Consider the following 53855-nt stretch of genomic DNA (forward strand, 5'->3'; position numbering starts at 1 on the left):
GCCCTGGAGACATCCCGGGCCGAAGGACACGCCGTGCGGCACGCCGACGACTGGATCGCCGCCGTGGCCGCCGGGGGCGAACTGCTCGGTGCGCTCGTGCTGCGCGGCCATCCCGGGCTCGACCCCGTCGACCAGCGCACCCTGGAGCGCGCCGCGACGGTGACCTCCCTGCTGCTGCTCGCCCGGCGCTCCGCCGCCGAGGCCGAGCAGCGCGTCCGCGGCGAACTCCTCGACGACCTCCTGGACGCCCGCGACCGCGACCCCCGCCTGCTGCGCGAGCGCGCGGCGAGACTCCATGCCGACCTCGACGCCACCCATGTGATCCTCGCCGCTCGCCTCGACGGCGTCGCCGCCGACGCCGACCAGGAAGCAGCGGCCCGCCGGCGCCTGTGGGCCGCCGCCTCCCACCTGGCCGCCACCCGGCACGGACTGGCCGCCGCCCGCGACGGCGGCACGGTCCTGCTGCTGCCCCTCGACCAGGGGGACACCGCCACCGAACTCGCCCGCCGCACCGCCGTACACCTCGGCACGGCCGTCCACGAGGCGGTCACCGTCGGCGCCTCCGCCCCCGCGGCGAATCTCGCCGCCCACCCGGACGCGGTGGCCGCCGCGTACGAGGAAGGCCGCCGCTGCCTCGACACGCTGCGGCTGCTCGGCCGCCATGGCGACGGCTCCGCCGCGGAGGACTTCGGATTCCTCGGACTCCTCCTCGCCGGGGACCGGGACGTCGCCGGCTTCGTCGACCGCACCATCGGCCAGGTCGTCGCCTACGACGAACGCCGCGGCACCGACCTGCTGCGCACCCTCGACGCCTACTTCGCCTGCGGCATGAGCCCGGCGCGCACCAAGGACCATCTCCACGTCCATGTGAACACGGTGGCCCAGCGCCTGGAGCGCGTCGGCCGCCTTCTCGGCGACGACTGGCAGAGCCCGGCTCGTGCTCTGGAGATCCAACTCGCCCTGCGGCTGCACCGGTTGTCGGCAGCGGCACCGAAGTGACGGCCCCGCACGCACGGGCGCACGGGGCCGTTGGTCTCACCGCACCGGCAGCCGATCAGGCGGTACGCGCGTCCGCCGGATGCGCCGCCGGGGGCTCCACGTCATCGGACGGCTCGACATCCGACAGGTCCCGATGGCGGGTCTCCTTGGCCACGCCGACGGCGACGATCGTCACGACGGCCGCGCCGATGACGTACAGGGAGATCGGTGTGGAGCTGCCGTAGTCGGACAGCAGCGCGGTGGCGATCAGCGGCGCCGGCGCGCCCGCCGCGACCGAGGCGAACTGGGCGCCGATGGAGGCGCCCGAGTAGCGCATCCGGGTCGCGAACATCTCGGAGAAGAAGGCGGCCTGGGGCGCGTACATCGCCCCGTGCAGCACCAGGCCGACCGTCACGGCGAGGATCAGGTTGCCGAAGCCGCCGGTGTCGATGAGCGAGAAGAACGGGAACATCCACAGCCCGACTCCGGCCGCGCCCAGCAGATACACGGGCCGGCGGCCGATCCGGTCCGAGAGCGCGCCCCACAGCGGAATCACGGCGAAGTGCACGGCGGAGGCGATGAGCACAGCGTTCAGCGCGGTCTGCTTGGAGACGCCGGCCGAGGTGGTGGCGTAGACGAGGATGAACGCGGTGATGACGTAGTAGCTGATGTTCTCCGCCATGCGCGCGCCCATCGCCACCAGCACATCGCGCCAGTGGTGCCGCAGCACGGAGACGAGCGGCAGCTTCTCGGCCGCCGCGTCCGGGGTCGCCTTGCGGGCCTCCGCCTGCGCCAGCGCCTGCTTGAAGACCGGCGATTCATCGACAGACAGACGAATCCACAAACCGACGATCACCAGCACACCGGAGAGCAGGAACGGGATCCGCCACCCCCAGCTGCCGAACGCGCTGTCCGACAGCACCGCCGTCAGGAAGGACAGCACACCGGTGGCCAGCAGCTGCCCCGCGGGCGCCCCCGTCTGCGGCCACGAGGCCCAGAAACCGCGACGCCGTGCGTCACCGTGCTCGGACACCAGCAGCACGGCCCCGCCCCACTCGCCACCGAGTGCGAAGCCCTGGACCAGGCGCAGCACGGTCAACAGCACCGGAGCGGCGGTGCCGATGGTCGCGTGCGTGGGCAGAAGCCCGATCGCGAAGGTCGCCCCACCCATCAACAACAAGCTCAGCACCAGCAGCTTCTTGCGCCCCAGCCGGTCGCCGTAGTGCCCGAAGACGAGCGCGCCCAGCGGACGCGCGGCGAATCCGACCGCGTACGTCAGGAACGACAGCAGTGTGCCGACGAGCGGGTCGGAGTCCGGGAAGAACAGCTTGTTGAAGACCAGAGCGGCGGCGGAGCCGTAGAGGAAGAAGTCGTACCACTCGATGGTGGTGCCGATGAGGCTGGCGGCGACGATGCGACGGAGGTTGGCGGGTGGTGGTGGAGCGGATGCTGCGGAGGCCATGTGCGCCACTTCCTCGTGTGCGGTGGGGACGGGTACGTGTCGGACACCGTAGGAACATGCAGGTCAGGGGCACATGTGGCGGGACAACATAGTTCAGGGCCGGGCTATGCGTCCAACCCCCATGCCTGCTCGAAGAGGAGGTGGTTCAGAGGCTCATCCATCCGACGCCTCTGTCAGCGCGCGCTCCGTGTGGCGGCGTTCGCCTGCCATTCGCGGCCGATGGAGCGGATCAGCGCTGGGTACACGCCGATGTACCGGAAGGGCTTGATGGCGGCCATGTAGAGGGTGCCGAGCGGCCCGTTCGGCTTCGCCAGGACGGCCATCTGGCCGCGGTAGCCGCCGGCCCCGTCCGGAACCCAGCCGATGTGCAGCACCCCGTGAACGGTCTTGTTGCCCATCTCGGCGGCCCACTCGTCGTCCCTCTGATAGAGGGAGGTGAACGGGGACGAGCCGAGGTCGGGACCCTGAGGACCTTCGCGAAGGTCCGCGGGCAACCGGTCGCGCAGGGAAGGCAGACGGGTGCCGATGCCGGTCGCGGGCTTGTCCCAGCCGAACAGTGCACCGAGCTTCCAGCGGACGGCGAAGAGCACGCGGGAGACGAGTCCCTCTCCCTTCACCCCGCCCCTGATTCCTTCGGAGAACTGGCGCACCAGCCACTCCAGGTCGTCGGGACCGCCGGGGGTGGGCAGTGCCCACACGTCCTCGACGGTGAAGTCGCCGGCGATCTCGTGGATCCGCCAGGGACGGTCGGTGTGGGCGGTTCGGGGAAGTCGCATGCGCAGGCCCCTGTCTACGGTCTATACGGTGGCGTATATATCGAGTGTAGGGCGATCTATACGCCACCGTATACTTGGCCGGGACGTGAGGAGACACGCACGATGGGCGCCACCCGCACGCCACGCGGCAAGTGGATCGAGGAAGGCTTGCGGGCCCTCGACGCGGGCGGCCCGGAAGCTGTCCGGATCGAGGCACTGGCGCAGGAACTCGGCGTCAGCAAGGGCGGCTTCTACGGATACTTCCGCAACCGGGCCGCGCTGCTCAGCGAAATGCTCGACACCTGGGAGTACGAGGTCACCGAGAGCGTGATCGAACAGGTTGACAGCGGTGGAGGAGATGCCAGGGCCAGACTGGAGCGGCTGTTCGCCATCGTTGCCGCTGCCGACGGGCCGGTGCGCGGCATCACAGCCGACATCGCGATCCGCGAGTGGGCCCGCCGCGACGCGGCCGTCGCCGAGCGGCTGCGCCGCGTCGACAACCGCCGTATGGACTACCTGCGTTCCCTGTTCTCCTCCTTCTGCCCCGACGAGCGCGAGGTCGAGGCCCGCTGCCTGATCGCCGTCTCGCTGCGCATCGGCAACCACCTCCACGCCGCCGACAACGGCAAGTACAGCCGAGCGGAAGTGATGGAACTGATCAGGCAACGGCTGCTGGAGTAGTCGATGAGGTCGCGCTCAAGAGACCGCACGTCCGGCATCACCGGACTGCTCATGGTCGGTAGTTGGCGACAGGGGTGTCCGACGGCTGTCTCCTGCGCTGTCCCGCCTGGCCGCGATCAGTGCCAGCACCCCGAGCACGATCAGGCCGGGTGCGCCGGAGACGGGATAGAGAATCTGCAGCGGTATGCCGATGGCCAGTAGATACCAGCCCAGTTGGGCCGGGAGCCTGCCGGTGTCACGGGCGATGCGTTGGCTGAGTGTGCCCAGGGCGAGGAGGCCGAACCCGGCGAGGAAGAACCACATCTCGTACTCGCGCTGCGGGTTTCCGGGGACGGCGTTCCAGAATCCGTCGCGGGCCACGTCGTCGAAGGTGCTGGAGGCGATCAGGGCGACCGCGAAGTGCACCGCGGTCAGTCCGATCACCAGTCGGGGAATCAACCGGGTCATCGTCAACTTCCTTGATTGATGCGGTCCTTGAGTCTCTTGATGGCATGGCGCCGGTCTCGACGGTGAGGGGCGCGGGTGGAGGCAGCGACGTATGCCGTCAGCCCTCCGAGCGCCAGAGACAGCGGGGAGTACAGCGCCAGATCCCAGCGGGTGAAATCGGTCGGTCGGCTGGTCGGAGCGGAGGACACCAGGCCGACCGAACCTCGCAGCAGCAGCACGCCTGCGACACCCCACACGCCCTGGCGTACCAAGCGACGTGGCGGCAGCTGCGGGACCAAGTCGGCCCGGGCCGCGACCACATAGGCCGCCGCCCCGAGCGCTGCCGCGACTGCGGCCGTCAACTCCGGGGTGGGCAGATCCGCTTCGGCGACACCGACGACCGTACGGGCGAACTCGGCGCGGTCGGCCAGGGGCCAGGGAGAGAAGGTCCAGATCCCGTGCAGTGCCCCAACCGCTCCCAGGCCGGCTGCGGCCGTCCCACCAGCGAGTTTCGTCAGCGTCATACTGCTCCCCCCATCGCACCGTACACCCCTGTATGGAGTGACCATACAGTACTGTACGGACATGGCTAGGAGGAACCTCACCCCCCAGGACTGGTCGACCGCGGCGCTGCGCGCGATGGCGCGTGGCGGAGTCGGGGCAGTGTCGGTCAACGCCCTCGCGGGCGAGCTGGAGGCGACACGGGGCAGCTTTTACTGGCACTTCAAGGATCGCGACGCGCTGCTGACGGCCGCGCTGGAGGCGTGGGAGCGGGACGACACCGCAGCGCTGATCGCGGCGTTGGGCGACATCACCGACCCACGGCAGCGGCTGACGGCCCTGTTCACCCTCGCGCTGGGGCAGGAAGACATCAACGGCCTGGAGTCCGCGATCGTCGCCCACGCCGATCACCCCGCCGTCGCCCCGGTCCTGCGCCGGGTCACCGAGCAGCGGATCGCCTACCTCACCGATCTCTACACCGACCTGGGCCTGGACACCGCCACGGCCCGGCGCCAGGCGGTCGCCGCGTACGCGGCTTTCCTCGGATGGCTCGAACTACGCCGCTCCGCCTGCGACGTCGTGCCCGAAGTCGCCGCCACCGGCACCATCGCCACCGTCGCGCTCGAGCACCTCATCACCGAGCTGGCCCGACCCGCCGTGCACCGGGCGGACCCGGAGTAGAGCTCGCCACCGTCCCGATCACACCGCACGCTCACAAGCCCGGAAACCGGTCAGCCCTCGCAGGGGCCCAACCGGGATAGTCGCCCGCACGTGGGTGGGACCGCTCGCACGAGGGGAAGGAAAGCGCACGGGACGCTTGGGCAATGGGGGAGGTGTCGGTGAGCAGGAGACCGCGGCTTTGGGTCGTCGGTGCGCTGGTGGGGTTCATCGTTTCCGTGCTGATGTGCGGGTTGGCCGTGGTCACGGTGGTGCTCGTGCCCACCTGGTGGCCTCACCCGACGGTGGTCGCCGTTGCGGGGATGTTGCTCGTCGCCGCGGGGTTCGCACTGATGCCCTTGTCTTTCATCCACCTTGAACCCAAGCACTTCGAGGCGGCCGCGATCGCGGAGTGTCTGTTGGCCGTGGGGTTGCTGACGTTTCTCGACCAGGCCGTGCTCGACGTGTGGGGCAAGCCGGTGGACACGGTCGTCACGGAGGTCGTTCAGCATGAGAGGAACGCGCCGACGGGGAAGGTCACCCGAGTCTGGTGGGAGTGCTCGCTGAAGCGGCTTGACGGTACGGAACTCGAACGGAGCCTCAGGGAGTCGGACTTCGTCCCGCTGGGGAAGGCGTGCCCTGCCGGCGCGGAGCCAGGAGACCGGCTCGTGGTGTACGCGGTGCCCGCCGGATTCGCCCCGCCGCAGACGAACGCCCCGGTCGGGGGTGTCTGGCTGGTTGTCGCGCTCACTGCTGCCACCACGGCGGCGGCAGTGACGTTCACGTCTGTCGGAATGGCTCGCGCGGATGTGCCGAAAACGGGCCGGATCTCGCGTCTCATCCGGGGCCGGCCAACGGATTCGCCGTCGGCCCGCACCTGAGGCAGGCGGCGGAACGCCATGTCGGCCCGATCTTCTCCCGGCGCGGTGTGCGGTGCACGCGGCTTGATGCCTTGCGGTCCCTGAGCTGCAGGCCGGGCGTGCGCCGGATTAACGTTGAGGCCCTTGCCTTCGGCAGGATGGGCGCCATGACCGAGATCCGTACACCCCGCCTCCTCCTGCGTCGCTGGCATGACGACGACCTCGCGCCGATGGCGGACATCCACGCGGACCCCCGGGTCATGCACTGGATCGACGACGGCTCGGTGCGCGACCTGGACTACACAGCAGAGGCCATCGAGCGGTGGGAGGAGGAATGGGACGAGGAGGGCTTCGGACTCTTCGCCGTCGAGCTGCTGGCCTCGGGGGAACTGGCAGGCTTCACCGGTCTGACCGTGCCCGAGTTCCTGCCGGAGGTACAGCCCGATGTGGCCATCTGCTGGCGGCTCGGCTCTCCGTTCTGGGGCCAGGGATACGCGTCCGAAGCCGCCCACGCCACACTGGAGTTCGCACTCCAGGACCGCGGCCTCGACCGCATCATCAGCATCACCCGGCCGGGGGACGACGCCTCCGAGAACCTGATCCGCAAGCTCGGCATGACGCCCGAGCGCGAGACGGCACACCCCGTATATGGCTATCCGCTAAGCGTCCACGCCATCGACCTCACCGAGTACCAGGCGTGAACTCCGAAGCGCGCGTCGTGGGCCGAACGTGAGCTCCGGGTGACCCCGGGGCAGTCCTAGAACTCCGGTGGTGCCTGCAGGTCGTGGGCGCGGAACAGGACGGCGTGCTCGACGCCCATGGCCTTGCCGCTCATCGCGGTGAACTTCGGGATGAAGTCCTCGGGGGCGGGATGGTCCGGCAGCGCGGCCAGATACGCGGCATGCGCCTTGAGCGACGCGATGCCGCGCCGCAGCGGCTCACCTGTGACCTCGACGCCGTGGGTCGCGCCGGAGCCGGGGAGTCCGGGGACGATGAGCCAGCGCACGGAGTGCGGTTCGAGGCCCTCGTCGTCGACCTGCTCCGGGAAGACCCACCGGTTGCCCGCGTCGCGCACCGCGTCGAGCGTCGCGAGCCCGGCCGCGCGGTGGTCGGCCTGGTCGAAGCCATAGGGCGTCTCAATGTCGTAACCGGTGCCGAGTACGACGTCGGGCTTGAAGCGGCGGATCTCCCGGCAGATGTCCCGGCGCAGGTCGAGGCCGTAGACGAGCACGCCATCCGGATGTTCGAGGACGGTCAGGCGCTTGACGCCGACGACGGCGCAGGCGGCCTGCTGCTCGGCGACGCGCAGGCGTGCCGTCTCCTCGGGAGGGTTCGGCATGCCGGCCTCGCCGCGGGTGAGCAGGAGGTAACCGACCTCGATGCCGCGCGCGGTCCAGCGAGCGACGGCCGCGGATGTGCCGTACTCCATGTCGTCCGGGTGCGCGACGACGCAGAGCACGCGCTGAAAGGACTCCTCGGGGAGGGCGGGCAATGTCATGTCGACCATCCTTCCGCGTTCAGGGCCTGCCGTCTGTAGGCCCGCCAAGCCTATGAGTGAGTGTCTGATGCGGCACGTGGAGAGTAAGTCTCAGCGCCACGCAAGACCCTGCCGGCGGCCCGATGAGCCGCCGGCAGGGTCGAGGTGTGCTCTGTTTCTCGGTCAGGTCAGCGGCTCCACCCACACGTTGCGGAACCGGACCTTGTTGCCGTGGTCCTGGAGGCGGATCGCACCGAGCGCGGCCGACTCGGGTTCACCTCCACCCGTCGGCCCGTCGATGGCCACGTCGTCGTGGACCTTCTTGCCGTTCCAGATCACCGTGACCCGCGCGTCCGATGTCTTCTTGCCGTCCCCGTCGAAGCGCGCGGCACGGAAGGTGATGTCGTACGTCTGCCATGTCTCCGGAGCCTTCGCGGCGTTGAGGTCGGCGGCCTTCTTCAGATAGATGGACGCCGCCTCGTTGTTGGCGAGATCCGTGTCCCCGTACGAGTCGAGGATCTGTACCTCGTACCGATCCTGGAGATAGACACCGCTGTTGCCGCGGTCCTGGCCGGTGACGTCGTCCGGGAGCTTGGGGACGCGGAACTCGACATGCAGCTTGAAGTCGCCGAAGTGCTGCTTCGTGCGCAGGTCGCCGCAGCACACCTCCATGGACTTCTCGGCGGTGTGCGGCCATTCGGCACTGCGGCCGTCGGTGTGCTGCCAGGCCGTGGAGACGCTGCCGCCGGAGAACAGGTCGATCCGTGCGCCCGGGCGGCGGATGTCGACCGCGTCGAGATTGACGTGGCCGGTGTCGCCTTCGCCCACGGAGTACGTGATCGTGTTGCGGCCCTTGCGGAGCTCGAGGCGTTCGGTCTTTGTCGACCAGCGGTTCCACTCGCCGGTCGACGGCAGGCTCGTCTGCTTCGCCGCGCCGCCGTTGACGGAGACGCTGACCGTCTTCGTGCCCGGGGCAGGGTGCGGACCGTTGGCGTAGCGCAGCCCCACGTCGTACACGCCCTGCTTGCCGACCTCGACGTCCACGCTCACCTTGGCGCCCTGTTCACCGAAGCCGTCGACGAAGCCGCCGCCGGTGTACCCGGCGTGCTCGGTGTCGGTGCCCGCGCTGCCGGACAGGCGGCCGGACTCGGCGTCGTACGTGGTGACGGGCTCCGCGGGTCCGGGCTTGGCGTTGAGCGTGTACCAGGCCTCGGTGGACCACAGTTGCTCGCCCTCGGTGGACGAGAACGGGCGCGGCGAGCGGACATGCACGACACGGTCGGTCTTGAGGCCGGGGATGGTGAGCTGGACCTTCTTGCGGTCCTTGGAGAGCTTCGCCGTCGTGACCGGCAGCGACTCCTCGTCGATCTTCGGGCCGCCGTACGCAGGGGTCGGTGCGTAACGCCACTGCTCGACGGAGTACGCGCCCTCGGTGAGCTTGGCCGCGGTTTCCTCCGACAGGGGCTTGGTGTAGGTGAGGTCGAAGCCGGTCGGGGTCGCGCGCATCGTCTTGATGTCGAAGGCGGTCTTGCCGTTCGGGGTCAGCTTCTGCAGGCCGAAGCGGAGCTTGCCCGCCTGCCCCCAGTTGCCGTCGGCGCCCAGACCGCCGGTGTAGATCGCACCGTCGGGCCCTTCGCTGATCCGGGTGATGCCGGACTCGAGGCCCTGCGTGTGGCGGAACACCGCGCCCTGGTACTCGCCGTCGACTTTCTCGAGGTCGGCCCGCTGCAGTCCGCCGTACGTGACGTCACCGAACACCATCTGCCCGGCGAAGGGGCCCTTCTTCAACCGCATCGGTGTGCTGGGCGAGTTGGCGATCTCATTCTGCGGCAGCCAGAGCACCGGCTTGGTGACGGGCTTGTCGTCGTACGGGCCGTCCGGGTTCATGTAGTGGTTGAAGAACCGGCCCTGCTTGACGTGCACCAGCTTGGAGGCGGGCAGCCAGCCGCCCTGGTTGTCGGTGACGAACAGTTCGTTGTCGAGGCCGCGGCCGATGCCGTTCGGGGTGCGCAGGCCGCCGGCCAGGTAACTGACTTTGCCCGTAGCCTTGTTGACCTTGATGGTGGTGCCGCGGTTGGGGGCGGGCTGCGGGTCGGTGGTGGCGCCGCCGTAGTTGATGGAGACGGACAGGTTCAGATAGAAGTCGCCCTTGTCGTAGAGCAGTCCGAAGGCGAACTCATGGAAGTTCCCGCCGTACGGCCACTCGGCGATCTTCTTCTTCTCATCCGTCACCTCGTCACCGTTGGTGTCGTTCAGCTCGGTCAGCTGATGCTTCTCCGACACATACAGCTTCCCGCCCACGTACTTGATGCCCATGGGCTCCTTGAGCCCGTCGGCGATCTTCTTGTACGTGACCTTGTCGGGTCCGGTGTCGCCGGTGACGTGGTCCAGGAGGTACACCTCGCCCTTGGTCTCCTCACTGCCGCCCCAGGTGGAGATCGCGAGCCGGCCGTCGGGCAGCCAGTCCATCGCGGACACCTGGGGCTCGAAGCCCTCGGGCCGCAGATTCGTCAGCTTGTAGCCGGGGTTGACCTCGGTCAGGGGCAGCCCGTCGCCCGGGGTGTCGTACGTCCCCTCGCACTCCTTGCGGCCGGGAGCCGTGACCCTGACGACCCCGGCGTCCGTGCTCAGCACGGAGTTCGGCACGACCGTGAACTCGGTTGCCCCCGGCGGCTTCCACTGCAGTGTGACCTGCTGTTCGCCGCCCGCGTCGAAGTGGTCGATGCGCAGCGAGGTGTAGCCCGCGTTCAGCGTGATCTCGCCGTCCTTGGGCTCGGCGCCGTGCAGCCCGTCGTGGTCGATGACCTGCTGGTCGCCGAGGAAGAGCCGGGATCCGTCGTCACTGATCAGCCGGAAGGCGTACGCGCCCGCCTCGGGCACGTTCAGATTGCCGATGATCTGCGACACGAAGTTGTCGCTGAACCCGAAGCCGTCGGTGGAGGTCCAGTCGGCCGTCGGAATCAGCTTGTCGACATTGGGTGTCTGCGCGGGCTTGAGATCGCACAGTTTGCTGAGCGGGGACTGGATGTCGAACACCCGCAGGGTGACGCCTGGTTCCTGCGGCGGGAGGTCGGCGAAGGGCCGGGGATCGTCATCGGCCGCGGCGGGGCTGACGAGGGCACCGCCGAGGAGGGCGGTGAGCAGCAGCCCGGTGGCTCTTCGAACTCTGTGACGGCGGGGGCGCGTTGTGTGCCCGGGGGATTCGTGGCGCTCGGGGGGTGGCTTCACTCTTCCTCCTGCGTTGTTCGGGGGCGACGCACGCAGACTTCTGTGGCAAAGCGACGCTCAGCGTAGGGACTTGGCTTCTGTGCGTCCACACTTTGTCCACAGAAAGGAAAAACTGCTGCCGACCCGCAGGCGTGCGGATGCGCGCTGCCAGGAGGTTGGCCAGTTGGAGGTGCTCGGCCTTGGCCGGCGGCGGGCCGTCCTGGGCGGGGCCGCGCCCCCCGCCCACCTGGCCGGGGCGCCTGGCGGGTCGGGGTGCGGTAGCCGAAGGGGCGGCCCGAGTGCTTGTCGGGCCCACGCCTACCAGGGCAATGTCCCGGTTTCGTCTTGAAGCGTTCCTGTCGGACCGTCCGCGCCGAGAGTCGCCAGACGTACGACGGTTCTGGCGCTCTCTTCCGGTGCCCTTCCGACTCCGAAGGCCGCGGTCATATCGGTGGCGGTGGTGCCGGGCTCAACCGCATTGAACTTGATGCCCGGCTGGGACTTGGCGTACTGGATCGTCAGCATGGTCGCTGCCGACTTGGACGCGGAGTAGAGCGCGAGCGGCAGGTGGAACTCCGGCCGGTCGGGGTTGTTCACTGCCCAAAATGACCCGGCGCTGCTCGAAACGGTGACGACGGTTGGATTCGAGGACTTGCGCAGCAGGGGAAGTGCCGCCTCCGTGACGCGCACGATTCCCACCGCGTTGGTGTCGAAAACTCGCAGGACCGTGGGACCGTCGGTGACTCCGTGCCCCAAGATGCCCGCGTTGTGAACCAGAACGTCGAGCCGGCCCTCGGCCGAACCGATCGTCGCCAGCGCGCTGTTCACCGAGGCGTCGTCGGTCACATCGAGCTGAACGAATCGCGTGCCAAGCGCTGCCGCAGCCTTTTCGCCTCGCTCGACATCACGCGCGCCGATGTAGACATCGTGGCCCAACTCCAGAAGTTGTTTGGCTGTCTCGAAACCGATGCCCTTGTTGGCCCCGGTGATCAGTGTGACGGTCATGCGTCTCCCCTTGAAATAGGTGGCCCGACTGGACGCGTTCAGCTGCGTCTGGTGCCGAGCGCCGTCTTTTTGTATTGCAAAATCCAAAATGTGGGCAAGCGGATGCCGGGCCACTGGGGTGCACGTTCTCAGCTCAGGAGTGAGCGCAGGCCATTGAGTGCGATCTGCCGCAGCAGCGCGGACTCGATCCCCGTCTGTGCGGTCACGCGCAGCCCGGCGATGACCGTCGTCACCAGCAAGGCCCCCTCGCGCGGGTCGGCATCCGCTCGGATGCTGCCGTCGACGTGTCCGGCCCGGATCGCTCCCTCAAGGAGGCTCAGGAATTCGCGCAGGTCCCGATCGAGGATGCGGGCCACGCGCTCGTCCCGCGTGCGCAGGTCGGGGGTCATCAGGCTGTGCGCGACCAAGCATCCGGCCGCATGTCCCTGCTCGCGTGCTGCGCGTTCTTCCTCGGCGACGTCCTCCATCAGCATGCGAAGCCGCTCGGCCCCGCTGCGCTGGTCATCGGCGAGCACCCGCGCCCGGCGCTCATGGAACACCGTCACGTACCGCTCCAGTGCCCGCACGAACAGTTCGTCCTTCGATGTGAAGGCGTTGTACAGGCTGCTGCGCCGCACCCCCGCCGCCTCGCAGAGCTGCTCGGTCGAGGTGTCGGCGAAGCCATGCACCCGGAACTCCGCCGCCGCGGCGTCGAGCACCGCGGTCTCGTCAAAGGATCGTGGCCTACCCATGAGAGCGACGCTACCAGATTCTGTATTTGATAATCCAGAATGAGAGGGAGTGGTCGCGACGACGATCCTGTCATCTCGCCCTGACGATCCCGGCCCGCAGACATACCGTGGTGAGGCGGAGCCGATCGAGGCCGTCAGACAGCACACCTGGGCGGAGGCAGCGATGCGTCAGACCAATCTCACCGGTGAGTCGGCCGAATACGTCAGCGCCCGGGAGGAGCTGCAGCAGGCCGAGATCGAGCTGATGCGGCACCGTGAACGCGTCGCCGACCTGCGGCGCCGCCTGCCGCTGGGGCCCGTCGTCGACGACTACGTGTTCGAGGAGGGCCCGGCTGATCTGGAGGCCGGTGACACACCGGTGCAGACCGTGCGCCTGGGGGAACTGTTCACCCGGCCCGGACGTGACCTGATCGTCTACCACCTCATGTACGGCAAGAAGCAGACCGAACCGTGCCCCATGTGCACGATGTGGTGCGACGGGTTCAACGGCGTGGCCCGCCACATCGCGCAGAACGTCGACCTCGCGATCGTCGTCGCCGCCGACCTGCCCGCGCTCCGCGCGCACGCCCGGAACCGGAAGTGGACGAATCTGCGCCTGCTCAGCGCTGGGGCCAGCACGTTCAAGTACGACCTAGGCAGCGAGGACACCGAGGGCTACCAGGACTCGACGGTGTCGGTGTTCACCCGCGACGACGACGGGTCGGTGCGCCACTTCTACTCCGTGCACCCCCGGATGTCCGAGGACATCGACGAGCGAGGCATCGACCTGTACAGCCCGGTGTGGCACCTTCTCGACCTGACCCGCCGGGGCCGCGGGGACTGGAACGCCGCACTCGGCTACTAGCGGCGCCCCGGCTACCGGCGGCCACTCTGCCCAACATCACTGACGAAAGGTCCACTCCTTGCTGCCCGCTGGTCTCAAGGTCCCGGAAGCGCTCACCTTCGGCCCCGGCCACGCCACGCTCGACCCCTTGACGGGCGCCCCCGTGCAGTTCACGGATGAACGGGATCCGGCCCGCCGATTCCTGCTCGACACCGATGTGACCCCTTGGCACTCGGTGGAGCACCAGTGGGGTTCGGGCCATCTCGTCACCGACCGGGGCGGAGCCCGCTGGCACACGCCCGCCCAACTGCGCGCTGCGGGCGGGGAGATCGAAGCGGTGCACCCGCTGCTGGACGGCGTCCGCGTGGAGATACGGCGCTCGGTGCGCGGGGAGGTGCTGTGCGAGCGGTACATGGTCGTCAACAGCGCGGCCGAACCGCTCACCATCACCGGGCTCGGCATCCAGACCCCTTTCGCCGACCTGTACAGCAACGCCGAGTCCTCCCTCAACGAGGCAGTCCACGCCCACCTGTTCACCGGCGGGACCTGGGCGTGGGCGCTGGCGCAGCCGATGTCGGGGGAGGGCCGCAGTCTGGGGCTGATCGTCCGCGAAGGGGCGGTGCGGGCGTACTCGGTGGAGTCGCGCAACCTGAAGTCGAGTTCCCATGTCCGCGGTCACCTGGTCCTGTTGGTCACCGACCGGGCCCGCAATCCGCAGGCGTTCGGCGGCCAGCCCGCACTGCGCCTGGCAGCGGGGGAGTCGCTCACGGTGGAGTGGGAACTGGGCTGGTACGCCTCGGTCGAGGAGTTCACCGCCGCGACCCGCCCGCCGGCCGTGTTCTCCGCCTACGCCGCCGAGCTCGGGGAACCGATCGTCGTCGAGGCCTCCACGGTGACCGCCACGGACTCGGCCGTGAGGGTGGAACCGGACGCCGAGGGCCGCTTCCGGGTCCGGGCCGCCCGGCACGGCAGCTACACGCTGGACATCGGTGACGGCGCCCGTACCGAGGTGCTGTTCCATCTGCCGCTGGACGAGATGGTACGGCGCCGGGTCGCGTACATCACGCGGTACCAGCAGGCCAGGGAACGCCCCGGACTGCTCGCCCACGCCTTCGTCCCCGTCGACACCCGCACCGGCCTGACCCAGTCGACCAACGGCTGGTCGGACTGGACGGACGGCTCCGAGCGGATCGCCATGCCGCTGCTGCTCCAGGCCGCCGCTGCCCGGGGCTGGGCCGACCCGGAGGAGATCGACCCCCTGCTGGACGGCTGGTCCCGGTTCGCCTGCCGCTATCTGCTCGACGACAGCGACGCCCCCCGACGCGGTTCCCAGGACCACCACACCGGTGTCCGGTTGTACGACATGCCGTGGCTGGCCCGCTTCTTCCACGACCGGCACCGCGCCCACGGCCGGGCGGGCGATCTCGACCGCGCCGCCCGCATCCTCGAACGCGGCTACGCCCTCGGCGGCGCCCTGCACCTGTCCATCGGCCTGTCCCCGGCGGTCCTTGACGTGTGCGACAGCCTGGACGCCACCGGACAGACCGACCGCGCGGACAGCCTGCGGGACCAACTGGTCGACAGTGCCCGGCAGTTCGTACGCCTGGGCAGACAACTGCCCGCCCACGAGGTCGACTACGAGCAGTCCATCGTGGCGCCCCTCGTCGACCTTCTCACCGACGCCCACACCGTCACCGGTGACCCCGTCTTCCACGACGCCGTCGCCGAACGGCTGCCCTGGCTGCTGGCCTTCGGCGGCCCGCAGCCCCACGCCCGGCTGCACGGGGTGGCGATCCGGCACTGGGACGGCTTCTGGTTCGGCGCCGACCGCCTCTGGGGGGACGTCTTCCCCCACTACTGGAGCACCCTGACCGCGACCACCCTCCTGCGCCTGCCGACCGATCTGCGCACCGGCCACGCCGACCGGCTCGCCGAGGCGATCCTCCGCGCCAACATGGCCAACTACCGCGAGGACGGCTCCGCCACCTGCGCCTTCGTCATGCCCTCCACCGTCGACGGCAGGGCCGCGCACACCGCCGACCCTCTCGCCAACGACCAGGACTGGCACCTGTACCTCTGGACGCAGGCGCGGCCCTGACGTACTCGGCACGAGGCACGCCCCAGGCCCAAGTGCCCCCGCACCACCCCGGATTCCCCCCGTGCACCGAGTTGGCGGTATCCGGTCGGTACCCCGGAAGCACTTGCCGTGTTCAATCGCTCATATCGCGTCACGAACGGACAGGGCCCCACACCTCAGGAGGCACCGTGATCGCCGCTCCCGAACCCGGACTGACCGAACGCGACATCATCGAACGGGCCGCAGCGCTCCGGCCCGCGCTGCTCGAACGCCAGCCGGAGACCGAACGGTTGACGCACTACCCCAAGGACACCCACGACGACTTCCTGCGGGCCGGCTTCTACCGGATCCTCCAGCCGCGGCGGTACGGCGGCTACGAGTTCCCCCTGCCCGTGTTCTACCGCGTGGTCACCGAGATCGCCCGCGGCTGCCCCTCCACCGGCTGGGCCCTGTCCCTCACCGCCGCACACGTCCTCCAGGTCGCCTCGGTCTTCGAGGAGCGGGCGCAGGACGAGATCTTCGGCGCCGACGGCGACTTCCGGGCGGCGTCCACGGTCATGCCCATCGGCGTCGCACAGCCCGACGGCGACGGCCGGATCGTCCTCGACGGCACCTGGCCGTACTCCTCCGGCGCGCCCTACTCCACGCACTACGTCGGCCAGACCCTGCGCGCCCCCGAGAAGCCCGGCGACCCGCCGGGACCGCCGGTGCTGTTCGTCGCCCCGCGCTCAGTGTGGACGGTCCTGGACGACTGGTACGGCGTGCTCGGCCTGCGCGGCAGCGGATCCAACAGCATCCACATGGAACAGGCCCGCATCCCCGCGTACTGCACGATCGAGGCGAGCCTCCTCGACCTGCCGGTGGAGGGCGGCAGCACAGGATCACGTCTGCATGGCAACCCCATGTACGCCGGGCGCGCGCCGAGCTTCTTCCACGGTGAGCTGGCCGCCATCATGGTCGGCACCGCGTACGCCGCCGCCGACGAGTACGCCCGGATCCTCGCCGCCCGCCCCCTCGTCCTGGAACCCGACCGCACCCGGTCCGAACTCCACGACTACCAGCGGCACTTGGGCGAGGCGCTCGGCGTCGTCCACACGGCCGAGGCCGCGCTGCGGCGCACCGCCGAGGACTGGATGGAGACCTGCCATCGCAACGCCACCGGCGAGGCCCCTTTCACGCCCGCCGAGGACAACCGGCTCGCGCTGATGTTCCTGAACGCCGGGCGCATGGTCTGGGACGTGCTCCAGGGCACCCTCTTCCGCACGGCCGGCTCCCGGTACGCCCGCGACGGCGAGCGGATGCAGCGCTACTTCCGGGACGCGGCCACGTACTGGACACATGTGGGCCCGAGCATGGCCGAGCCGCTGTACCGGCGCGTCGGCTGCGACCGCCTCGGCCTGCCCTCTGACCACATCCCGCTCATCCCGTGACTCTGGATGAATGCGCTGCTCCGGATGGGGTACGCGAGCAGGGCCCGCATCTGTTTCGAACAGGCCGTACGACCGCCGCTACCAGGGAATCTGCCATGGAGACACCCCGCACCACCGCCACCGCGGCCCAGCACGCGCTGGACGTGCTGGCCCAGAACACCGAGGACACGGCGGCGCTGGACGCGCTCGCGAGCAGCGAGGTGCTCGTGCCCGTGCCTGACGACGTCAGCGACGAGGACGCCACCGATCCCGGCGCCGTGGCGCTGCCGGTCATCGAGCATCCGGGAGGCGAACCGACCGTGCCCGTGTTCACCTCGGAACCGGAGCTGGCCGGGCTGCTGCCGTTCGTCTCCCGCTACCGGCTGGTACCGCTGGGTGCCCTCGCCGCACAGTGGCCCACCGACGACCTGGCCCTCACCATCGACGGGGCCTCCCGGCATCCGCTGACGCTCACCTCGGAGGGAGTCCGCACCCTGCTGGCCCGCCCGCGCGGCTGAGCGGGGCGGGCACGCAGCTGACCATGGCCGCGCTGCAGTCGCACCTCGCGGACGCACGCCATCGGCGACATCCCCACGTACGTGCGGAACGCCTCACGCACCGGCCCGTGCCTCAGCCGTCCAGCATCCGGCCCAGCACCGCCCGCTGCAGCGGCAGCACCTGCGCGTGCAGGTCGCGGCCCTTGCCGGTCAGGGCGACCCAGACGCCGCGCCGGTCCTCCTTGCAGACCGAGCGCTCCACCAGGCCGTCCTTCTCCAGTCGGCCGATGAGCCGGGACAGTGCGCTCTGGCTGAGATGGACCCGGCCGACGAGGTTCTGCACCCGGCACTGGTCGCCCTCCTCGGGCGAGGCGGAGGCGAGGATATCGAGGACCTCGAAATCGCTCGCCCCCAGCCCGTGCGGGTGCAGCACTCGGTCGATCTCGCACATCGTGCGCGCGTGCACCGACAGGATGTCCCGCCAGCGTTCCTCGAGCCGGGCCTCGGCCGTGTCGACTGCCATACACCCAATGTTAATGCACATGCATCAACACTTGAACGGCACTCGAACACGGCTCAGGCAGGATCCTGAAGGAGCCCGACCAGGTTCCCGTCGGCGTCCTTCACGAAGGCGATGAGCCGCCCGCCGCCGACGTCCTTGACGTCCTGGAGCAGCTCCGCACCGGCGTCCAGCAGGGCCGCGAGGCGGGAGCGGATGTCGGTCACGGTCCAGTAGGGCACCGGTCCGGTCATGCCCTTGGCGTGCCCGTTCGGGTCGAGACCGACGTCCTGGCCGGCGGTCTTGAAACCTACGTAGTAGGGCTCGTCGGCGTACGGCTCCACCTCCAGCAGGGCGCTGAACAGGGCTTTCGCCCGGGTGATGTCCTTGACGGGGTAGATGATCGTGTTGACACCGGCGGTCATGGCGGACTCCTTCGTGAAGCGTGACCCGACGACTCGCGCCGGGATCGCGCCGAGGGTTGCGGCGCTGATTTCACGCTAGGACGGGGGAGCGGGGGTGGCTTCTCGGATCCTGACCGGTTGCTCTGTTCCGCCGTTACGTCGACTCCCGCTTCACCAGCTCCGTCGGCAGGATCACCGCCGCCGGGTCCTCGCCCCCGATCTGGGCGAGCAGCACCCGCACCATCTCGTTGCTGATGCGGTCGTAGGGCTGGCGGATCGTGGTGAGGGCGGGGGTGGACTCCGTCGCGGCGGTGGAGTCGTCGAATCCGCCCACGGACACGTCCTCGGGGACCCGGCGGCCCGCCCGGCGCAGTGCCGTCAGAGCGCCCTGCGCCATCAGGTCGGAGGCCACGAACACGGCGTCCATGTCCGGGGCCTGCGCCAGCAGCCGTTCGGCACCGGCCTCGCCGCTGGCCCGGCTGTAGTCGCCGGAGACGATGAGGCGCTCGTCGATCTCGACGCCCGCCTCGGCGAGCACCTCCTTGTACCCGGCGAGACGATCGACACCGCCCGGGCTGTCCAGCGGACCGGTCACGACACCGATACGGCGGCGGCCCAGTGACAGCAGATGGCGCACCATGTCCCGGGCGCCGTCCCGGTCGTCGGCGGCCACATAGCTCACCTTGGAGCCGCGCCCCATGGGCTTTCCGCACTGCACGAGGGGGACCCCCGCCTGGCGCAGCTCCTCGGCGACCGGGTCGGCGGAGTGACTGGACACCACCAGCACGCCGTCGACGTGACCGGCCGTGATGTACCGCGTGATCCGGCGCCGCTCGTCCTCCGTGCCGGCCAGCATCAGCAGCAGCGGGATGTCGTGGGAGGCCAGCGCCTGCGTGCAACACCGCAGCAGGACATTGAAGTTGGGGTCCTCGAAGAGCTTCTCCTGCGGCTCCGTCAGCAGAAAGCCGATCGAGTCCGAACGCCCCGTGATCAGCGAACGGGCGTGCCGGTTGACGACGTAACCCGTCTTGCGGATCGCGGCGTTGACCGCCTCCTGGGCGGTGGGGCTGACGTAGTGCCCGCCGTTGAGCACACGCGAGACGGTGCCCCGGGAGACCCCTGCCTCGCGCGCCACGTCATGGATCGTCGGCGGTTTGCGCCGGCCCCCGTTGCTCATGGTCATGACTTTACGGCTCCGGAGAGGAGATCGAGGCTCCAGAACCGCTGGATGACCAGGAAGAGAGCGACCAGCGGGATCACCGCGAGGAGTGCGCCGGTGATCACCAGGGTGTACAGCGCCGGAGTGTTCGCGCCCTGCTCCAGGAGCGTGTACAGACCGAGCGTGATCGGGAACTTCTCGTCGTCGCTGAGCATGATGAACGGCAGCAGGAAGTTGTTCCACACGGCCACGAACTGGAACAGGAACACCGTCACCAGCCCCGGCACCATCATCGGCAGCGCGACCCGGGTGAAGATCCGCCACTCGCCCGCCCCGTCCATCCGCCCGGCCTCGACCACATCGGCCGGCACGGCGGCGGTGGCGTAGATCCGGGCCAGATAGACGCCGTACGGCGACAGGATCAGCGGCAGCAGCACGGACAGGTACGAGTCCGTGAGGTCGGCCTTCGCCAGCAGCAGGTACTGCGGGATGGCGAGGATCACCGGCGGCATCAGCACGCCCGCGAGCAGCACGTTGAAGACCGTCTCCCGGCCGCGGAAGCGGTAGATCGCCAGCGCGTAGCCGCTGAACGCCGACACCACCGTCGACAGCAGGGCGCCGACACCGGCGTACAGGGCGGAGTTGCCCATCCACTTCCAGTAGACGCCGTCCCGGTAGGCGTTGAGGTCCTTGAGGTTCTCGGCGAAGCCGCTGCCCGGCAGGAACGTGAACGTGGAGAACAGCTCGCTGCCGGACTTGGTGGCCGCGATCACCACCCACGCGACGGGCAGCAGACAGTAGATCGCGCCGATCAGCAGCGTGATCGTCGGCACGAGCGCGATACGGCGGCGCAGCGGCGGTCCCTGGGCGGTGCCGGGTGTGGTGCCCGCGGCCGGCGAGGCCTTGCGGACGGCAAGAGAACTCATCGTGCTGCCTCCTGCTTGGTACGACGGTTCGCGGCCCGCAGGAAGCCGAAGGACAGGACGAGCGTGGCGAGCGCGATCAAGGTCGCCTGGGCGGCGGCCGCGTAGATGTCGCCCTTGCCGAAGGCGTCCTGGTACACCTTCATCAGCGGACTCCAGGTCGTGGACACGGAGTTGGTGAGGGGCTTGAGGGTGGTCGGCTCGTTGAACACCTGGAGCGTCGCGATGATCGAGAAGAAGAAGGTGAGCACCAGCGAGGGCGCCACCATCGGGATCTTGATCCTCAGCGCGGTCTGCAGCGGCGTGGCGCCGTCCAGCTTCGCCGCCTCGTACACCTCGACCGGGATGGCCTGCAACGACGTGTAGATGACGATCATGTTGAAGCCGGTGCCGCCCCACACCGCGATGTTCGACAGGGCGAGATACAGCGGACCGCCGTCCAGCAGATCCGGCTGCGGCAGCCCCAGCCTGTCGAGCACGAAGTAGAAGGGGCTGACGTCCGGCAGATAGAGGAAGCCCCACAGCAGCGCCGCCACCACGCCGGGAATGGCGTACGGCAGGAAGATCGCGAGCCGGGTGAACGGGGCGAGCCGCACCTTGTCGGAGTCCAGCATCAGCGCGAACAGCAGGGCGAGGCCCAGCATCACCGGGACGACGATGCAGCCGTAGCCCAGCACGCGCAGCGCGCCGTCCACGAGTTCGCTGTCGGTGAGGGCGTCGGTGTAGTTCTCCAGGCCGGCCCAGACCTCCGTACGGGCGCCGGAGCCCAGGCCGAGGCCCGAGACCTTCACCTTGCGGAAGCTGAGCCAGAGCGCGTAGCCGATGGGCAGCGCGAAGAACAGGAGGAACAGGACGACTGCGGGAAGGAGGAAGGCGTACGGGGCCCCCTTGACCCCGTACGACGTCCGGCGTGCGCTGGTCACTCGGAGACTCCGAAGCCCTGCTTCTTCATGTCGGCGACCGTGTCGTCCTGCATCGTCTTCAGGGCGGCGGCGAAGTCCGACTTGTTCTTGGCGGCGGCGCCGAACGCGTCCTTGAAGGTCGTGTAGGCGACGTTGACGTTCGGGCCCCACGCGGACGGCGCGGTGGTCTCGGCGATCTTGGCGGCCTGGGTGTAGAAGTCCGCCTGGTTGGAGAAGTAGTCCGGCGGGGTCTGGAAGGCGCCGCTGAGCTGGGCGGATGTGGAGGCGGGGTAGATGCCGCCCTCCTTCGCCAGGGCGTTGAGGGCTTCGCCGTCGGTGTTCAGCCAGGCGGCGAACTTCGCGGCGGCCTCCTTGTGCTGGGAGTCCGTGGTGACGCCGGTGGAGGAGCCGCCCCAACTGCCGGTGACGTTCTCGCTCGCGGACCACTGGGGGAGCGGGGCCATGGCCCACTTGCCCTTGGTGTCGGGAGCGGCCGTGGTCAGCGTGCCGGGCGCCCACACCGCGGAGACCCAGGCGATCTGCTTGCCGGTGTTCAGCGCCTTGTTCCAGGCCGGTGTGTACATCGGCTGGTTGTCGATGGCGCCCTCCTTGACGAGGTCACCCCAGAACTTGGCGACCTTCTGGGTCGCCGCGTCATCGATGCCGACTTTCCACTTCTCGCCCTCGGTGGTCCACCACTTGGCGCCCGCCTGCTGGGCGAGGCCCGCGAAGAGGCCGGAGTCGTTGGCGGAGAAGGTGGTGAGGTCGGTGTCCGGGGACTTATTCTTCAGCGCGCGGGCCGTCTCGGCGAACTCGTCCCAGGTGGTGGGGACCTTCAGGCCGTACTCCTTGAACAGGTCCTCGCGGTAGTAGAACATCATCGGCCCGATGTCCTGCGGGACCGCGTAGACCGCGTCCGTGCCCAGCGTGGTCTGCTGCCAGACACCCTCGGCGAACTTGCCCTTCGCATCGCCGACTTCACCGGATATGTCCGCGAGCGCGTCATTGCTGACCAGCGTCGGCAGCGCCTGGTACTCGGCCTGCACCAGGTCGGGCGCCTTGCCCGCCTTGTGCGCGGTGAGGATCTTGGTGACCAGGGTGTCGCCGGACGCCTGCTTCTTCACCGTGACGGTGATCTGGTCCTTCTTGCCCTGGCCCTTGTTCCACAGGTCGACGACCTTGTCCATGCCGGGCGTCCAGGTCCAGTACGTCAGCGAGACCGGCCCCGATTCGGTCTGGCTGTCGTCGTCGGACGAGCCGCAGGCGGCGAGGGCGGTCGCGCCGAGGGCGACGGCCACGGTGGTGGCTGCACTTCTGACAAAGAGCCGCCGGCGCTTCGTGTTGGGCATGGATCTCTCCCCTGACCAGGGTCCTCGCCCGTCGCGAGGACCTGCCATGCTTCTGTGAGCGTTCACAGTAGAGAAACATCCCGGACACTTGTCAATGGTTGTTGCTGTGCGGTTATGTTGGGCTCGCACCGCCGACGCTGTGTGTGAACGTTCCCAGATGTTCGACCAAACGGGAGAGATCCATGCCGGAGACCACCCCCAGGGGCCTCACCAGGCTCGCCTTCGGTGGGGACTACAACCCCGAGCAGTGGCCGGAAAGCGTCTGGCACGAGGACGTCCGGCTGATGCGGGAGGCCGGCGTCACCATGGTGAGCGTCGGGATCTTCTCCTGGGCGCTGCTGGAGCCCTCACCCGGGGAGTACGACTTCGGCTGGCTCGACCGCCTGCTCGACCTGCTGCACGAGAACGGCATCCGCGCCGACCTGGGCACACCCACCGTGGCCCCGCCCGCCTGGTTCTACCGGGCCCACCCCGAGGCCCTGCCGGTGACCGCGGAAGGCGTGCGCTACGAGTTCGGCTCCCGCGCGGCCATCTGTCACAGCAACGCCGACTACCGCGCCGCCGCCGCCAGCATCACCACACAGCTCGCCGAGCGCTACGGCGACCACCCCGCTCTGGCGATGTGGCACGTGCACAACGAGTACGGCGTCCCGGTCTCGGCCTGCTACTGCGACTCCTGCGCCGCCCACTTCCGCCGCTGGCTGGCGGCGACGTACGAAACGGTCGACGGGGTCAACGAGGCCTGGGGGACGGCCTTCTGGGGCCAGCGCTACGCGGACTTCGAGCAGATCAACCCGCCGCGGCTCGCGCCCACGGTCGGCAACCCGGCCCAGGCGCTGGACTACAAGCGGTTCGCCGACGCCACCATGCGCGAGAACTTCGTGACGGAGCGGGACATCCTGCACCGGCTGTCACCCGGCGTCCCGGTCACGACGAACTTCATGACCGCGCTCAGCCAGTGCGACTCCGTCGACTACTGGGCCTGGGGCCGCGAGGTCGACATCGTCACCAACGACCACTATCTGATCACCGACGGCCGCCGCACCCACGTCAATCTGGCGATGGCCGCCGACCTCACCCGCTCCGTCGCCGACGGCGCCCCCTGGCTGCTGCTCGAGCACTCCACGTCGGGCGTCAACTGGCAGGCCCGCAACCCCGCGAAGGCCCCCGGCCAGATGGCCCGCAACTCCCTCGCGCACGTCGCGCGCGGCTCCGACGGCGCCCTGTTCTTCCAGTGGCGGCAGTCCCGGCGCGGCGCCGAGAAGTTCCACTCGGCGATGCTCCCGCACGGCGGCACGGAGACGCGCGTCTGGCGCGAGGTCGTCGAACTCGGCGCCTCCATCGACTCATTGAGCCCGCTGCGCGGCACCCGCACCCAGGCCGACGTCGCCGTCCTGTGGGACTGGCACTCCTGGTGGGCGCAGAACCTCCAGTGGCGCCCCACCGAGGACCACGACGCGCGCGAACGCGCCGACTCCTTCTACGAGGCCCTGTACGACCGCCACCTCACGGTCGACTTCGCCCACCCGGAAGCCGACTTGTCGAGGTATCGCCTTGTCGTAGTTCCCGCCCTGTACCTGATGACGGAGGCCGCCGGGAACAATGTGCGTGCGTACGTCGAGAATGGCGGCACCCTCGTCGTGTCGTACTTCTCCGGCATCGTGGACGAGCACGACGCCGTGCACGAGGGCGCCTATCCGGGCCCGCTCAGGGACGTCCTCGGCCTGACCGTGGAGGAGTTCTCACCGCTTCTGCAGGGCGACACCGTCCGCATCACCGGCCCGGACGGCTCCGAACTCACCGGCGACGTATGGACCGAGTTCGTGGTGCCGGGCGCCGCCGAGACCGTGTGGACGTACGCCGACGGCCTCACCGCAGGCCACCCGGCCGTCACCCGGCACCGCCTCGGCGAGGGCACCGCCTGGTACGTGTCGACCCGCCTCGACGCGCACGGTCTGGATGCCCTGCTCGGCTGGGCCACGGAGGACGCCCGGATCGCGCCGCGCGCCGGCCTGCCGCACGACGTCGAAGTGGTGCGCCGCACCGGCGAGTCGGGCACCTTCCTGTTCGCCGTCAACCACAGCCCGTCCGACGCCAAGGTGCCGCTGGACGCACACGGCACCGAACTGCTGACGGGCGAACGCGCCGCGGGCCGCCTCGCGGTCCCCGCGGGAGCCGTGCGGGTCGTACGACTCGACGGCTGAGCCGACTCCCCTCCGCCCGCGTGTGCCACGAGCCGCGGGCGGAGGGGGACCCCCCTCACCTCCCCGGCGAGGGGCACCCCCATCCCCATTCACGTCGAAGGGACGACGGACGACGATGTTCCATCCCAGACGCACCCTGAGAGTCCTGCTGCTGCCGCTCGCGGCGGGCCTCGCCCTCACCGCCCTGCCCGCGCAGACCGCCCAGGCGGCGAGCACCCTCACCAACACCGGGTTCGAATCGGACGGCGGGGGAGCCGCCACGCCCGCCGGCTGGTCGGAGTACGGCTCGACCGGCGCCTCGTACGTCGAGTCCGGGGGCCGCAGCGGGAGTTACCGGCTGAGCCACTACTCGTCCGCCGCCTACAAGGTGGAGACGTACCAGTACCTGTCGGGGCTGACCAACGGCAACTACAAGCTGACCGCCTGGGTCCGTTCGGGCGGCGGGCAGAACTCCGCGTACATAGCCCTGAAGAACTGCGGGAGTTCGGAGCAGCGCACCGATCTTCCGGTGTCCGCCAGCGGGTGGATCCGGATCGTCGTGCCGATCAATGTGACGAACAACCAGTGCACGATCAGCATCAACAGTGACGCGAACGCGGGCAACTGGATCAACGTTGACGACCTGAGCTTCACATCGGGTACGTCCAGTACGTCGATCCATGGTGCCGACATCTCCTCGCTCGCCAAGAGCGAGGCCAAGGGCGGTGTCTACAAGAACAGCTCCGGCACGACCGGCGACGCCCTCGCCATCCTCAAGTCGAGCGGCATGAACTACGCGCGCCTGAAGGTCTGGGTCAACCCGGCCGACGGCTACAACAACAAGGCGCGCGTGCTGGCGACGGCCAAGCGCATCAAGGCCCAGGGTATGAAGCTGCTGGTCGACTTCCACTACTCGGACACCTGGGCCGACCCGGGCACCCAGTCCAAGCCGAGCGCGTGGGCGGGCCACTCGTACAGCCAGCTCAGGACCGACGTGTACAACCACACGTACGACGTGTTGAACGCGTTGAAGGCGCAGGGCACCACTGCCGACATGGTCCAGGTGGGCAATGAGATCAACGGCGGCATGCTGTGGTCCGAGGGTTCCACGGACAACTGGACGCAGCTCGCCGGGCTGCTCAACAGTGGATACGACGCCGTCAAGGACGTCAACTCGTCCACCACCGTCGCCCTGCACCTCGCCAAGGGCGGCGACCTGTCCGGCACCCGCTGGTGGTTCGACAGCGCGGTCTCGAACGGCGTGAAGTTCGACGCCATCGGCCTGTCGTACTACGGCTACTGGCACGGCTCGCTCTACGACTTCCAGACGACCCTGGACGACGCGGCCTCCCGCTACGGCAAGCCGGTCTTCGTCGCCGAGACGGCCTACCCGTTCCGTCTCGACAGCGAGGACTCGCACGAGAACATCATCGACCTCGCCGGCGAGCTGGTCTCCGGATACCCGGCCTCGACCGCCGGGCAGACCCGGTGGATGAAGGACATCGCCAGCATCGTGGAAGCCGTCCCGAACGGCCGTGGCCTCGGCGTCTTCTACTGGGAGGCGACCTGGACCGCGAGGAACGGCAACGGCTGGGACCCCACCGACGCCGCCTCCGGCAACGGTTGGGAGAACCAGGCCCTGTTCGGCTACGACGACAGGGCACTCCCGGCGATGGCGTGGTTCAGCCACCGTTGAGCGCGTGACGAAGGGCCCGGCCGCCGTGTGCGGCCGGGCCCTTGTCCGTATCCGCGCGACGACCTGGGAGGCGCACGGGCGTGCGATATCGGACAAACGTGGCGAAGTTCCGGACGGGGCGGTCTGGTCTGCGGAAGAGTGGGCACACGCGGTCCGAGGAGGCCAGGACGGAGGGGACGCGATGTTGAGGACTCCCGTCAGTGAACGGCGGCTGGACATCCTGGAGTGGCTCAAGGACCCGGCCGCGCACTTCCCGCCGCAGCGGCACGGCGACCCTGTCGAGGACGGCGTCACCGCGGCTGCCGTCGCCGCGAAGCTCGGCGTGCCCCGCTCGGTCGCGGAAACCCACCTCGGCCTGCTCACCGCCATCGGCCTGCTCCGCACGAAAAGGATCCGGCTGCGCACCTACTACCGGCGCGACGAGGTGCGGATCGCCGAGGTGGCGCGGATGTTCGAGAAGGGCTGGTAGCGGCGTACACCCCCCGACCGCGAAGGGCACGAACGCATGGACCGTCCCACCGCTCTCGTCCCCCGGCACTACGTCGCGATCGGCGGCCGTGGCCCCGAGGACGTGGTGGCCGATGCCCGCGGCCGGGTGCTGACCGGCGTCGAGGACGGCCGTATCCTGCGCATCGATCGTCTGACGGAGCCGTTCGCCGCGCGCGTCGAGGTCATCGCCGAGACCGGAGGCAGGCCGCTCGGCCTCGAACTCCTCCCGGACGACGCCCTGTTGGTGTGCGACGCCGTGCACGGGCTGCTGCGCGTCGGCCTCGCCGACGGGATCGTCCGTATCCTCGTCGACTCGGTGGCGGGGGAGCGGCTGCGGTTCTGCAGCAATGTGATCGCCCTGTCCGACGGCAGCGTCTGCTTCACCGTCTCCAGCCGCCGCTACCCCCTGGAGCACTGGATCGGCGATCTCGTCGAGCACACCGGAACAGGCCGTCTCCTGCGACTGGCACCGGGCTCGGACACGCCCGAAGTGCTCCTGGAAGGCCTCCAGTTCGCCAACGGGCTGGCCGCGAGCGGCGACGAGTCCTTCCTGGTCGTCGCGGAAACAGGGGCCTGCCGCCTCATGCGCTACTGGCTCACCGGGCCGAAGGCGGGACACGCCGAACCCTTCGCCGAGAACCTCCCCGGCATGCCCGACAACCTCTGGCGCGGCGGACCGGACGGACCGATGTGGGTGTCCCTGGCCGGACCGCGTGTCCCCCCGCTCGACCTGCTCCACCGCGCCACCCCCGCCGTGCGCCGCGCCGCCGCACGCCTCGCCGTGCGCGCCCCCTTCCGCCCGACCGCGTGGGCCGGCGTCCTGGCGCTCGACGACGAGGGCACCGTCCTGCACCACCTCACCCGCCGCCGCTCCCGCTTCCGCATGGTCACCAGCGTCTGCGAGACCGACGGCCACCTGATCCTCGGCAGCCTGTGGGAGCGGGGCGTGGCCGTGTGTGAGGCACCGGTCACGAAGTGACCTGCGCGAACCGCCGGGGTTACCCTGGTCCCCGGCCGCGATGACTCCTCGCGGCACGGCGGTGGGGCCCGCCGTACCCGAACCGCGGCATCCGTGCCGCCAACGGTCCCTACTGGCAACCGCAGTAGGAGACGTACGACGTGACAGCCCCCAGAACCACACACTTGAGCACACCACGCCGACCCGCCGCGCGCGGACAGGCATCCGTCCTGGCCGTGATCGCGCTGGGCGGAGGCATCGGCGCGGTGGCGCGCTACGCGGCTTCCCTCTGGTGGCCCACGCAGCCGGGCGGGTTCCCCTGGGCGACCTTCTGGACCAACGTGGCCGGCTGTGCCGTGATCGGCGTGTTCATGGTGGTGATCACCGAGGTGTGGTCCGTTCACCGCCTAGTGCGCCCCTTCTTCGGCACCGGAGTGCTCGGCGGCTTCACCACCTTCTCGACGTATGCCGTCGACATCCAGAAACTGGTCGACGCCGGCCACCTGAACACGGCGCTGGCCTACCTCGCCGGGACCCTGCTCGCGGCGCTCATGGCGGTATGGCTCACGGCGACGGCGACCCGGCGCGTATTGCGAGGGATACGGATCGAGAAACGGGGCGAATCGGACCTGAACGGTAAGAAGGCATTGTGAACTGGCTGCTGGTCGTCGCGGGTGCCATGGTCGGTGCCCCGCTCCGCTACCTCACCGACCGGGCGGTGCAGGCGAGGCACGATTCGGTATTCCCCTGGGGCACCTTCGTGGTGAACATCGCCGGGTGTCTGATCCTCGGCCTGGTGACCGGAGCCGCGAGTTCCCACGTTCAGCTGCTGCTCGGCACCGGTTTGTGCGGAGCGCTCACCACGTACTCGACCTTCTCGTACGAGACGCTGCGGCTGACGGAGACCGGGGCGGGGCTCTACGCCGCCGCCAATGCCGCCGGGAGTGTGGTGGTCGGGCTGGGCGCGGCTTTCGCCGGGGTGTGGATCGCCCAGACGGTGTGGGTGTGACGCGGGACCACACCCGCGCGCGGTAAGACTGGTCACCGCACTGTCGGTCACCTCGCCAGAAGTGGATTCCATGAGCGCCATCAACGTCGGTCAGGCCGTCGTCCTCGGAGCCATCGAGGGGGTGACCGAGTTTCTGCCCGTCTCCTCGACCGGCCATCTGAAGATCGCCGAAGGACTGATGGGCATCCCCGTGGACGATGACGCCGTCGTCGGGTTCTCCGCCGTCATCCAGGTCGGCGCGATCGCGGCCGTGCTCGTGTACTTCTTCAAGGACATCGTGCGGATCATGACCGCCTGGTTCCGGGGCCTCGCCGACCGCGAGGAGCGCTACCACCACGACTACAAGTTCGCCTGGTGGGTGATCGTCGCGACGATCCCGATCGTGGCGGTGGGCCTGGCCGCCAAGCCCCTCATCAAGGGACCGCTGGCCTCCCTATGGGTGGTCGCGGGCTCATTGATCGTCGGCAGCGGCGTGATGTGGGCGGCGGACCGGATGGGGCGGCACAAGCGAGGGGAGGACGACACGTCCTTCAAGGACGCGATGCTCGTCGGGAGCTCGCAGATCCTCGCCCTGCTCTTCCCCGGCTTCTCGCGCTCCGGCGCCACCATGTCCACGGCGCTGATGCTCGGCCTCGACCGGGTGGCCGCCACCCGCCTGTCGTTCTTCCTCGGCATCCCGGCCCTGACCGGCGCCGGGATCTACGAACTGAAGGACGCCCTAGGCACGGGCGCCGGCACCGCCCCGCTGGTCGTCGGCACCCTGGTCTCCTTCGTCGTGGCCTATGCCTCGATCGCGTGGCTGCTGAAGTTCGTCGCCAAGCACTCGTTCAACGCCTTCGTCATCTACCGCATCGCCGTGGGCCTGCTGCTGTTCGGTCTGCTCGGGACAGGCATGCTGAACAGCTGACATGCCGGGGTGTGAGGTCTTTCAGTCCTCACACCCCTGAAATTCTTCTTTCACCCGGGCTTGACAGCACCCTTCCGTCGCCCGGAGTATCACTCCCGTGAACCTGTCAGACAGCCGGACAGCCAGTCAGCCGCCGCGGCGGATCAGCGCCATGGAAGCGGTGCTGGCACACCTCCGCGGCGCCATCGAGCGCGGTGAGTACGCCATCGGGGACAAGCTCCCCTCCGAGGCCGAGCTCTGCCGCACCCTGGAGATCAGCCGGCCGGTGCTGCGCGAGGCCCTGCGGGCGTTGCAGACGATGGGCCTGACTGTCTCCAAGACCGGCAAGGGCACCTTCGTCGTCGCCAACACCGTCGAGGACCCCACCTTCGGCGACTACGCGGCCAGTGACCTCCTCGAGGTGCGCCGCCACGTCGAGATCCCGGTCGCCGGGTACGCGGCGGCGCGCCGCACCCCGGAGAACCTGGATCATCTGGCTCACCTCCTCGACCGCATGGAGCGGGAGACCGACACCACCGCGTGGGTCGCGATGGACACGCTCTTCCATCTGGCCGTCGCCGAGGCCGCCCAGAACCCGGTGTTCCGCCGGGTCATCGAGGAGATCCGCGACGCACTGGCCCGTCAGTCGGCATTCCTCAACGAACTGGGCGGCCGGCGCGAGCAGTCCAACCGCGAGCACCGGGCGATCGTCGAGGCCCTGGTCGACGGCAGCGAGCAGGACGCGGTCGATGCCATGACCCATCACCTCGACCGCGTCGAGACGACTCTCACCGACATCGTGCGCTCCGCGCGCACGGACACCCCCACGGAAGGCGGACCCGAGGCGTGAGCGAGCAGTCCCTGCACGACGGTGTGCAGAAACGTTCCGGCCATGTCGATGCCGGAGACGAGGGCTACAGCAAGTCCCTGAAGTCCCGGCACGTCAACATGATCGCCATCGGTGGCGCCATCGGCACCGGCCTCTTCCTCGGCGCCGGCGGCCGCCTCGCCGAGGCCGGCCCCTCGCTCTTCATCGCCTACGCGGTCTGCGGAATCTTCGCCTTCCTCGTCGTCCGGGCCCTCGGCGAACTCGTCCTGTACCGGCCGTCGTCCGGCGCCTTCGTGTCGTACGCCCGGGAATTCATGGGCGAGAAGGGCGCGTACACGGCCGGCTGGATGTACTTCCTCAACTGGGCCACGACCGGTATCGCCGACATCACGGCGGTGGCCACATACACGCACTACTGGGGCATGTTCTCCGACATCCCTCAATGGTTGATCGCATTGATCGCCCTCGCGGTCGTGCTGACCGTCAATCTGATCTCCGTCAAGATCTTCGGTGAGCTGGAGTTCTGGTTCGCGATCGTCAAGGTCAGCGCGCTGGTGATCTTCATGTGCATCGGGATCTTCCTCCTGGTCACCCAGCACCCCGTCGACGGTGCCACTCCCGGGCCGTCCCTGATCACCGACAACGGCGGCGTCTTCCCCAACGGCATGCTGCCCATGCTGCTGATCATCCAGGGCGTCGTCTTCGCCTACGCCTCCGTCGAACTGGTCGGCGTCACCGCGGGGGAGACCGAGAACCCCGAGAAGATCATGCCGAAGGCGATCAACTCGATCATGTGGCGTGTGGGCCTGTTCTATGTCGGCTCGGTCGTCCTGCTGTCGATGCTGCTGCCGTGGCACAAGTACAGCGGCGGTGAGAGCCCTTTCGTGACCGTGCTGTCCAACATCGGCGTCCCGGCGGCGGGCGGCGTGATGAACCTCGTCGTCGTCACCGCGGCCATGTCCTCGCTCAACTCCGGCCTGTACTCCACCGGCCGCATCCTGCGCTCCATGGCCGTGAACGGCTCCGCGCCCAAGTTCACCTCCGTGATGAGCCGCAGCCGGGTCCCGTACGGCGGAATCCTGCTCACCAGCGGTATCTGTGTCCTCGGCGTGGGCCTCAACTTCGTCGTCCCCGCCGACGCGTTCGAGATCGTCCTCAACTTCGCGGCGATCGGCATCCTGGCGACCTGGGGCATGATCATGATCTGTCACCTGCTCTTCTGGCAGAAGACCCAGAAGGGCGAGCTCACCCGCCCCGGCTACCGACTGCCGGGCTCCCCCTGGACCGAACTCGTGACGCTGGCCTTCCTCGCCTCCGTTCTGGTCCTCATGTACGCCGACGGCGGCGCCGGACGCACCACCGTGCTGTGTCTGCCGCTGATCGCCGCAGCGCTGGTCGCGGGCTGGTACGCCATCCGCGGCCGTACGGCGCGCAAGTCCCCGACCGGAGCCGACGCGTGAACCGCGTATCGGCCGAACCCAATCAGGCAGTGATGTACAGCAGTTCCCTCGTGGACGCACCCCTGATCCGCGAACCCCTCCACGCCCCCGTCGCCCACCTCATACGCGGCGGGGTGATCGAGGGCATCCACTACGGCTCCGTCGTCGTCCTCGACTCCGCCGGCCAGGTCCAGTTCCAGCTCGGCGACATCGAGGCGGCCTTCTATCCGCGCTCGGCGCTCAAGCCCGTCCAGGCCGTCGCCATGGTGCGCGCCGGGCTGCCGCTCGATGGAGAGCTGCTGTCGCTCGCCGCGGCCAGCCACTCCGGAGAGGAACGCCACCTCGCCGGGACCCGGCGGATCCTGGAGCTGGCCGGCGTCACCGAGGACGACCTCCGCAATGTGCCGGACCTGCCGTTCGACCCGGTCGTCCGGGACTCCTGGGTGAGGGAAGGCCGCATGCCGTCCCGGCTCGCCCAGAACTGCTCCGGCAAGCACGCGGCCATGCTGTACGTCTGCCGGCTCAATGGCTGGTCTCTGGAGGGCTACCTCGACCCTGAGCACCCCCTTCAGCAGGCGATCGCCGAGATCGTCGAGGACCTCACGGGGCAGCGGATCGCGGGGGTGACCGTCGACGGGTGTGGTGCGCCGCTGTTCTCCGTGTCGCTGCATGGGCTGGCTCGGGCCGCCGCGCGGATCACCACCGCGGCGCCGGGTACGCCCGAGGCGCGGGTCGCCGACGCGATGCGGGAGCATGCGGAGATGGCTTCCGGGTCGGGGCGGGATGTGGCGGCGTTGATGCGGGCCGTGCCGGGGCTGCTTGCCAAGGACGGGTTCGAAGGGGTTCAGGTTGCGGCGCTTCCTGATGGGCGGGCCGTTGCTGTGAAGATTGCGGATGGTGCCAATCGTGCGCGTGTGCCGGTTGCTGCGGCGGCGCTTGCGTGGGCCGGGGTTGATCCGGGGGTGCTCACTGAGTTTCAGGGTGAGGCGCTGCTGGGGGGTGGGCGGGCGGTCGGGTGTGTGCGGCCTGTTCGGTCGCTGGAGCCGGTTGTTGTTTCGGCTTGCGCCTAAGGATGTGCCGGATTTCTTGTTTGGCGACTGCGGGTCGTTTGTGGCTGGTCGCGCAGTTCCCCGCGCCCCTGAAGGGGCGCTCACCCTCACCCCCTGAGAAGGAGACGCTTCCCTCATGACCGCCGTCACCCGCCGTGAGCACGATCTGCTCGGAGATCGTGATGTCCCCGTCGATGCGTACTGGGGGATCCACACCCTGCGTGCCACGGAGAACTTTCCCATTACCGGTACGGCGATTTCGGCCTACCCGCATCTGATTGACGCGCTCGCTGCCGTGAAGGAGGCCGCTGCTCTTGCGAATGAGGAGCTGGGGCTGCTGGAGGCGAAGAAGGCCGCTGCCATTGTGGAGGCTTGTCGTGAGATTCGGGACGGCAAGTTGCATGACCAGTTCGTGGTCGATGTGGTGCAGGGCGGTGCCGGTACGTCGACGAATATGAATGCCAACGAGGTCGTCGCGAACAGGGCGTTGGAGCTGCTCGGGTATGCGAAGGGGCAGTACGAGTACCTGCATCCCAACGAGGACGTCAACCTCGGGCAGTCGACCAATGACGTCTACCCGACCGCGGTCAAGATCGCGACGGTGTTCGCGGTGCATGGGTTGCTCAAGGCGATGTCTGTACTGCAGGACGCCTTCGCCCGCAAGGCTGTCGAGTTCCGTGCTGTGCTCAAGATGGGCCGTACACAGTTGCAGGACGCGGTGCCCATGACGCTGGGCCAGGAGTTCTCCGCGTATGCCGTCATGATTGACGAGGACCGCAGCCGTCTTGACGAGGCTGTCGAGTTGATCCAGGAGATCAACCTGGGTGCCACGGCCATCGGCACCGGCCTCAACGCGCCCGCCGGTTACGCCGAGTCGGCGCGCCGCCACCTCGCGGACATCACCGGGCTGCCGCTCGTCACGGCGGCCAACCTGGTCGAAGCCACCCAGGACTGCGGTGCGTTCGTCCAGATGTCCGGCGTGCTGAAGCGGATCGCCGTGAAGCTCTCCAAGAGCTGCAACGACCTCAGGCTGCTGTCGTCGGGCCCGCGCGCGGGCCTGGGTGAGATCAACCTGCCGCCCGTGCAGGCCGGTTCGAGCATCATGCCCGGCAAGGTCAACCCGGTGATCCCGGAGGTCGTCAACCAGGTCGCCTTCGAGGTGATCGGCAACGACGTCACCATCACCATGGCCGCGGAGGCCGGGCAACTCCAGCTCAACGCCTTCGAGCCGATCATCCTGCACTCGCTGTCCGAGAGCATCACGCACCTGCGGGCCGCCTGCCTGACCTTGGCCGAACGGTGCGTGTCCGGCATCACCGCCAACACCGAGGCGCTGCGGGCGAGCGTGGAGAACTCCATCGGCCTCGTCACCGCCCTCAACCCGCACATCGGGTACACGGCCGCTACCGACATCGCCAAGGAAGCCCTCGCCACCGGACGCGGAGTCGCCGAACTCGTCCTGGAAAAGGGCCTGTTGCCCGCCGAGCGGCTGGCCGATCTGCTGCGGCCGGAGGTCGTCGCGGGCAGCGGCTCACCTCTCGCCTGACCTGCACACGCACACCAGGACCGGTCCGGAGGCACAATAGTGATCATGACGTCCCCGACCTTCGCACCGGTCCTGGAACGCATCGCCGACGAGATCCGGCGGCTGCCCGGCCGTGGCCACCCCGCCGACTACATCCCCGCGCTCGCGGCCTGCGACCCGCGCAGCTTCGGCATGGCGGTCGCGGAGCCGGACGGCACCGTGTACGGCGTGGGGGACTGGCGGCAGCCGTTCTCCACGCAGTCCATCACCAAGGTCTTCACCCTCGCCCTCGTCCTCGCCCGCGAGGGCGACGCGCTCTGGGAGCACGTGGGCCGGGAGCCCTCCGGCAATCCCTTCAACTCCCTTGTGCAGTTGGAGTATGAGAACGGCATCCCGCGCAACCCGTTCATCAACGCGGGCGCGCTGGTCGTCACCGACCGCCTCCACACCCGTACCGGCGACGCGGCCGGCGAACTGCTCACGTTCCTGCGCGCCGAGAGCGGCAACCCGGACCTGACCTTCGACAAGGACGTCGCCGCCTCCGAAGCCGCCCACGGCGACCGCAACGCCGCCCTCGCCCATTTCATGGCGTCCTACGGCAACATCGACACCACCGTACCGGCCCTTCTCGACCAGTACTTCCGCCAGTGCTCCATCAGAGCCTCCTGCGCCGACCTCGCCCTGGCCACCACCTTCCTCGCCCGCCACGGCATCCGCGCCGACGGCACCCGCCTCCTCACCCGCAGCCAGGCCAAACAGGTCAACGCGGTGATGCTGACCTGCGGCACCTACGACGCGGCAGGCGAGTTCGCCTACCGAGTGGGCCTTCCCGGCAAGAGCGGTGTGGGCGGCGGCATCATCGCAGTGGTGCCGGGCCGTTGCGTGTTGTGCGTGTGGAGCCCGGGTCTGGACGAGCGGGGCAACTCGGTGGCAGGCGTAGCGGCGTTGGATCGTTTCACGACACTGACGGGCCTGTCAGTGTTCTAAGAGGGGTCTAAGTGGGGTTTGTGCAGCGCCGGGACCTGCAACAATCACACACCGGTAACACTTCGGCCCCCGCCTGGTGGGCGGCTCGTCGCTTTCCGGCCACCCGACGTTGACATGCTTTCCGAGTGTTGGCCATGGCTTTCCCCGTCGATCTCCGTCGCTGCCAGGCTCTCGGTCTGGCGGGTACCGCTTTTCTCGCACTGGGAGGTGAGACGGCGGGAGCCCTGCCGGTCCGTGAGCTGATCGCGCCCTCGTCCGCGCATGCGGCCCTGGGCCTGGTCGGCGTGTACTTCGGCATCATTTTGCTGATAGCCGCCTGGGCCCTGCTCGGACGGCTGATCCGCAGCGCTGAACCGCCGTCCCCGCGGGCCATGTTGCTCGTCCTCGCCGTCTGGGCGGCGCCTCTGCTGCTCGCGCCACCGCTGTTCAGCCGGGACGTATACAGCTATCTCGCCCAAGGGGCGATGGTCGACGCCCATATGGACGTCTACGCGCACGGCCCGGCCCGGCTCGGCGGTCCGCTCGCGGACGAGGTGTCCCCGCTGTGGCAGCAGACCGGCGCTCCGTACGGCCCGGTGTTCCTCGCCGTCGCCTCCGCGCTCTCCGGCATCACCCGGGGCGAGATTCCGGCGGGGCTGTTCGGGATGCGGCTGGTCGCGCTGCTCGGCGTCGCGTTGATGGCGGCGGCGCTGCCCCGGCTGGCCCGGCACAGCGGCGCCGACCCGGCGGCCGCGCTCTGGCTGGGCGCCCTCAACCCGCTGGTGCTGCTGCACCTGGTGGCCGGCGCCCACAACGACGCCATCATGCTCGGCCTGCTCGGCGTGGGACTGGTCGCGGCCCTCGGCCGGTGGCCGGTGCTGGGCGCGATCCTGGTCACGCTCGCCGCGCTGGTCAAGGCGCCCGCCGTGCTCGGGCTCGCCGCGGTCGTGGCCCTGCAGATCCGCGCGGGCCGCAGTCCGGTGCGGTCGGTGCTCACCACGGGAGCCGCCGCGGCTGTGACCACGGTCGTGGCAACCACCCTGGCCGGAACGGGATACGGCTGGATAGGAGCCCTGAAAACCCCTGTGTCCCCGCAGAACTGGGCGCTCACCAGCCTGCTCGGCCGTGCCACCGGCACCCTGCTCACCAAGCTGGGCCTCGGCGATCTGGCTCCCCTCGCCGTGCCGGCCTGGCACGTGCTCGGCCTGGCGGCCACCGCGGTGGCCATCGCCGCCATATGGCTGCGCCGCCCACGCTTCAGCCCGGTCTACGCACTCGGCCTCAGCTTCGCCGTCGTCGTGGTCCTCGGCCCGGCGATCCGGCCCTGGTACGCCCTGTGGGGGCTGTTCCTCCTCGCCGCGGCGGCGCCCAGCAGCTCGGTGCGGCACCGGCTGGCGGCCGTGACCGGAGTGGTCGCCCTGCTCGCCATGCCGAACGGCCTCCCGGCCGGCGCCGAGGAACTGATACTCGCCGTCTCCGGCGGCGTGCTCGCCGTCGTCGTCCTCTGGCAGGCCCATCAGGCGGCCCAGGCACCCTTGCGGGAGAGCACCGTATGAGACTGCCCCGCACGGACCGCGGGCGCGCGCTGCTCGTGGCCGCCATCGCCGTCGTCGTCATCGTCTTCACCGCAACGGTTCCGCTGCTGCGCGACTGGTTCGACCTGCGCGTCTACTACGGGGCCGTCGACACGTGGGTCCACCACGGCGGCCGTATCTACGACTACCGGGTGCCCGGGACGACGTACGGCTTCACGTATCCGCCGTTCGCGGCCGTCGCCATGCTGCCGATGGCGCTGCTCGGGCTGCATGCCGCGATCGCCGTGGCGCTGCTGCTCAACCTGGGGGCGCTCGCGGTCGTCGTGCGCATCCTGGCCGGACGGTCGTGGCGGAAGTACGGCTGGTACGGCTGCGCGCTCGGCGCCTGTGCCCTGGCGCTGTTCGAGCCGCTGCGCGACACCTTCAGCTTCGGCCAGGTGAACATACTGCTGCTGGCCCTGGTCCTGTTCGACTCCTGGCTGCTGGCCACGGGGCGGGGACGGTGGGCGGGGGTGGGGATCGGCCTCGCGGCGGCGATCAAGCTGACTCCGGCGCTGTTCATCCTTCTGCTGCTGCTGGCCCGCCGCTGGCGTGCTGCCGCCGTCGCGTCGGTCGTCGCCGTCGCGGCAACCGGGCTCGCCGGGCTGGTGGCGCCCGACGCCTCACGGTTCTACTGGACCGACGCGATGTGGGACACGACCCGGATCGGCCGCCTCGACTATGTGTCGAACCAGTCGGTGCAGGGGATCCTGGCCCGGCTCGGTGAGACGGACCGCGCGGTGTGGGCCGCCGTGGTCGTGGTGCTCCTGGGTGTGTGGGCGGTTCGGGCGCGTCGCGCGGTCGCCGTCGGGGACTGGGCGGCGGCGTTCGCTCTCACCGGGCTGACCGCGTGCCTGATCAGCCCGATCACGTGGGTGCATCATCTCGTGTGGCTGCTGCCCGCGTTCGCCGTGCTGGTCCGTGCCCGGCAGCCGCGGATCGCGGCCGGGCTGTACGCGGTGCTGTGCACCAGCGTGGTGTGGCTGTGGTTCGACGACGCCTCCGGCATCGACGGATTCCTCGGCAGCAACACGTACGCCTGGATCACCCTCGGCCTGCTGCTGTGGCTGCCGGTCGGTCAGTCCCGCGTGAGCCGGATGCCCATCCGCCGCACCACCAGCACCACCACAGCGGCGCCCAGCACGGCCGCACCCGCGATCACGCCCGTCGCCGCCCAGTCGGGCTCGGTGTCCGGGGCGGCCGTGGCGACCACGGGCACGGTTTCCGGTTCCGGAGCCGGCCTCGGCCTGGCCCGCAACGCGTCCAGCGACCCGACCGGATCGACCCGCCCGGCGGCGTCGAAGCCCCAGTCGAGCAACGACCGCGCCTCTTCGTAGACGGCGTGCCGGCCGCCCTCCTGAGGGTTCATCACCGTGACGACGAGGGTGCGCCCGCTGCGGCGGGCGGCGGCGACGAGGGTGTAGCCGGCGTTGCTGGTGTAGCCGTTCTTGATGCCGATCAGACCGGGGTAGGGGTCCACGCCGTCGGCGCCGGTCAGCAGCCGGTTGGTGTTGTGGATGTCGTACCACCAGCCGCCTCCGCCCGGGAACTCGGCCACGGCCGTGGCGCAGTACCGGGCGAAGTCCCGGTGGTGCAGCCCCGCACGGCCGAACACCGCCAGGTCGTACGCCGACGACACCTGGCCCGGGGCGTCGTAGCCGTCCGGCGACAGGACGCGCGTGTCCCGGGCGCCCAGGGCGCGGGCCTTGGCCTGCATCCGATGGGCGGTGGCGTGCCAGCCGCCGCTGAGCCGGGCCAGGACGTGCACGGCGTCGTTGCCGGAGTTCAGGAAGACGCCGTTCCACAGGTCGGTCACCCGGTAGGTGCGGCCCTCGGCGACCCCGACCAGGCTGCTTCCGGGGCCGAGGCCCGACAGTTCCTCCGCGTCGACCCGGTGGCGGACGCGGCCGGGCAGCACGGGCAGCACGGTGAGCGCGAACAGGGTCTTGAGCGTGCTGGCGGGCGGCAGTTTCCGGTGCGCGTCGTGCGCGGCGAGCACCTCGCCGGTGCGTGCGTCGGCGACCACCCAGGACAGCGCGGAGACCTCCGGGAGTTCGGGTGTCCGGGAGTGCGGCCGGACCTGTGTGCCGGAGCGGTACAGCAGGGCGGGCTGCGGCGTGGCCGGCCGTGGTCCGGGCGCGTCCGGGTCCCTGCCGGCGGGGTGGGCGACGATGCCTGCGGGGGCGAGGGCCAGCAGGCCCGCCGTACAGAGCACGCAGGTCGACACGACGGCACGGGACCTAAATCCGGTAGTCATACCGGAAACCTAGGAATGTCCCCGCTCTGAGCTGCGCTGCCCGGGCCGAGCGCCGCGTGTGTGCACCCGGATGCCGCACACGCAGGGATCAGGAGGCGGGCAGCGTCGGCTGGATCCGGCGCAGGAAGGTCGCGTTGTCCGGCGTGTCGCGCATCCGCTCAAGGAGCGTCTCCAGGGCCTGCCCGTCGCGGCTCTGCAGGACCCGCCGCAGTCCGCGTACGGCCGTCAACTCGGCCTGGGGCAGCAGGAGTTCCTCGCGGCGGGTGCCGGAGGGGTTGATCTCGACGGCCGGGAACACGCGGCGCGCGGCGAGCTCGCGGCTGAGCCGGAGCTCCATGTTGCCGGTGCTCTTCAGCTCCTCGAAGAAGAAGTCGTCGGCACGCGAGCCGGTGTCCACCAGCGCCGTGGCGAGGATCGTGAGCGAACCGCCCTCCTCGGCCTGCCGGGCGGCGCCGAAGAACCGCTTCGGCCCGATCAGCGCGCTCGCGTCGACCCCGCCGCTGAGGGTGCGGCCACCGGCGGCGGCCGCGTTGTTGTGCGCCCGGCACAGGCGGGTGAGGGAGTCGAAGAGGATGACGACGTCCTCGCCGGCCTCGACGAGCCGCTTGGCCCGCTCGATCACCAGCTCGGCGAGCGCGATGTGCTGCTTGGGCCCCTGGTCGAACGTGGAGGCGTACACCTCGCCGTGCACGGAGCGCCGCATGTCGGTGACCTCCTCCGGCCGCTCGTCGATCAGCACGACCATCAGCCGGCACTCGGGGTGGTTGCCGGCGACGGCGGCCGCGATCTGCTGGAGGAGGACGGTCTTGCCGGTCTTGGGCGGGGCCACGATGAGCCCGCGCTGGCCCTTGCCGACGGGTGCGATCAGGTCGGCGACGCGCCCGGTCAGGCCGGCCGCCCGGTGTTCGAGACGGAGCCGCTCGCGCGGGTGCAGCGGCGTGAGGTCACGGAAGTGACGGCGGCCGCGCAGCTCCTCGGCGGGGCGGCCATTGATCCGTACGACCTCGGTCAGCGCACGCTGTGTGCCGCGTACGCCGTCCACGAGGTCGCCCTTGCGCAGGCCGTGCCGGCGGATCAGCGCGGCGGGGACCTGGAGGTCGGAGGAGGAGGGCAGGCAGCTCGCGGCGCGCAGGTGGCCCTTTCCGCCCGCGTCGATGTCGAGGACGCCGGTGGCGGCCCGGGCCGGGAGTTCCTGCTGAAGGGGAGGGTTTTCGAGTGTGGTGGTCATGGAGGGTGGTCCTTTCAAGGACGGAAGGTGCATGAGACATGCGGAAGGAAGGGGGGAGAGAAGCCGCGAGCCGGAGGGCGTACGACGCACCTCTGGGCGGCGGAGAACATCACCTCGGGTACGGCAGACGAACACTGCTGCGAGGTGGTGTCAGGAAGCCGTTGCTCCGACCCGGGAAAGGGTGGGCTGTTCGGCGAACTGGAGAGAAGAACTGGCACCGGCGCCGATCACACGGCGAACACGAGTGCTGACGGCAGCGTACCACCCGGTCCGCTGCCGCGTCTGTGAGATGAGACTCAGCGGGCGGCCAGCAGGCCGTACAGCAACGGGATACGCGGCTCGGGCAACCGCCACCAGCCGGACGGCGTACGCACCATCCGCGGCCAGCGCTGCCAGGGCAGCTCGTCGCTTTCCCGCAGCCGGCGGACGGCCAGTCCCGCACCGATCAACGCGTTGAGGACCTCGTCCATTCCGTGCATCCACTCATAACTGTCCGTGGCGCCTTCGACGGCGGGGCCGTCGGTGTAGGTGTGCGTCGCGTCCCGGTGCACGGGGCCGCCCCCGCCCAGATAGTCATGGCGCAGCAGCAGCTCGGGACCCTCGCCCGGAGCGGGCTTGGGCCCCAGGGAGTTGAGCAGCGGATGGAACTCGACCACGTACAACAGGCCGCCGGGCCACAGGAGTTGGGCGACGACATCCGCCCAGCGATCCAGATCCGGCAGGTAACACAGAGCGCCCTTGCCGGTGTAGACGACGTCGAACTGCCGCCCCTCCAGGGCGGATACGGCGTCGTACACGTTCGCCTGTACGTAGGTGACGTCGACGCCCGCCTTCTCCGCGATGCCGGTCGCCGCCGCCACCGACGCCTCCGAGAAATCGAGGCCGACGGCTCGTGCGCCGCGCCGGGCGAAGGCGAGCGTCTCGGTGCCGAGGTGGCACTGGAGGTGGAGCACGTCGCGGCCCGACAGCTCGCCGAGGTCCTCCCACTCGAACTCGGCGAACCAGCGGTCGGGATCGAGGTCCTGGTCGAGGCCGTAGAACCGGCTGGCGAGGTGGACGGGGGTACGGGCGTCCCAGCTGGCCTGGTTGGCCCGCATCAGCCGTGTGTACTCGTCGGTGGTCATGGGGCCATCCAACCCGTGCCCCGGCCTCTTCGCGTGAAAAACGAAGAAGGTGTGTCGATTCGGCCGTGGCCCGTTCGTCGGTGGGGTGTAGGAAGCTCATGAGCACCGGGAGGAACCCATGAAATACATGTTGCTCGTCTGCGGCGACGACACCACCGACGCCTCTGGCACGGCCCCCGTCGAACCCTGGGTGGAGGAACTCGGCGACCGAGGCACCCGCCTCCACGGCCACCGCCTCGCCCTACCCGCCGACGCCGTCACCGTGCGGGTGCGCGGCGGCGAAGTGCTGCGCACCGACGGGCCGTTCGCGGAGACGAAGGAGTACGTCGCCGGGTACGACATCCTCGAGTGCGACAGCCTGGAGGAGGCGATCGAGGCGGCGTCCAGGCACCCCGTGGCCACCATCGGTGCCATGGAGGTGCGCCCCTTCTGGCCGATGGGGGACGAGGAGGACGCCGAGGCGTCGATCCGCCGGCTCGACGCGGAACTGACCGAAGCGGTCCGCGTACGGGACATCGCGCGGATGCTCGCCTGCTACGCCCCGGACGTCGAGGTGTTCCACCCCATGGCCGGCCTGGAGCAGCGGGGGATCGACGCCTTCCGCAAGGCCCAGGAGTGGTGGCTCTCGACCGTGACCGGGCCCGTGGAGCGCGAGGTGCTGGAGTTCCGGGTCCGCGTGGACGAGAGCGTCGCGTTCAGCCACGCGCTCGTGCGGATGCGGGCCACCCTCACCACGGGGGAGCCGCTGGACAGCACCGTGCGGGTGACCACCGGCTACCGGCCCCCGGCCGACCGGTGGCTCATCGTCCACCAGCACACGTCGACCCCGTTCGACGCCGGATTCGAGGAGGCCGGGGCATGAAATACGTGCTGTTCATCTGCACCCCTGTCGACGGCGAGGAACTCAGCCCCGAGGAGATCGCCGACGACCCCCGCTTCACCGAGTACATCGACCTGGTGCGCAGCCGCGACATCGTGAAGGGCGGCGCCCGTCTGCGCCCCTCCTCCGATGCGACGACCGTCCGCGTGCAGGGCGACGAAGTCCTGCTCACCGACGGGCCGTTCGTGGAGTCCAAGGAGTACGTCGCCGGCTTCGACATCATCGAGGTCGCCGATCTCGACGAGGCCATCGCGCTCGCCTCCCGGCATCCGGCCGCACTGGGCGGCGGCTCGGTCGAGGTACGGCCGGTCTGGGAGTGAACTCCACGGACGGCGTCGAGGAGGCGGTCGCCGCCGCCTTCCGCGAGGAATGGGGTCAGGTCGTCGCCACCCTCATCCGGGTGACCGGCGACTGGGACCTCGCCGAGGAGTGCGCGCAGGACGCCTTCGCCCAGGCCCTCGACCGGTGGCGGCGCGACGGAGTGCCGCGCCGCCCCGGCGCCTGGCTGACGACGACCGCGCGCAACCGGGCCCTGGACGTCCTGCGCCGGGAGGCGGTCGGGGCGGCGAAGCTGCGGGAGGCGGCCGTGCTGACACGCGACGGACACGACGAGTACGACGAGAGCGGCGTCGAGGACGACCGGCTCCGGCTGATCTTCACCTGCTGCCACCCCGCCCTCCCCATCGAGGCCCGGGTCGCCCTGACCCTGCGCACCCTCGCCGGGCTGACCACGCCCGAGATCGCCCGCGCCTTCCTCGTCCCCGAGGCGACGATGGCGCAGCGCCTGGTGCGCGCCAAACGGAAGATCCGCAACGCCGGCATCCCCTACCGCGTACCGCCCGCGCACCTCCTCCCCGAACGCACCACGGGCGTGCTCGGCGTGCTCTACCTGCTCTTCAACGAGGGGTACACCGCCACGTCCGGCGCCGACCTGATGCGCACGAACCTCACCACCGAGGCCCTCCGCCTCACCCGTCTGCTGGCCCGGCTCATGCCCGACGAGCCCGAGGTGCTCGGCCTGCTGGCGCTGCTGCTCCTGCACGACGCCCGCCGGGCGACCCGCGTGAACGCGGCGGGCGAACTGGTGACGCTGGAGGACCAGGACCGCACGGAGTGGGACCGCGCCGAGATCGACGAAGGCACCGCCCTGCTGGAGACCGCCCTGCGCCGGGGCAAACCCGGGCTCTACCAGATCCAGGCCGCCATCGCCGCCTGCCACACCACCGCGGCCACGGCCGAGGAGACCGACTGGGCCGACATCGCCGCGCTGTACGGGGAGCTGACCCGGTTCGTGCCCTCCGCCGTCGTCCGGCTCAACCGCGCGGTCGCCGTCGGTATGGCGCAGGGCCCGGACGCGGGCCTGGCGCTGGTGGCGGAGCTGGAGTCGGAGGGCGAGCTGGCGGGGTACCACCTGCTGCCCGCCACCCGTGCGGATCTGCTGCGCCGCAGCGGTCGTACGGCCGAGGCGGCAGCGGCGTACGAACAGGCGCTGGAACTGGTCGTGAACGACGCGGAGAGGCGGTTCCTCGAAAAACGGCTCGCGGAGTGTCGATCCGTGTAGGGGCGGTTCGTCGGTGGGGTGACAGACCCCCACCGACACCGGAGGTTCCGATGAAAGCCCTCGTACGCAAGCTCCTGACACAGCTGCGGCAGCCGGTCACCCCACGCGACGACATGCCTCCGGGCACCCCGGACGTCTGGCTCGCCGGACTGCGCCTGGGAGGCTGACGCCGGTCGTCTGCCGGCCGAGAAGCATCACGCTCAGCATCTCTGAATCCCCGCAGCGCCGGGAGCGCCGTCCAGGAGGACACTGTGAGTGTGATGTCGGCGCTGGCAAGGGGGTGTCGACCGATGGTGCGGACACGGCGTCCGACGGTGCGGATGTGGCGGTGGCGGCGCAATCCGCTCCGGCGGCGTATCGATGTGGTGGAGGCCTGGCTCCTGCTCGGCGCGTGGATCCTGGCGGTCGTCTGCGCGGTGCCGGCGGGGCTGGTGACCCAGGCCGCCGTGCGGCACGACCTGGACCGGCAGCGGGTGGAGCGGCAGCAGGTCACGGCCGTGCTCGTCGCGGACGCGGGGGACAGGCCGACCGTGAGCGAGACCGACGGTGATCTGGTGTGGGCCGACGCCCGCTGGACCACGCCGGACGGTCAGACCCGCACGGGCCTGACCAAGGTACGGCCCGACACCCCCGCCGGGTCCCGGGTCACCGTCTGGACCGACCAGGCCGGAGCCCTGGCGGCCGAACCCGTGTCGCCCGGTGAGGCCAGGCTCCAGTCGGCCCTGGCGGGCGTCCTGGCCGGGGCGGTCGCGGGCGCGGTCGTGATCGGCGGTGCTTATGGGGTTCGGGTGGTGCTGGACCGGCGGAGGATGGCGCAATGGGATGCCGAGTGGGAGCGCGTCGACACCCGTCGGGGCGGCAGGACGGGCTGAGGCGGGTCCGCCGGGCACGACCGTGCGGTCTGTCGGGCGCGTCGCGCACTGCTGTGCCCCGTGGCCGCCCTCCCGTTCCCCTAAGCTGACGCGAATGTTCAGCCCCGAAGGCCCCAGTCTCCGCGAACTCGCCGTCCAGGCGCTGTCGTCCGTCGAGCGCGGATACGACCTGCTCGCCCCGAAATTCGATCACACCCCCTTCCGGACCCCGGATTCGGTGCTCGACGCGGTCGCGCAGGCGCTGGACCGGATCGGCCCGTTCGACGCCGGGCTCGACCTGTGCTGCGGTACCGGAGCGGGCGTCGGTGTGCTGGCGCGGGTGTGCCGGGAGAGCGTCACCGGGGTCGACTTCAGCGCCGGGATGCTCGCCGTGGCGCGGGAGCGGACGCGGACGGAGGGGCCGCGGGTCGACTGGGTCCGGGCGGACGCTCGCGCCCTGCCCTTCGCCCCTGCCTTCGATCTTGCCGTGAGCTTCGGGGCGTTCGGGCACTTCCTCCCCCATGAGCTGCCCGGACTGTTCGCACAGGTCCACTCTGTGCTGCGGCCGGGCGGCCGCTTCGTCTTCCCGGTGGTCGCGCCGCCGCGTCCCACTTCCCCCGCCTACTGGATGCTGCTGGGTTTCGACGCGGTGATGCGGGTGCGCAACGCCGTGTGGCGGCCGCCGTTCGTCATGTACTACCGCGCCTTCCGGCTCGGGGACGTACAGCGGGAGCTGGGGGATGCGGGATTCGACGTCGAGCTGCACGTCCTGCCCGAGTTCGGGCAGCGGTCGGACGGCAGCCCGCGCGTGCGGATGGTCGTGGCGCGTCGTCGGGCGGCCTAGTTCGTGGGCATGTTTGTGGTCGCTGCCCCCTGTGCCATGTCACACATCGCAGTCCCGCGCCCTCGCCCCGCCGCCCCCGATCTCCCGCCCCCACCGCGCGTCACAGCTCCGGCCCCTCGCTCGCGCCCCCCAGCGCCAGCCTCAGCGCCGCGCCCGGTTCCAGTTCCTGGCCCGTGCGCACCGCGTCGGTGAAGCGGGCGTCGCCGAGGGTTGCGCGCAGGCGGCGCTCGTACTCGCGGTGGAAGACGGTGGTGTCGGGGCTGCCCAGCTGCGGCAGGCCGGCGGTGTGCCAGAGGCGTCTGCTGATGCCGAGGAGGTGGGCGGCGAGTTCGTCCTCGCCGCGGGAGGCCTGAGCGGCGACCAGGAGGTCGGCCACCGCGGCGGCGCCGAGCCGGTCGTGCACGCGCCACTTGGCGGCCAGCGCCTCGCGGGCCGAGCCCACCGCCTCGTCCGCATGGCCGAGACCGATCCCTGCCAGCGAGACGAAGAAGTCGCCCCAGGCCCGCATCCACAGTTCGCCCCGCTTGGCGCAGTCCTGGCGCAGCCGCTCGCCGACCGTCGCACACCGCTCGAACGCGGCCTGCCCGGCCAGCAGATACGCCTGCAGGGCCAGCGTCAGCAGCTGGAAGAACTCGGCGCCGCCGTCACCCGCGGGCGCCCGCCCGGCGCTCCCGTACAGCACGGCGGAGCGTGCCGACTCGCCCCGCACGGCCAGGCTCGCGCCCGTCAACGGCAGGGCGGGCACGGGCAGTCGGCGTTCCTCCGCGAGCCACACATAGGCGGCGCTCACCGACTCTGCGGCCTCCAGATCGTCCGGGACGACGGTGACCAGCCGGTGCGCCCAGACCGCGAGGGTGTGCTCGGGTCCGCCGTCGCCGGGAGTGCGGCTCAGGGCCCGCTCCAGGTAGGCGCGTCCCTCCTCGGTGAAACCGCAGGCGAACCAGAAATACCAGAGGGTGCCCGCCAGTTCGAGCGCCGTCTCGGGTTCGGGTGCCGCCAGGCACTCCTCCATCGCCAGCCGCACGTTCCCGTGCTCGGTGCTCAGCCGCTCGGCCCACATCCGCTGACCGGGGCCGAGCCACTCCGCCTCGCCCTGGCGGGCGATCCAGCGGTAGTAGTCCCGGTGGCGCCGTCTGAGCGCCTGCTCCTCACCGAGTTCCGCGAGCCACTCGGCGCCGAACGACCGGACCGTATCCAGCATGCGGTAGCGCACCGCCGCCCCGTCGTCCTCCCGGGTCACGATGGACTTCTCGGTGAGCGAGGCCAGCAGTGCGAGGATCTCCTCGGCGTCCAGCGGGCCGCCGTGGCACACGAATTCGGCGGCCTCGACGTCCCAGCCGCCCGCGAACACCGACAGCCGCGCCCACAGCAGCCGTTCCAGCGGCGTGCACAGCTCGTGGCTCCAGCCGATGGCCGTGCGCAGCGTCTGGTGCCGGGCCAGGCGCGGCCGCGCGGGGGAGACGAGCAGGTCGAAGCGGGAGTCGAGACCTTCCAGGAGCCGGTCGAGCGGGAATCCGCGCAGGCGTACGGCGGCGATCTCCAGGGCCAGCGGAATCCCGTCCAGGCGGGCACAGATCGCGGCCACGTGCGGCCGGTTGGCCTCGGTGAGCGCGAATGAGGGCAGCGCCGCCGCCGCGCGCGCCGCGAACAGCGCCACCGCGTCGTCGTGTTCGCCCAGCGGCAGCGGAGCCACCGTGAGCAGACGCTCTCCCGGCACGCCCAGCGGCTGCCGGCTGGTGGCCAGCACCCGCAATTCCGCTACGTGGGCGAGGAGTTCCTGCACGACACGCGCGCACTCGTCCAGCACGTGCTCGCAGGTGTCCAGAACGAGCAGCAGCGGCGCCCCCGCGAGATGCTCGCAGACCGTTTCCAGCAGCGGTCGCAGTGTCTGCTCGGTCGACCGGGTCGCCTGCGCCACGGCGTTCACCAGCAGAGCCGGATCCCGGAGTTCCGACAGCTCCACCAGCCACGCCCCGCCCGGAAATCCGGCGTGCGTGGCATGCGCGGCACGCAGGGCGAGCCGGGACTTGCCGACACCTCCGGGCCCGGTGAGCGTCACCAGCCGCTCGGTCCCCAACAGCCCCGCGATCTCGGCGAGTTCGGCCTCGCGGCCGACGAACGCGTTCGCCTCGGCGGGCAGGTTGCCGGTCCTGCCGCCCTGCACAGAGGCCGCCATCGTCCTCCCTCACCGGAACCGATGGCGGTCACCTTAACCCCTCACGGGACGGCTGCTTCCGGCGTAGCGTGGAAGCTGTCCCGGCCCACCCAGGGGAGGTGCGGGATGACCGTCGTGCCCGCTCTGACAACCGTGGGACAGATGCGCCACGGCGACCATCTGCTCTTCGGCTACGACACGGACGAGGAACGCGAGACCGTTCTCGCCGCGTTCCTGCTGGACGGCCTGGCCAGCGGCCACCGCGGGCTCCTGCTGCCGCCCGCGGACATCCCGGCGGGCGTGGCCCTGTCCTTTCTGGAGGCGCACGGCTGCCGGGTCGACGAGGAGGTCGCGGCCGGGCGGCTCTGTGTCGACGGGCATCTCGCCGGGCCCGAAGGCCTGTGGGACCTCGACGAGGTGATCCGCCGCGAGGCACGCCGCGCCGTCGGCGACGGCTTCCTCGCCCTGCGCGTGGGCACCGAGATCCTGCGCGCACAGGCCGGCCAGGGGCTCAAGACGCTGCACGACAGCGAGTTGCTGCTGGATCCCGTGTTCGCCTCGCTGCCGGTGCTCGGCATCTGCCAGTACGACCGCCGGGTCTTCGACGAGGCCGAACTCGCCCCGATCGCCGGACTGCACCACGGCCGGGTCGGCGCCGACGAGGTATGGCACGACGATCTCCTGTCCATCACGCGCACCTTCGTCCCCCCGGGCCTCGCTCTCGTCGGTGAGATCGACGACTCGAACGTCACCGCCGTCGCCCGCGCCCTGCACGCCGAACGGACCCGCGCCCTGGCCCGCACCGCGCACGGCGCCCGTGCCCGGCTCGACCTCGGCGGCGTGCACTTCATCGACGTGGGTGCCCTGCGCCTGCTGGTGTTCTGCGCCCTCGACCTGTCCGCGGCCGGCGGCACCCTAGAACTGTCCGGCGTCGCCCCGCACATCCGCCGGGTGATGCGGGTGGCCGGCTGGGACCGCGTCCCCGGCCTGCGCATCGAACCCCAGGGAGAGCCGCCATGACCCGCACGGGCTTCGTGCACCAGGCACTGTGCTACGGCTCCGACCAGGAATTCCTCACCGGCACCGCCCACTTCCTCCGCGACGGCCTCGACGCAGGAGACGTCGTCCTCGCCGTACTGAGCGGGCACCACATCGCCCTGCTGACCGAGCAACTCGGCGGCAGAGCCAGGGACGTCGAGTTCGCCGACTCCCGCGACTGGTACGACTACCCCTCCCGCACCCTGGGCCGCTACCACGCCTACTGCCGCCGGCAGGACACGGGCCGCCGCGTCCGGGTCGTCGGCGAACCCGTCTGGACGGGCCGCACCGACTTCGAGACACAGGAATGGATGCGCTACGAGTCCCTCGTGAACGTCGCCTTCGCCGCCTCCGACCACTCGCTCCTGTGCCCGTACGACACCCGCACACTCACGGCGGCCGTCCTGGACACGGCACGACGGACCCATCCCGAACTCGCCCTGGGTGCCCGCGCGTCCGAGCCCAGCGGCGACTACGCGGACCCGGCGGACTTCTCCGCGGAGATCACCGCACAGCGCCGCCCGGACCCGTTGCCCGCCGGACCGGACGACATCCGCTTCCGCCGCGGCCGTTCGGCGGCCGTCCGCCGTGCCCTCGCCGGGTACGCCCGCCGCCACGGCATGTCCGCGCAACGGACGTACGACATGGTGGCGGCGGTGCACGAGGCCGTGGTCAACGCGGTGCGCTACGGCGGCGGGCAGGGCGTGGTCCGGCTGCGCAGCGACCCCGAACACCTCGTCTGCGAGATCCGCGACACCGGCGCCCACGCATCGGTGCCCCGCCCCGGGTTCCCCGGCCACCTGCCGCCCGACGCGCGCGCCGCAGGCGGCCACGGTCTGTGGCTGGTACGGCAGTTGAGCGACCTGGTCGCCGAGGATCTCGACCCGGCGGGCTCCGTGCTCCGGCTGTACTTCCGGCGCTCCGGTGCGGTTCAGACCGCCGCGGGCAGCGTGAACTCGTAGACGAGGGCGTCCTGGTGGGCGTCCACGACGAGGTCGGTGATCTCCAGCGGCCGGGCGTACTGATCGCGCACCTGCCGCGTGACCCGGACCGAGGGTGTGTCCGGGAGGCGGGTGATGGAGTCCCGGTGGTGCAGGGTCAGTCCCGCCTGGCGCATCCAGTCGTAGACCCGCCTCAGCTGCGCCTCGGCGGCGCCGTCGGCCCGGTCGCGGTAGCGCCCCAGTTCCTCCACTTCGGTGAGGGCCACGGCGGAGAACGACGTCACGGCCGTACGCCGTCCGTGGCCGTCGGCGGTGGCGGACTCGTAGCGGTGGACGAGTGTCGGCCGGTGCGGGGCGAGCCCCAGGGCCGTGGCGTGTTCCGGCGGGGGAGCCTCCCAGGTGACGGTGGCCCGGCCGACGGCGGCCGGATCGGTGGTCCGGGCGCCGACCGGGAAGGCGAGCGAGGGCGGGCTCCCGACCGGCGGGCCGGGCAGCGCCGCGTGGCTGCCCCGGCGGTCGGTGGCGACCAGGCCGCCCCGGCGGAGCACCTCCAGCGCCTGCCGTACGGTCTCCCTGCTGACGCCGAAGTGCCCGGCCAACTGCCGCTCTCCGGGGAGCCGTTCGCCGGGCGGGATGGTGCCGTCGCGCAGCTCGCCGAGCAACTCCGTCGCGATGCGCCAGTAGAGGGGCTGTCCTTCGGTGAGCGGATGGTCGTGGTGGGTGGTGCGGGCCATGCCGCGCCTCCTGTGTGGTGACGTACCGTAGCCGTGCGGGCTCGTTGCGCCACCACATCTAGCATTGGTCTAAACCAGCGGGGAAGGGGTGCCCGCCGGTTCGGCCGAAACCCGCTCGCGCCGACGCCGTCTCACAACACGCTGTACAGGGCGTCGATCAGGGCCATCTTCCGTGGATCGTCGGCTATATGGGGCCCCATACGGTTCATCACGTAGCCCAGCGACACCCCCGCCTCCGGGTCGGCGAGACCGCAGGAGCCGCCGTAGCCGTCATGTCCGAAAGCCCGCGGGTTCGGTCCGTACGAGCCGTTCGGCCCACTGAGCCAGAGACCGAGCCCGATTTCGGTCTCCTGCTCGAACCCGGCCCCGAGTACCAGATCCCGGCACCTGCCCTGTCCCTCGCGCACCCGCTCGGCCGCCTCGGGGGACAGGACGCGGTGGCCGTCGTGCGCGCCCCGGCCCGCGAAGATCCCGTACAGCGCGGTGACCGCGCGTGCGGTGCCGTGGCCGTTCACGGCGGGGAGTTCCGCGGCCCGCCATGCGGGCGTGTTGGCCTCGGCCGCGCCGACCAGGGGATTGGCCAGCGAGGCGAGCGCCTCCGGCGTCAACTGGCTGAAGATCGCGGCCTGTTCACTGCTCGACGCGGCCGGCGGATGCACCAGCTCGGCCGCCCGGCCCGCCTCCTTCTCCGGCAGCCCGACGGTGAAGTCGATGCCGAGCGGCCCGGTCACCTCCCGCTCCAGGAACGCGCCGGGCAGCAGCCCCGAGACGCGCCGCACCACCTCGCCGACCAGGAAGCCGTACGTCATTGCGTGATACCCGGACCGGGCCCCCGGCTCCCACCAGGGCTCCGTCGCCGCCAGCCGCCCGACGGTGAACTCCCAGTCGTACAGCTGCTCCAGTGAGTGCGGCTCACGCAGACCGGACAGACCGGCGCGGTGCGACAGCAGATGCCGTACGAGGACCTTGTCCTTGCCGGCCGCCGCGAACTCGGGCCAGTACGTGGCCACCGGTGCGTCCAGGTCGAGCAGCCCCCGGTCGGCGAGTATGTGCGCGCACAGCGCCACCGGGCCCTTGGTCGTCGACCACACGTTGACCAGCGTGTCGCGCTCCCACGCGCGCGTGCGGGCCGCGTCGGCCCAGCCGCCCCACAGGTCCACCACGGTCGTTCCGTGCACCGTGACGGCGACCGCGGCACCCAGTTCGCCCCGGTCCCGGAAGTTCTCCTCGAACGCCGTACGCACCGCCGTGAAGCGGGCGTCGCAGTGACCGTGAACCTGTGGCTCGTGCTCGGGCATGGCTCCTCCGTGGTTCGGCCGTCGGGCCCGGGCCGCGACGCTGCGACCCGGGCCCGATGAACGTACCGACTGGTCGGACCGGAGAGAAGAGGTCAGGCGTAGGACTTGAGCCAGGTCAGCTGCGCCGCCTGCTGGTAGGGTCCGCCGCCCTCGTGGTCGTTGAAGTCGTACACCTCGATCTTCTTGTCCTCGTGCGCCCAGGCGTTGAAGGCCGCGAAGACGGTGGACGGCGGGCACGTCTGGTCCTCGAGGGCCGCCGAGAAGAGGGCGGGAGCGCTCCCGCGAGGCGCGAAGTGCACGGCGTCGAAGTAGGAGAGCGTGCGCAGGACGTCGGCGGCGCGGCCGCGGTGCGTCTTGAGGTAGTTGCCGATCTCGCGGTACGGGTTGCGGTCCGTGATGGTCGTCGCGCGCGGGAAGTCGCACAGGAACGGCACGTCCGGTGCCACCGCGGCGAGGTCCGGGACCAGCCCGCCGACGGCGAGGGTGATGCCGCCGCCCTGGCTGCCGCCGAGCGCGACCGTGCGTGCCGGGTCGGTCAGCGGGTGTGCACGGGCCGCCTCCACGGCACGCACCCCGTCCGTGAACACCCGGCGGTAGTAGTAGTGCTCGGGCGCGTCGATGCCGCGCGTCATGAACCCCGGGTAGGCGGGCGCGCCCGCCACCGGGTCCGCGGTGCCCCCGCCGGCGCCCCACGCGCTGCCCTGCCCGCGGGTGTCCATCACGAAGTGCGCCCGGCCCGTGGACGCCCACAGCAGATGCTCGTGCGGCAGACCGCGTCCGCCGCCGTAGCCAATGAACTCCACGACCACCGGGACCGGCGCGTCGGCTCCCGCGGGCACCGTCAGCCAGCCCTTCACCGGGTGACCGCCGAACCCGGCGAACGTCACGTCGTACACCCGCACCGCCGTCAGCCCCGTGTCGACCGGCTCGAAGCGGACGTCCAGATCGTGCTCGCGCGTCTCCTGCAGGGTCTTCGACCAGAACGCGTCGAAGTCCTCGGGCTCTACGGAGACGCTGCGGTAGGCGCGGAGCTCCTCCAGGGAGAGGTCGAACAGGGCCATGGACAACCACCTTTGCGAGAGGGGCGTGCGAGTGATCACACCGTACGTGGGTGGTCGGACGACTGACCAGATCGCGTATGTGCCGGAGCGACGGGCGTAGCGATCAGGCCCAGCGACGCGTCCACTCCGGTTCCGTACGGGCCCACTCCCGTTCCCACTCGGCCAGCCGGTGGTGCATGGCCACATGGCGTACGACCACATGTCCGAGGAGCACCACGCCGACCGCGCCGCCTGTGGCGCAGAGGCCCATGGCGAGTGTGTGCTGCCACACCGCGAAGCTGTCCGGTGGCGGCGCGACGCTGCGGCCCCGGGAGTCGAACCACACATGGACCGTCTGTCCCGGCCGGCTGCCCGGCGGCACGAGCGCCCTGGCCGTGCGCTCGCCCTGGCCCGGCTCCGTCCAGCGCACCATCACCCGGCGCGTGTGCGTCCGGCCGCCCTGCGCCGTCGGCAACGAGCCAGAGACGGCGCCGACCACCTCGCCCCGCTCCTGGCGGC

The 53855-nt window shown here is 70.3% G+C and carries 51 protein-coding genes and 1 pseudogene; 30 read left to right on the plus strand and 22 right to left on the minus strand.

The annotated features are described in order from the left end of the window. The coding region (locus tag AB0I98_RS40255; RefSeq protein WP_362950565.1) for a helix-turn-helix domain-containing protein at positions 1 to 999 on the plus strand (999 nt) is incomplete at its 5' end. Positions 1000 to 1054: 55 nt separating this feature from the next. Here the strand turns inward: AB0I98_RS40255 and AB0I98_RS40260 are convergent. After that, positions 1055 to 2440: an MFS transporter gene (locus AB0I98_RS40260; protein WP_362950566.1), complete on the minus strand. Its 1386-nt coding sequence runs from the start codon at positions 2438 to 2440 to the stop codon at positions 1055 to 1057. 173 nt (positions 2441 to 2613) lie between these two features. Next, positions 2614 to 3216 carry a DUF2867 domain-containing protein gene (locus tag AB0I98_RS40265; RefSeq protein WP_362950568.1) on the minus strand — a complete coding sequence of 201 codons (603 nt, stop codon included), beginning with the start codon at positions 3214 to 3216 and terminating at the stop codon, positions 2614 to 2616. 102 nt (positions 3217 to 3318) lie between these two features. On the opposite strand from AB0I98_RS40265, the gene AB0I98_RS40270 reads away from it, so the two are divergent. Continuing rightward, positions 3319 to 3876 carry a helix-turn-helix domain-containing protein gene (locus AB0I98_RS40270; protein ID WP_362950569.1) on the plus strand — a complete coding sequence of 186 codons (558 nt, stop codon included), beginning with the start codon at positions 3319 to 3321 and terminating at the stop codon, positions 3874 to 3876. A gap of 15 nt (positions 3877 to 3891) precedes the next feature. Here AB0I98_RS40270 and AB0I98_RS40275 read toward each other — a convergent pair whose 3' ends face one another. Then, the gene (locus AB0I98_RS40275; RefSeq protein ID WP_362950571.1) at positions 3892 to 4323 is read right to left on the minus strand and encodes a DUF6463 family protein; all 432 of its coding nucleotides are present in this window, start codon (positions 4321 to 4323) and stop codon (positions 3892 to 3894) included. Positions 4324 to 4325: 2 nt separating this feature from the next. Next, positions 4326 to 4826 carry a DUF3995 domain-containing protein gene (locus tag AB0I98_RS40280; protein ID WP_362950573.1) on the minus strand — a complete coding sequence of 167 codons (501 nt, stop codon included), beginning with the start codon at positions 4824 to 4826 and terminating at the stop codon, positions 4326 to 4328. A gap of 61 nt (positions 4827 to 4887) precedes the next feature. Between AB0I98_RS40280 and AB0I98_RS40285 the strand changes: the two genes are divergently transcribed. The 3 genes from AB0I98_RS40285 (at position 4888) to AB0I98_RS40295 (ending at position 7021) form a co-directional block, all read left to right on the plus strand. Then, the gene (locus AB0I98_RS40285) at positions 4888 to 5484 is read left to right on the plus strand and encodes a TetR family transcriptional regulator (RefSeq protein WP_362950575.1); all 597 of its coding nucleotides are present in this window, start codon (positions 4888 to 4890) and stop codon (positions 5482 to 5484) included. A gap of 143 nt (positions 5485 to 5627) precedes the next feature. Further along, on the plus strand, positions 5628 to 6341 hold the full coding sequence (locus AB0I98_RS40290; protein WP_362950577.1) for a hypothetical protein: 714 nt from the start codon (positions 5628 to 5630) through the stop codon (positions 6339 to 6341). Positions 6342 to 6487: 146 nt separating this feature from the next. After that, a complete protein-coding gene (locus tag AB0I98_RS40295; protein WP_362950579.1) occupies positions 6488 to 7021 on the plus strand; it encodes a GNAT family N-acetyltransferase in 534 nt (177 codons plus the stop codon). A 56-nt stretch (positions 7022 to 7077) separates the two neighbouring features. Here the strand turns inward: AB0I98_RS40295 and AB0I98_RS40300 are convergent, their stop codons facing one another. The 4 genes from AB0I98_RS40300 to AB0I98_RS40315 all read right to left on the minus strand — a co-directional run bounded on the left by AB0I98_RS40300 (position 7078) and on the right by AB0I98_RS40315 (position 12707). After that, positions 7078 to 7818 carry a PIG-L deacetylase family protein gene (locus AB0I98_RS40300; protein ID WP_362950581.1) on the minus strand — a complete coding sequence of 247 codons (741 nt, stop codon included), beginning with the start codon at positions 7816 to 7818 and terminating at the stop codon, positions 7078 to 7080. A gap of 162 nt (positions 7819 to 7980) precedes the next feature. Continuing rightward, a complete protein-coding gene (locus tag AB0I98_RS40305) occupies positions 7981 to 10944 on the minus strand; it encodes a family 16 glycoside hydrolase (protein WP_362950659.1) in 2964 nt (987 codons plus the stop codon). Between the two features lie 378 nt (positions 10945 to 11322). Further along, positions 11323 to 12009, minus strand: coding sequence for an SDR family NAD(P)-dependent oxidoreductase (locus AB0I98_RS40310; protein ID WP_362950583.1), 687 nt, complete (start codon positions 12007 to 12009; stop codon positions 11323 to 11325). A 128-nt stretch (positions 12010 to 12137) separates the two neighbouring features. Next, positions 12138 to 12707 carry a TetR/AcrR family transcriptional regulator gene (locus tag AB0I98_RS40315; RefSeq protein ID WP_362950585.1) on the minus strand — a complete coding sequence of 190 codons (570 nt, stop codon included), beginning with the start codon at positions 12705 to 12707 and terminating at the stop codon, positions 12138 to 12140. Positions 12708 to 12903: 196 nt separating this feature from the next. Here AB0I98_RS40315 and AB0I98_RS40320 point away from each other — a divergent pair, with 196 nt between their 5' ends. The 4 genes from AB0I98_RS40320 to AB0I98_RS40335 all read left to right on the plus strand — a co-directional run bounded on the left by AB0I98_RS40320 (position 12904) and on the right by AB0I98_RS40335 (position 17567). Then, positions 12904 to 13584, plus strand: a complete 681-nt coding sequence (locus tag AB0I98_RS40320) for a DUF899 family protein (protein WP_362950587.1) — start codon at positions 12904 to 12906, stop codon at positions 13582 to 13584. Positions 13585 to 13642: 58 nt separating this feature from the next. Then, positions 13643 to 15661, plus strand: coding sequence for a hypothetical protein (locus tag AB0I98_RS40325; protein ID WP_362950588.1), 2019 nt, complete (start codon positions 13643 to 13645; stop codon positions 15659 to 15661). Positions 15662 to 15828: 167 nt separating this feature from the next. After that, positions 15829 to 17070 (plus strand): acyl-CoA dehydrogenase, encoded by a 1242-nt coding sequence (locus AB0I98_RS40330; protein ID WP_362950590.1) that lies wholly within the window; start codon positions 15829 to 15831, stop codon positions 17068 to 17070. A 95-nt stretch (positions 17071 to 17165) separates the two neighbouring features. Further along, the gene (locus AB0I98_RS40335; RefSeq protein WP_362950591.1) at positions 17166 to 17567 is read left to right on the plus strand and encodes an SseB family protein; all 402 of its coding nucleotides are present in this window, start codon (positions 17166 to 17168) and stop codon (positions 17565 to 17567) included. Between the two features lie 112 nt (positions 17568 to 17679). Here the strand turns inward: AB0I98_RS40335 and AB0I98_RS40340 are convergent, their stop codons facing one another. From AB0I98_RS40340 to AB0I98_RS40365, 6 genes are all read right to left on the minus strand, one after another. Then, a complete protein-coding gene (locus tag AB0I98_RS40340) occupies positions 17680 to 18069 on the minus strand; it encodes a MarR family transcriptional regulator (RefSeq protein WP_362950593.1) in 390 nt (129 codons plus the stop codon). 53 nt (positions 18070 to 18122) lie between these two features. After that, entirely contained in the window at positions 18123 to 18470 is a 348-nt protein-coding gene (locus AB0I98_RS40345) for a VOC family protein (RefSeq protein ID WP_362950596.1), read from the minus strand. A gap of 133 nt (positions 18471 to 18603) precedes the next feature. Next, a complete protein-coding gene (locus tag AB0I98_RS40350) occupies positions 18604 to 19632 on the minus strand; it encodes a LacI family DNA-binding transcriptional regulator (protein ID WP_362950598.1) in 1029 nt (342 codons plus the stop codon). Then, on the minus strand, positions 19629 to 20534 hold the full coding sequence (locus AB0I98_RS40355) for a carbohydrate ABC transporter permease (protein WP_362950599.1): 906 nt from the start codon (positions 20532 to 20534) through the stop codon (positions 19629 to 19631). Before AB0I98_RS40355 ends, AB0I98_RS40350 begins: the two co-directional genes overlap by 4 nt. Beyond that, entirely contained in the window at positions 20531 to 21454 is a 924-nt protein-coding gene (locus tag AB0I98_RS40360) for a sugar ABC transporter permease (protein WP_362950601.1), read from the minus strand. Before AB0I98_RS40360 ends, AB0I98_RS40355 begins: the two co-directional genes overlap by 4 nt. Then, positions 21451 to 22782, minus strand: a complete 1332-nt coding sequence (locus tag AB0I98_RS40365) for an extracellular solute-binding protein (RefSeq protein WP_362950603.1) — start codon at positions 22780 to 22782, stop codon at positions 21451 to 21453. Before AB0I98_RS40365 ends, AB0I98_RS40360 begins: the two co-directional genes overlap by 4 nt. Before the next feature lie 182 nt (positions 22783 to 22964). On the opposite strand from AB0I98_RS40365, the gene AB0I98_RS40370 reads away from it, so the two are divergent. The 14 genes from AB0I98_RS40370 to AB0I98_RS40435 all read left to right on the plus strand — a co-directional run bounded on the left by AB0I98_RS40370 (position 22965) and on the right by AB0I98_RS40435 (position 38722). Then, positions 22965 to 24986, plus strand: coding sequence for a beta-galactosidase (locus AB0I98_RS40370; RefSeq protein WP_362950605.1), 2022 nt, complete (start codon positions 22965 to 22967; stop codon positions 24984 to 24986). Positions 24987 to 25101: 115 nt separating this feature from the next. Further along, positions 25102 to 26661, plus strand: a complete 1560-nt coding sequence (locus AB0I98_RS40375) for an arabinogalactan endo-1,4-beta-galactosidase (RefSeq protein WP_362950607.1) — start codon at positions 25102 to 25104, stop codon at positions 26659 to 26661. A gap of 181 nt (positions 26662 to 26842) precedes the next feature. After that, positions 26843 to 27130, plus strand: coding sequence for a helix-turn-helix domain-containing protein (locus AB0I98_RS40380; protein WP_362950609.1), 288 nt, complete (start codon positions 26843 to 26845; stop codon positions 27128 to 27130). A 36-nt stretch (positions 27131 to 27166) separates the two neighbouring features. Continuing rightward, a complete protein-coding gene (locus AB0I98_RS40385; RefSeq protein ID WP_362950611.1) occupies positions 27167 to 28129 on the plus strand; it encodes an SMP-30/gluconolactonase/LRE family protein in 963 nt (320 codons plus the stop codon). 140 nt (positions 28130 to 28269) lie between these two features. Continuing rightward, on the plus strand, positions 28270 to 28761 hold the full coding sequence (gene crcB / locus AB0I98_RS40390; protein ID WP_362950613.1) for a fluoride efflux transporter CrcB: 492 nt from the start codon (positions 28270 to 28272) through the stop codon (positions 28759 to 28761). After that, positions 28758 to 29117, plus strand: coding sequence for a fluoride efflux transporter CrcB (gene crcB, locus AB0I98_RS40395; RefSeq protein ID WP_362950615.1), 360 nt, complete (start codon positions 28758 to 28760; stop codon positions 29115 to 29117). The genes crcB (AB0I98_RS40390) and crcB (AB0I98_RS40395) overlap by 4 nt, the downstream gene beginning before the upstream one ends. Positions 29118 to 29187: 70 nt before the next feature. Further along, positions 29188 to 30024 (plus strand): undecaprenyl-diphosphate phosphatase, encoded by an 837-nt coding sequence (locus tag AB0I98_RS40400; protein WP_362950617.1) that lies wholly within the window; start codon positions 29188 to 29190, stop codon positions 30022 to 30024. Between the two features lie 151 nt (positions 30025 to 30175). After that, complete coding sequence (locus tag AB0I98_RS40405) at positions 30176 to 30853, plus strand: FadR/GntR family transcriptional regulator (RefSeq protein ID WP_328370021.1); 678 nt, start codon at positions 30176 to 30178, stop codon at positions 30851 to 30853. Further along, a complete protein-coding gene (locus AB0I98_RS40410) occupies positions 30850 to 32292 on the plus strand; it encodes an amino acid permease (protein ID WP_362950620.1) in 1443 nt (480 codons plus the stop codon). The genes AB0I98_RS40405 and AB0I98_RS40410 overlap by 4 nt, the downstream gene beginning before the upstream one ends. 32 nt (positions 32293 to 32324) lie before the next feature. Beyond that, positions 32325 to 33341 carry an asparaginase gene (locus AB0I98_RS40415; protein WP_362950661.1) on the plus strand — a complete coding sequence of 339 codons (1017 nt, stop codon included), beginning with the start codon at positions 32325 to 32327 and terminating at the stop codon, positions 33339 to 33341. Between the two features lie 115 nt (positions 33342 to 33456). Further along, a complete protein-coding gene (gene aspA / locus AB0I98_RS40420) occupies positions 33457 to 34866 on the plus strand; it encodes an aspartate ammonia-lyase (protein ID WP_362950623.1) in 1410 nt (469 codons plus the stop codon). 45 nt (positions 34867 to 34911) lie between these two features. Beyond that, positions 34912 to 35832: a glutaminase gene (locus tag AB0I98_RS40425; protein ID WP_362950625.1), complete on the plus strand. Its 921-nt coding sequence runs from the start codon at positions 34912 to 34914 to the stop codon at positions 35830 to 35832. Between the two features lie 134 nt (positions 35833 to 35966). Next, complete coding sequence (gene mptB / locus AB0I98_RS40430) at positions 35967 to 37367, plus strand: polyprenol phosphomannose-dependent alpha 1,6 mannosyltransferase MptB (RefSeq protein WP_362950628.1); 1401 nt, start codon at positions 35967 to 35969, stop codon at positions 37365 to 37367. Further along, the gene (locus tag AB0I98_RS40435; protein WP_362950630.1) at positions 37364 to 38722 is read left to right on the plus strand and encodes a glycosyltransferase 87 family protein; all 1359 of its coding nucleotides are present in this window, start codon (positions 37364 to 37366) and stop codon (positions 38720 to 38722) included. The genes mptB and AB0I98_RS40435 overlap by 4 nt, the downstream gene beginning before the upstream one ends. An 83-nt stretch (positions 38723 to 38805) precedes the next feature. On the opposite strand, the pseudogene AB0I98_RS40440 reads toward AB0I98_RS40435, so the two are convergent. From AB0I98_RS40440 to AB0I98_RS40450, 3 genes and pseudogenes are all read right to left on the minus strand, one after another. Beyond that, positions 38806 to 39642: pseudogene (locus AB0I98_RS40440) on the minus strand (serine hydrolase); the annotation flags it as partial. Between the two features lie 88 nt (positions 39643 to 39730). Continuing rightward, the gene (rho, locus tag AB0I98_RS40445; protein ID WP_362950632.1) at positions 39731 to 40870 is read right to left on the minus strand and encodes a transcription termination factor Rho; all 1140 of its coding nucleotides are present in this window, start codon (positions 40868 to 40870) and stop codon (positions 39731 to 39733) included. 296 nt (positions 40871 to 41166) lie between these two features. Beyond that, entirely contained in the window at positions 41167 to 41994 is an 828-nt protein-coding gene (locus AB0I98_RS40450) for a class I SAM-dependent methyltransferase (RefSeq protein WP_362950635.1), read from the minus strand. A 118-nt stretch (positions 41995 to 42112) separates the two neighbouring features. Between AB0I98_RS40450 and AB0I98_RS40455 the strand changes: the two genes are divergently transcribed. From AB0I98_RS40455 to AB0I98_RS40475, 5 genes are all read left to right on the plus strand, one after another. Continuing rightward, positions 42113 to 42856, plus strand: coding sequence for a nuclear transport factor 2 family protein (locus AB0I98_RS40455; protein ID WP_362950636.1), 744 nt, complete (start codon positions 42113 to 42115; stop codon positions 42854 to 42856). Further along, positions 42853 to 43194 (plus strand): YciI family protein, encoded by a 342-nt coding sequence (locus tag AB0I98_RS40460; RefSeq protein ID WP_362950638.1) that lies wholly within the window; start codon positions 42853 to 42855, stop codon positions 43192 to 43194. The genes AB0I98_RS40455 and AB0I98_RS40460 overlap by 4 nt, the downstream gene beginning before the upstream one ends. Further along, a complete protein-coding gene (locus AB0I98_RS40465) occupies positions 43191 to 44435 on the plus strand; it encodes a sigma-70 family RNA polymerase sigma factor (protein ID WP_362950640.1) in 1245 nt (414 codons plus the stop codon). Before AB0I98_RS40460 ends, AB0I98_RS40465 begins: the two co-directional genes overlap by 4 nt. A 290-nt stretch (positions 44436 to 44725) precedes the next feature. Continuing rightward, the gene (locus tag AB0I98_RS40470) at positions 44726 to 45307 is read left to right on the plus strand and encodes a hypothetical protein (RefSeq protein ID WP_362950642.1); all 582 of its coding nucleotides are present in this window, start codon (positions 44726 to 44728) and stop codon (positions 45305 to 45307) included. 94 nt (positions 45308 to 45401) lie between these two features. After that, positions 45402 to 46130: a class I SAM-dependent methyltransferase gene (locus AB0I98_RS40475; RefSeq protein WP_362950644.1), complete on the plus strand. Its 729-nt coding sequence runs from the start codon at positions 45402 to 45404 to the stop codon at positions 46128 to 46130. A gap of 100 nt (positions 46131 to 46230) precedes the next feature. On the opposite strand, the gene AB0I98_RS40480 is transcribed toward AB0I98_RS40475, so the two are convergent. Beyond that, a complete protein-coding gene (locus AB0I98_RS40480; protein WP_362950646.1) occupies positions 46231 to 48306 on the minus strand; it encodes an AAA family ATPase in 2076 nt (691 codons plus the stop codon). Positions 48307 to 48411: 105 nt separating this feature from the next. On the opposite strand from AB0I98_RS40480, the gene AB0I98_RS40485 reads away from it, so the two are divergent. Continuing rightward, positions 48412 to 49305: an MEDS domain-containing protein gene (locus AB0I98_RS40485; protein WP_362950648.1), complete on the plus strand. Its 894-nt coding sequence runs from the start codon at positions 48412 to 48414 to the stop codon at positions 49303 to 49305. Continuing rightward, positions 49302 to 50285, plus strand: a complete 984-nt coding sequence (locus AB0I98_RS40490; protein WP_362950649.1) for a sensor histidine kinase — start codon at positions 49302 to 49304, stop codon at positions 50283 to 50285. Before AB0I98_RS40485 ends, AB0I98_RS40490 begins: the two co-directional genes overlap by 4 nt. Here the strand turns inward: AB0I98_RS40490 and AB0I98_RS40495 are convergent. The 4 genes from AB0I98_RS40495 to AB0I98_RS40510 all read right to left on the minus strand — a co-directional run. Beyond that, positions 50255 to 50998 carry a GntR family transcriptional regulator gene (locus tag AB0I98_RS40495; RefSeq protein WP_362950651.1) on the minus strand — a complete coding sequence of 248 codons (744 nt, stop codon included), beginning with the start codon at positions 50996 to 50998 and terminating at the stop codon, positions 50255 to 50257. The genes AB0I98_RS40490 and AB0I98_RS40495 overlap by 31 nt on opposite strands. A 131-nt stretch (positions 50999 to 51129) precedes the next feature. Beyond that, positions 51130 to 52296 (minus strand): serine hydrolase domain-containing protein, encoded by a 1167-nt coding sequence (locus tag AB0I98_RS40500; protein WP_362950653.1) that lies wholly within the window; start codon positions 52294 to 52296, stop codon positions 51130 to 51132. Between the two features lie 92 nt (positions 52297 to 52388). Further along, the gene (locus AB0I98_RS40505; protein ID WP_362950655.1) at positions 52389 to 53357 is read right to left on the minus strand and encodes an acetylxylan esterase; all 969 of its coding nucleotides are present in this window, start codon (positions 53355 to 53357) and stop codon (positions 52389 to 52391) included. 103 nt (positions 53358 to 53460) lie between these two features. Next, the coding region (locus AB0I98_RS40510; protein WP_362950657.1) for a hypothetical protein at positions 53461 to 53855 on the minus strand (395 nt) is incomplete at its 5' end.

Source organism: Streptomyces sp. NPDC050211 (genome assembly GCF_040656035.1).
GTDB lineage: Bacteria > Actinomycetota > Actinomycetes > Streptomycetales > Streptomycetaceae > Streptomyces.

What these genes read in the sequence shown, in the direction of transcription:
- AB0I98_RS40260 (WP_362950566.1), bottom strand. Translation starts at nt 2,440, where the DNA reads ATGGCCTCCGCAGCATCCGCTCCACCACCACCCGCCAACCTCCGTCGC.
- AB0I98_RS40265 (WP_362950568.1), bottom strand. Translation starts at nt 3,216, where the DNA reads ATGCGACTTCCCCGAACCGCCCACACCGACCGTCCCTGGCGGATCCAC.
- AB0I98_RS40270 (WP_362950569.1), top strand. Translation starts at nt 3,319, where the DNA reads ATGGGCGCCACCCGCACGCCACGCGGCAAGTGGATCGAGGAAGGCTTG.
- AB0I98_RS40275 (WP_362950571.1), bottom strand. Translation starts at nt 4,323, where the DNA reads ATGACCCGGTTGATTCCCCGACTGGTGATCGGACTGACCGCGGTGCAC.
- AB0I98_RS40280 (WP_362950573.1), bottom strand. Translation starts at nt 4,826, where the DNA reads ATGACGCTGACGAAACTCGCTGGTGGGACGGCCGCAGCCGGCCTGGGA.
- AB0I98_RS40285 (WP_362950575.1), top strand. Translation starts at nt 4,888, where the DNA reads ATGGCTAGGAGGAACCTCACCCCCCAGGACTGGTCGACCGCGGCGCTG.
- AB0I98_RS40290 (WP_362950577.1), top strand. Translation starts at nt 5,628, where the DNA reads ATGGGGGAGGTGTCGGTGAGCAGGAGACCGCGGCTTTGGGTCGTCGGT.
- AB0I98_RS40295 (WP_362950579.1), top strand. Translation starts at nt 6,488, where the DNA reads ATGACCGAGATCCGTACACCCCGCCTCCTCCTGCGTCGCTGGCATGAC.
- AB0I98_RS40300 (WP_362950581.1), bottom strand. Translation starts at nt 7,818, where the DNA reads ATGACATTGCCCGCCCTCCCCGAGGAGTCCTTTCAGCGCGTGCTCTGC.
- AB0I98_RS40310 (WP_362950583.1), bottom strand. Translation starts at nt 12,009, where the DNA reads ATGACCGTCACACTGATCACCGGGGCCAACAAGGGCATCGGTTTCGAG.
- AB0I98_RS40320 (WP_362950587.1), top strand. Translation starts at nt 12,904, where the DNA reads ATGCGTCAGACCAATCTCACCGGTGAGTCGGCCGAATACGTCAGCGCC.
- AB0I98_RS40335 (WP_362950591.1), top strand. Translation starts at nt 17,166, where the DNA reads ATGGAGACACCCCGCACCACCGCCACCGCGGCCCAGCACGCGCTGGAC.
- AB0I98_RS40340 (WP_362950593.1), bottom strand. Translation starts at nt 18,069, where the DNA reads ATGGCAGTCGACACGGCCGAGGCCCGGCTCGAGGAACGCTGGCGGGAC.
- AB0I98_RS40345 (WP_362950596.1), bottom strand. Translation starts at nt 18,470, where the DNA reads ATGACCGCCGGTGTCAACACGATCATCTACCCCGTCAAGGACATCACC.
- AB0I98_RS40350 (WP_362950598.1), bottom strand. Translation starts at nt 19,632, where the DNA reads ATGACCATGAGCAACGGGGGCCGGCGCAAACCGCCGACGATCCATGAC.
- AB0I98_RS40355 (WP_362950599.1), bottom strand. Translation starts at nt 20,534, where the DNA reads ATGAGTTCTCTTGCCGTCCGCAAGGCCTCGCCGGCCGCGGGCACCACA.
- AB0I98_RS40365 (WP_362950603.1), bottom strand. Translation starts at nt 22,782, where the DNA reads ATGCCCAACACGAAGCGCCGGCGGCTCTTTGTCAGAAGTGCAGCCACC.
- AB0I98_RS40370 (WP_362950605.1), top strand. Translation starts at nt 22,965, where the DNA reads ATGCCGGAGACCACCCCCAGGGGCCTCACCAGGCTCGCCTTCGGTGGG.
- AB0I98_RS40375 (WP_362950607.1), top strand. Translation starts at nt 25,102, where the DNA reads ATGTTCCATCCCAGACGCACCCTGAGAGTCCTGCTGCTGCCGCTCGCG.
- AB0I98_RS40380 (WP_362950609.1), top strand. Translation starts at nt 26,843, where the DNA reads ATGTTGAGGACTCCCGTCAGTGAACGGCGGCTGGACATCCTGGAGTGG.
- AB0I98_RS40385 (WP_362950611.1), top strand. Translation starts at nt 27,167, where the DNA reads ATGGACCGTCCCACCGCTCTCGTCCCCCGGCACTACGTCGCGATCGGC.
- AB0I98_RS40400 (WP_362950617.1), top strand. Translation starts at nt 29,188, where the DNA reads ATGAGCGCCATCAACGTCGGTCAGGCCGTCGTCCTCGGAGCCATCGAG.
- AB0I98_RS40405 (WP_328370021.1), top strand. Translation starts at nt 30,176, where the DNA reads ATGGAAGCGGTGCTGGCACACCTCCGCGGCGCCATCGAGCGCGGTGAG.
- AB0I98_RS40415 (WP_362950661.1), top strand. Translation starts at nt 32,325, where the DNA reads ATGTACAGCAGTTCCCTCGTGGACGCACCCCTGATCCGCGAACCCCTC.
- aspA (WP_362950623.1), top strand. Translation starts at nt 33,457, where the DNA reads ATGACCGCCGTCACCCGCCGTGAGCACGATCTGCTCGGAGATCGTGAT.
- AB0I98_RS40425 (WP_362950625.1), top strand. Translation starts at nt 34,912, where the DNA reads ATGACGTCCCCGACCTTCGCACCGGTCCTGGAACGCATCGCCGACGAG.
- mptB (WP_362950628.1), top strand. Translation starts at nt 35,967, where the DNA reads ATGGCTTTCCCCGTCGATCTCCGTCGCTGCCAGGCTCTCGGTCTGGCG.
- AB0I98_RS40435 (WP_362950630.1), top strand. Translation starts at nt 37,364, where the DNA reads ATGAGACTGCCCCGCACGGACCGCGGGCGCGCGCTGCTCGTGGCCGCC.
- rho (WP_362950632.1), bottom strand. Translation starts at nt 40,870, where the DNA reads ATGACCACCACACTCGAAAACCCTCCCCTTCAGCAGGAACTCCCGGCC.
- AB0I98_RS40450 (WP_362950635.1), bottom strand. Translation starts at nt 41,994, where the DNA reads ATGACCACCGACGAGTACACACGGCTGATGCGGGCCAACCAGGCCAGC.
- AB0I98_RS40455 (WP_362950636.1), top strand. Translation starts at nt 42,113, where the DNA reads ATGAAATACATGTTGCTCGTCTGCGGCGACGACACCACCGACGCCTCT.
- AB0I98_RS40460 (WP_362950638.1), top strand. Translation starts at nt 42,853, where the DNA reads ATGAAATACGTGCTGTTCATCTGCACCCCTGTCGACGGCGAGGAACTC.
- AB0I98_RS40470 (WP_362950642.1), top strand. Translation starts at nt 44,726, where the DNA reads ATGGTGCGGACACGGCGTCCGACGGTGCGGATGTGGCGGTGGCGGCGC.
- AB0I98_RS40475 (WP_362950644.1), top strand. Translation starts at nt 45,402, where the DNA reads ATGTTCAGCCCCGAAGGCCCCAGTCTCCGCGAACTCGCCGTCCAGGCG.
- AB0I98_RS40480 (WP_362950646.1), bottom strand. Translation starts at nt 48,306, where the DNA reads ATGGCGGCCTCTGTGCAGGGCGGCAGGACCGGCAACCTGCCCGCCGAG.
- AB0I98_RS40485 (WP_362950648.1), top strand. Translation starts at nt 48,412, where the DNA reads ATGACCGTCGTGCCCGCTCTGACAACCGTGGGACAGATGCGCCACGGC.
- AB0I98_RS40490 (WP_362950649.1), top strand. Translation starts at nt 49,302, where the DNA reads ATGACCCGCACGGGCTTCGTGCACCAGGCACTGTGCTACGGCTCCGAC.
- AB0I98_RS40495 (WP_362950651.1), bottom strand. Translation starts at nt 50,998, where the DNA reads ATGGCCCGCACCACCCACCACGACCATCCGCTCACCGAAGGACAGCCC.
- AB0I98_RS40500 (WP_362950653.1), bottom strand. Translation starts at nt 52,296, where the DNA reads ATGCCCGAGCACGAGCCACAGGTTCACGGTCACTGCGACGCCCGCTTC.
- AB0I98_RS40505 (WP_362950655.1), bottom strand. Translation starts at nt 53,357, where the DNA reads ATGGCCCTGTTCGACCTCTCCCTGGAGGAGCTCCGCGCCTACCGCAGC.